The sequence below is a fragment of the Sodalis sp. dw_96 genome (assembly GCF_018449575.1).
Classification (GTDB): domain Bacteria; phylum Pseudomonadota; class Gammaproteobacteria; order Enterobacterales; family Enterobacteriaceae; genus Acerihabitans.
In genome coordinates this window covers 1-57,671 of record NZ_JAAVUT010000002.1, presented here as the reverse complement: position 1 = coordinate 57,671, position 57,671 = coordinate 1, and the positions used below count along the sequence as shown (strand labels likewise).

Here is a 57,671-nt window from a genome sequence, read left to right as displayed (position 1 = left end):
CAAAACGCGAAAACTCGAATTCCTGCTGGCGGATGCGCTGCAGCAAGGCGCCGATGTGGTGATAACCCAGGGCGCCACCCAATCCAACCATGTGCGCCAGACCATTGCCGGGGCGGCGAAGATCGGCTTGAAAACCCAGGTATTGCTGGAGAAGCGGGTTGAGCGGTTCGGCGAGGATTATCAACGCTCCGGCAATGTGCTGTTGGATAACCTGCTGGGGGGCGTCATAGTTGAACATCTTCCGGCCGGCACCGATATGCAGCAGGCCATGGAAAAACTGGCGTCAACCCTGCGTGAACAGGGCCATACGCCCTATGTTATTCCGGGCGGCGGCTCCAACCCCATCGGCGCCCTGGGTTATGTGGCCTGCGCTGAAGAACTGCTGTACCAGTCCAGCCAGCAGCGGCTGCGTATCGATCATGTGGTGCACGCCACCGGCAGCACCGGTACCCAGGCCGGTCTGGTGACGGGTTTGAATGCCAGCAACAGCGGCATACCGGTTTTGGGTATCAGCGTCCGTGCGCCCAAGGCCAAGCAGGAAGAGAATGTCTATGCCCTGGCGCGCGCCACCTGGCAATTGATCGGCGCCCGCGGGGAACTGCCTCGCGAGCAGGTTGTTGTCAACAGCGACTATGTGGGGGAAGGTTACGGACTGCCCACCGAAGGTACCCTGGAAGCCTTGCGGCTGCTGGCGCAGCTGGAAGGCATTCTGCTCGATCCGGTTTATACCGGTAAAGGCATGGCCGGCCTGATTGATTTGATCCGTAAAGGTCATTTCGCCAAAGATGAAAATGTGCTGTTTATCCATACCGGCGGTTCAGCCGGACTGTTCGGTTATCGCCAGGTATTGGAACAATAGGCCAAAATGAGCGGATTCCTGTTGGGTGTATTGGGCGGCATGGGACCTTTGGCCACCGTCGATCTGTTGCAGAAAATCATCGAGGAAACCCCGGCGCAGCGGGATCAGGAGCATGCGCCGGTGGTGGCCTGGAGCGTGCCGCAAATCGCGGACCGGCAGCGGGCGCTGGCGGGCACCGGTCCGTCGCCGTTGCCTGATTTGCTGCCGGCGCTGGCGCAGCTGAACCGGGCGGGCGCCAGCCATATCCTTATACCCTGCAATACCGCTCATTTTTGGTATCCGCAGTTGGCGGAGGCCAGCGAGGCGCCCATTGTGCATATCGCCGACGCCACGGTGGACAGCCTGCCGCCGGGGCCGGTGCAACGTGTGGGTTTGATTGCCACCCAGGGCACGCTGGATGCCGGTTTGTTCCAGCGGCGTTTTGCCGATATGGGGATTGACCAGCTGTTGCCGCTGCCACGGGAGATGACCGATTGGTTCGTTCCCGGTTGCTATGCGGTGAAGCGCGGTGAGTTGCAGCGGGGCGGGGAGTTGTTATCCCGTCTGGCGGAGGCGCTGATGGCGCGGGGGGCCGAGCGACTGGTTCTGGCCTGTACCGAGGTGCCTCCGGCGCTGGCGGCCATCAATTCCCCATTGCAGCAGTTCAGTATCGATCCCACCCGCGCCCTGGCCCGGGCCGCGGTACGTCTGTGGGTGGCCTATCGCGACGGTGTGGGCGCGGCCTCCCTTTAAGCCGCGCTCTCCCTTTAACATGCTCGCTGTACGAACGATGCTCGCGGGCCTACCGTGGCATGGGGCGCTTCGCGGCCGACTATGGCCGCTCCGACCCCATTGCCGCGGTCTCCCTTTAACACGGTCGTTGCGCGATCGATGCTCGCGGGCCTACCGTGACATGGGGCGCTTCGCGGCCGATTAAGGCCGCTCCGACCCCATTGCCGCGGTCTCCCTTTAACACGGTCGTTGCGCGATCGATGCTCGCGGGCCTACCGTGGCATGGGGCGCTTCGCGGCCGATTAAGGCCGCTCCGACCCCATTGCCGCGGTCTCGCTTTAACAAGGCCGTTGCGCGATCGATGCTCGCGGGCCTACCGTGACATGGGGCGCTTCGCGGCCGATTAAGGCCGCTCCGACCCCATTGCCGCGGTCTCCCTTTAACACGGTCGTTGCGCGATCGATGCTCGCGGGCTTAGCGTGGCATGGGGCGCTTCGCGGCCGACTATGGCCGCTCCGACTCCATTGCCGCGGTCTCCCTTTAACCAGGTCGTTGCGCGATCGGTGATCGCGGGCTTAGTGTGGCGCTCAGGAGGTTGTTGTTAGGCCGAGTTTGGGTTTCCGGGGTTAAGATAAAAATGGCAAAAGCTTAGACAAGTTTTGGCTAATTCTTCTGGGTTAAACGCCGCCGAATGAAATCTCCTTTCCTATTTTTATGCCGTCGATTTTAATCGCTTGAAATACAGCGGGTTTTAATTAAATAGCCCCCTAAGGGAAATGTTGTTTTTTCCTTAGCATAAAAAACTATAAGTTACCTATTTTTCTTATTTGTCCCTTTATCACTTCCCCGGTATGAATATAGTTAAATTTAAGATAACGGAGGGGTGACGGGTGAACTTTCAGCAGCTACGTATAATTCGGGAATCGGCCCGGTGCAATTATAATCTGACCGATGTGGCTAGTATGTTATTTACTTCCCAATCCGGCGTCAGCCGTCATATTCGTGAGTTGGAAGAAGAGCTCGGGGTGGAAATTTTTATCCGCCGTGGTAAACGCTTAATTGGTATGACGGAGCCGGGCAAGGCTTTGTTGACGGTGGCGGAACGCATTCTTAGCGATGCCAATAATATCCGCCGCATTGCGGATGTTTTCGCCAATAAAGACTCGGGTGAATTGTCCATCGTCACTACCCATACCCAGGCTCGTTACAGTTTACCGGCGGTCATTAAAGAATTTCGCGAGCTTTATCCCAGGGTCCGGCTGGTGTTAAATCAAGGCAGCCCGGAGGAAATTGTCGCCATGCTGCAATCCGGTGAAGCGGATGTGGGCATCGCCAGTGAAAAGCTGATGAGCGAGGAGCAACTGGCGGCGTTTCCGTATTATCGCTGGCACCATGCGATTTTGGTGCCCGAAGAGCATCCCCTCACCAAAGAAGCGGAAATCACGCTGGAAACCCTGAGCCAATACCCCCTGGTGACGTACCGGCGCGGCATTACCGGTCGTTCCCGGCTGGATGTCGCCTTCCAAGCTGCCGGACTCAAACCGGAAGTGGTACTAAGCGCCCAGGATTCCGATGTGATTAAGACCTACGTGGAGTTGGGATTGGGGGTCGGCCTGCTGGCGGACATGTCCTATAACCGTGAACGGGATACGGGACTGGTGAGTATTAACGCCGAGCACCTGTTTGAAGCCAATACGGTCTGGTTAGGCGTCAAACGCGGCCAGCTGCAGCGTAAATACGCCTGGCGCTTTATCCAACTGTGTAATCCGCAGCTGACCCTGACCGAAATTGAAGAACAGATACTCGCGCCCTACAGCAGCGAGCCGGCACTGGACTACCAAATCTGACGTCCGGGATGCCCGCTTTTGCCGAACTCTTGCGAGTCGGCAATGTTCTATCATAACTGAGATTCTAGCAGCCCGGGACTGCCGGGCATCCTGTTTACTCCACCGACGCCGCCTGCTGGTGGGCGGTTGGCTGCGATATCAACGTCGTCAGTGCCCGATCCGCCAGCCGGGCGAAATATGCCGCCGCCGGATAAATCAACTGTTCGGAAGGATTGAAGCGGGGATGGTGCAGACCGAATTCACTGGCCGACCCTATGCTGACAAAGGTGCCCGGCACCTGCTGCAGATAGAGCGAAAAATCTTCCCCACCCATTTGCAGTTCCGCTTCCTGCACCTGATAACCCGCCTCGGCGGCCACATTCTGGCTGAACTGTGCCCAATAAGGGGTATTGACCACCGCCGGCGGTCCCGGATACCAGCTGAGCTCTGCTTCGGCGCCCATGGCGCTGGCGACGCCGCCAATCACCCGGTTGAGAATATCCGGCACCCGCTCGCGTATTTTCGCGTTATGGGTACGGACCGTACCCTCAAGCTCCACGGTTTGCGGCAAGACATTCCACGTGTTACCGCCCTGGATACGCGTCACGCTGACCACCAGGGATTCCAACGAGCTGAAATTACGGCTGGGCAGGGTTTGCAGCGCATTGACTATTTGGCTGGCGGTGACGATGGTGTCAATGCCTTGCTCGGGTTTGGCCGCATGGGCGCCTTTGCCGGTCACCGTGATTTGAAAACGGTCGATATGCGCATAAAAAGCACCACCGCGGGTGGCAAAGGTGCCCACCGGTAATTCCGGAGCGTTGTGCATACCGAATACCGCCGAGACGTTTGTCAATGCTCCGGCGTCAATCAAATGGCAGGCGCCGTTGAAGTTCTCCTCCGCCGGCTGGAAAAAAATCCGCACCGCGCCGGGCAAGGTTGCTTCCCGCGCCTTCAACAGCAGCGCCGCGCCGAGCATCACCGAGGTATGCACATCATGACCGCAGGCATGCATCACCCCGTCATGGCGTGAGCTGAAGGGCACGCCGGAGATCTCCTGGATCGGCAACGCATCGATATCGGCTCGTAAAGCGATAATGGGACCCTCAGCCGGCCCGATTTCAGCCACTACCCCGGTAGTCAAACCCAGCGGCAAAATACGAATACCCGCTTCCTGCAACCAGCGGGTGATTTTTTCAGTGGTGGCGAATTCCTGGTTTGAGAGCTCAGGATGGGAATGCAGTTCGCGTCGACAATAAATGAGTTTTTCAGCAATTTCGCCAGACATGGGCCAGCACCGTTTTATCAGAATGAGAATTTATCTTAGCGGGTAAGGTTAAAAGGCGGTAAATACTGTTCGGTTATATTACATAGCCATCGGGTATGACTCTCGATAATCGGCCCGCTGCGGGGCGGGCCTGTTGGTGGCTTATTTTTCCAGCGGGAAATCCGCTCCTTTGGTTACCTCGGCCCAGCCGTCAAAATCCCGCTGCAACAGCTGGATTTTTTTATAGGCGTTTTCCAAAGCCGGGTTGCCCAACAGCAACCGCAGCGGCGGCTGCTTCGCTTCCACCGCCTTGACAATGGCCTTTGCGGCGCGCACCGGATCCCCTATCTGCTTTCCGCTGCCGCCGCGGCTTACGCGAGCCCGGCTATGGGCGGTTTCGGCATAATCGGCAATGGTCTGCGGCGCTTCGCTAGCCGACCGTCCTGCCCAATCGGTCCGGAAGGGGCCGGGCTCGACGATCAAGACCTGTATACCCAGCGGCGCCACTTCTTGAGACAGCGACTCGGAAAGCGCTTCCACCGCGAATTTGGTGGCATGGTAAAAACTTAGCGACGGGAAGGTGGTGATGCCGCCAATGGAGGAGATATTCACTATGGTACCGCTGCGCTGCCTGCGCAGGGTCGGCAGCACCGCCCGGGTCATGGCGGTCAGGCCCCAGACATTGATATCGAACATCCGGTGCACATCTTCCATCCTGCTCTCTTCAAAGGAACCGAAATAACCGATACCGGCGTTATTCACCAATACATCAATACGGCCGAAATGTTTGTTCGCGGCGCTGACGGCTTCATCAATCTGATCCTGTTGGGTCACGTCCAGCTTCAACACCAGGGCGTGGTCTTCGTGTCCGGCGATAAGATCCTTAACCTGATCCGGATTACGCGCCGTCACTACGGTGGGGTAGCCCAACGACAGGGTAAGACCGGCCAGCTCACGGCCGAATCCGGTGGAACAACCGGTAATGAACCATACTGGTTTTTGTTGTGTCATCTTCTTTCTCCAGGTCGCTCAAGGTAACAATAACTGTAAAGCATAGTGTATTAAGCCGTAGGGAGTTGCAACCGGTCAGCACGGGAGAAACCCGGAACTAGATGTTTGCTTAGCAGGGGTTTTGCGGCCCTGGAGCGTGGGGACGAACCTCCTTTGAAACGGCTGGCCGGGCCCCTGATTTTTTTTGCGAAGAGGCCTCGGGCCCAAGCTGTATTGATGCGGTACCCAATGGCGCATGAGTCGGTCGATTCATTTCTTGTTTCTTATTTCGTTTGGAATCCGATGGCAGGTTCATTGATGGAGTCGCTTTATACAACTGATACAACTGGGAAGCGATCCTTGTCGGCTGAGCGTATGAGATAGCCGGTTGATCCTTCTGAGCATTCGTTTGATGCGTAGTCGAGGGGAAATACGGCGAGTTGATGGATGTCCGCGAAGCGCCGGACACCGGTATTGATGAATTGGCTGCCAAATTGAATGCATGGGGGGCATTGATGGATGTGTCATTGCGAGGGGTATTGCCGCTGTAGGGGGGTGGGTCTCTAAACGTGCCTGAGTTAATTGAAGAAAGATTATCCATATGCACATACTCCATTTTTAGTGAGGGTTTACGTCGTGAAAACGGACTTTAAGAGCAGAAAAGCAGCCATGAATAAGCGGCAAACTTACACAGATAATCAGGCAGAAAAGATAAATATTGAGGTAACAATAACGAGAAAAACAGTTGCTGTCCGGGCGTTGAGGCGCCATAGGATGAGCAAAAGACTATCAAGCCTCGAACAAGGAACCCGGTATTGCTACAGCACTCAGGGGGTAAAAGTTGTTTCCGGAAAGGACATTAACGTTGAAGTATCGCCGGGAGGGGGTGTGGAACTGTGATAATTATCACTGACATTTATTCAGATTAATCTTATTATGCCACTGTCCTTCGCAGAGCTACCACCTTGAACACTGTCGAACATTGCCAAGAGTGCCGGAGATAAGCGCCGGAAAGGATACTTCCTTTTTTACAGCTCCTGTTCATAGGGGGCTTTTTAACTCAGAAAAGCGCATCGGCTACTTACCTCCTCGAAAGAGGGAGTACAGCAAAGGTTGTCGGTGCGCTTCTCTGTCATTTCACCGAGAACGTTTTTTATCCTCAGGCAGCATGTATTTTGTTATGCATACATGAATGTAACAAAGCCAACAATGACCAAGGCAAGTCCGGCTAAAAATGCAATGTCGTTTGTACGCAGCATAAGTCACCTCCATTCTATGATTGAATCATGGCCTGGATTCGCGCTTTAGGCTGTGACAGGGAAGGCATTTTGTAAAAAAGCGCTCTTTATCCCGCAAGGTTTATCCGCGAGCACAAAGTTCAACTATGAGAAATGGGCGAATACGCTGTTACATACCGGAAGTCGGCGACGTTGGCATCGCTACAGGTTAAACAGTCCTATTGATTATGTTCTTGATAAATGCCTTTATAATTATTATCCGTTAAATTATTGTAAACTCGTTTATGAACCCCTTCACCCGCCTCAGGCCCGTAGCCGTACTCATGGCTTGGCTGTTCTTTATCATGATCCCTGTTGGATTGGCTCTTGCCGATACCGTCTTTCTCAAAAATGGCGATCGGATTAGCGGTGACATAAAATCGCTGGACGGCGGCAAACTGGTTTTGCAGACGACCTACGGCGGCCTGTTATCTCTGGATTGGTCGGCGGTAAGCACCCTTCAGAGTGAAAGTCCCTTGCTCTTGCGTAACGGCTCTTTAGGGGCTGAATACCTGTTAAAGGTACAATCGGCAAAACCTGGACACGTCGTGGTATCGGATAAGATAACCAGAAAAGACGTGCCCATAGCGACAATTCGTCAGTTCGTTAAACCCAAGCCTCGCGTCACCGACCTGGTGTGGAACGGTAATGCTGATATCGGCGTTAATCTGCAAAAATCCTCAACGCGCAGCCAGAACTATGCCCTGGATTTTAACGGTAAGCTGAGCCACGGCATGTGGCGCCATGATTTCGGCGGGACTTACAATCGGGAAACGGAGAATTCTACTGTTAATACAGAGAATTACAGTGCGCGTTACTCCCTCGATCATTTTATTAATCAGAAATTGTTCTGGCAAGGCCGGTTGATATTTAAACGTGACTGGGTTGAAGATCTTTCCCGGCAATTTCTCGTCGGTACCGGTCCCGGCTACCAGTTTTGGGACAATGAACTGGGGGCCTTTTCTTTAACGGCCTTGCTTGGCCGGGTCAACTACCTTTATAGCGACGGTGAACAGGATCATTTTTCCGCCACCGGTATCCGCTGGGATTACGGTCGCTTTATCTTCGGCAAGCGTCTGGAATTATACGCCCGTGGCGAATTTGCCCACTCATTGTCCGGCGACACGTCCAGCCTGGATGCCGACACCGGTATTCGGTATAAACTTACCGATCGGGCAACGCTAAACCTTTCCTACGGTTATGACCGGGTCAGCGGTACGCGAGACAGCCTTAATGAAAGGACCCTCACCACTGGCCTTGGCGTAATTTGGTAAGGGAATCAAACGCGGCGGGACTCGTCGTGTTTGCCCAACAATGCCAGTGTAAAGGTTGCGACCTTAGCAGTGGAAAGGCTTGCCGCTTGCGGTGGGCTACAATCCTGCCTCATTTATTCTTTGTGCAAGTACCCAGGCCACGGAATCTATGACGTGTCCATGGCATCTGCCGTCCTGGTCGGTGAATTGACTATGCTCTATATCTCGGCTAGTCATCTCATCAACCACCGCCAGCCTATATGGCTGCAAAAATTCAGCCAGCGCACTTTTTTCAATACCAAATTTCCAGGGCTCCCCCACGGTTCTTACCTCAGCGATGCATTCGGCCTCGTTATAACCGCCGTATTCACCCCTGATAACTTCAGCATAGGCATAATCGAAAAAAAGCCGGCATTGTCCGGCCGCAACCTGGCTGACGGTGTGCAGGATGCTTTTCATCTGCTGCGGGGAGAGATACATAGTCAGTCCCTCAAGCAGAAAAAAACAGCTATTTTTCGGTTTTAAATCAAGGGATTTTATCCATTCGTCGAAAGAGTTGTTGGAAAAATCGATGGGAACAAATTTTACGTTCGCAGGATAATCAATATTAATGTTTTCCAGGAGCCGTCGTTTATGGGTCTGCATATCCGGATGATCGCATTCATACACCAAACAGCTTTTTAGCGTTTCCTGAAAGCGAAACCCCCGCGAGTCGTAGCCTGCGCCTAATATAAACACATGGGATGTCCCGGCCGGCAGGGTACTGAATAAATTATCGATATAGCGGGTCCGGGCGACAACATATTCATAGATGCCTGCCGGCAGCATGGGATTGAAGCCATCAAATCCCAGTACAAACGACTTATGCATGATTGATAAGAAAGAATTAAGTGAGTGGCTTATCAGAACAGAAACATAGTCGTCGCTTTTATAGAATTCACGCTTTTCGTTAAAGGATTTTGCACGCAGGAGGCAGACCATCTCGGCGGTGGTGGAGAAAAAGGGTTTGGTTTTCTTACTCATAAGAGGACCTTTTATACGGGAGAGGTAGAGTATTCCTTATTAAAATCATGAGTTAAAAAAGCACTATTTAAGAGGTAATAGGGTGATTAGGTTCTCTTTATGAAAAAAATACATCGATTTTGTTATCTGAATCAATTGCTTTTAGTTTACGGTTGGTTTACCAACAAATTCTGACCTTAAATCAGTCCTTAGGGTAAGTTAGTAAACCATAAATGCAATGTTTATATCTTCCGTAATTAAAAAACTGTCGTCTCAATTTATCGGATCATGAATTTATTATAAATGATTAACTATCAATTATAACTAAAGCTTCTTTTAGATGTGATTAATAAAAATGAGTGTTGTTTTACAAATCCCACTCATAATTTTTGTCAGCAAGAATGCATAATTTTTCTAAAAGGACTTTCCAATTCCGATATTTAGCTTGTTTTATTCGGAATATAAGCTGTAAGTTAAATATAAAATCACTTTTGTTATAAATAGCCTTTGGTAATTTTAAATCTTTGACTATTGCGTCAATTTTGGGTGTGTTTGAGGGGAAATAAACTGTTGGAGTACCAACGCATAAAGCCCCAATGGTATAGTGATAACGCCCAGAAATTAATAAATCAGCATATTTTATAACAGAAACCCAATCACTAAAACTTGTGGCGCCATATAATTCCATGCCAGGTATGTATTCTTTAAGACTTTCAAAAGCTATTGCATCTTCAAAGTGAATGCCTTCTTCTTTTGAACCGGATAAAAATAAATATTTATGATGAGGAAATTCCTTCAAAAGCCTTTTTGCGACCATTTTTGAACGGTCGAAATCGTAATTAACAGCACCAGAAATACATATATAAGATTCTTTGAATCTCCTCTCATTTAAATTATAGTGAATTGATTTTATAGTCAAAGGTAAGCTATCAAACGCCAAAAAGCATTCTTTATTTAAAATTTCATTGATAATTTTAACAGAGTACGTTTCTCGAGCGGCAATAAAATCACAGCAATTATAAGCGGCTTTATAATAGCTAATGGCATCTGCATCAATTGTGTTTGGAAAGCATGAGTGATTAATCAAAACAGTTTTTTTATTAAAAAAGGTTTTTCCAGCATAAATGAGAAATAGCAGAGCTTTTGAATAGGGAGTAAAATCATGAATCGTCCCTTCCCCATTAATGACAATGATATCTGAGCTTTTCATTTTTTGAGAAATTTCAGGATATTCAGTTATAAAAGTATTCTGTTCACCGAATTCGAGTAAAGAATTCGGTATGTTTTTTAAATTGTGAACCTCATATACTGATACGGTAAGTATCTCTTTAGCTCCCTTTTCATGTAATTTATCTTTTATCGCATGAGAAGTACCATAGCAACCCCAGTGGTACACATCTTCAGTGTCATTAATTAATAATACAGTTTTAGCCATAAATCACCCTTTGTAAAATAAAAATATTTATATATATCTAAAATCAGAAGCATGAGCTAAGAGTGAAAAGCGTTATAGGAGTCATATATCGTATAAAAGACTATTTAGGATGAGCCCGGCTTTAAAAAGATATATTTTTATAACGCTTATGTAAAAAATGCCTCAGATTAAAAGTTGCATAAAAATTGCGATTTTTGTTGAAGAAATAAACATTATAAAAATTCATTGATTGATATCGGCCACATACATCAATACGGCTAATATACATTAACTATCTTACTCAAAAGAGCTATCAACTTATATCATCTGCCTTTATTTGTATATTGAAAAAACTTAGATCTCTGCTTCAAACGATCAATCTGAGTGGCGTCAAGCATCGACTCGTGATGAAATATGCTATATTCAGCTATCATGAAAAGGATTCTTTCAAGTAACAACACAGATATCTTAAAAAAAAGGTTTCATACAATATTGCTCCAAACTCAATTAATGGTTATTATGGTGCGAAATGTTATGATGATACTTAATTTTTTAGGCTTGGCAATTAATTTTTTTTACCAGTTTGCTTTAAAAAAACTTTAGTATCTGATCTCAAACTTTGACGGTATGGAAGACCTTTAATCCAATATCATAATAATGACAGCAATCCAAGCGCATGATAGGCTTAGAAGTGTTTAAGTTCGCGGTTATTGAGTGCATATGTTTACAATGCCACTTTCAAAAACGCGATTCATAACCTTATTGAAAACATGCGACACGCCGTAAACATCGGCCGTTGCTAATGTCTACTCAGATACCTCGGACATGAAGTGATGAAGATCTTTTTTTTAGCTGTCGATTTCTTTATAGTGAACTCTTTTAATGAGTTTGGTTAACTAGCCTACCGTCAACCCTGAATAAGAGTGATAAGACCTTATGCAGTGTACAGCGTTGAAGGTGTAGAGACACGAATGTGTCTGAACGAGAGGTTCATCCGATACGTTTGAAGTCCAGTTATTGTCATATAAATTCTAACACAATAAATAATTTCATTTTAATGATAAATTAATTTATACTATGGCTAATCTTTGTAGTTTATATTTAAAAAATTGAGCGGCGGGTAAGTCAACATATGGAAAACAAACAAAAAAGCGCTGTGGCCATAATTACGAGAACAAAAAATAGTGGAATTATGCTTGAAAGGTGTATAAACATTGTTTTACAGCAAAGCTTCAGTGATTGGAATCATGTCATCATAAATGATGGTGGAGATGTAAAAAAAGTTGAGGATTTATCGAATAAATATACATTAGACTATAAAGGTAGACTAAAGGTAGTCCATAATGAAAATTCAGTTGGGGTCATGGCGTGTTCAAACATAGGAATTAGAAGTTCAATATCTGACTACATTGTTATCTTGAATGATGATAATTCTTGGGAGCCGGTTTTTTTAGAAAAATCGCTAGACGCTTTAAGAGGTGATAAATGGCCCAATACAAAAGGTATAATTTGTTATGTGCAAAGAGTTCAAGAGGAGATAATAAGGGGAAAAATTTTTGAAAAAAAAGGAAGGAATTATAATCAACATATCAAATCCATTAATATCCTTAAGTTATTAACTGAAAACTTTTTCACACAAGCGAGTTTTTTATTTAAGCGAGATGTTTTGGATGATGTTGGTTATTTTGATGAAATTTTTCCTTACTACGGCGATTGGGAGTTTAATGTTCGTTTTTTATGTAAATATGATATCGCTCTTTTAAATGAGACTCTAGCTTACTGGCATTACAACTCTTCGTTAGTAAAAAATCAAAACCATTTATTGACCGAAGAAAATTTGCAAAAACTTTATAAGTCAAGAGTGATTAATAAATGGCTAAGAGATTCCTTTAGGAAAAACACCCTGGGAATAGGTGATGCTTTTTCTTTTGCTGAATTATTAAGTCATCAACACTTTTTTGATAGAACATTTTCTATGTTTGATAAAAAGAACCATGATAATTTATGGGCACGCATAGTTAATAAATTATTTAGATAGACAGTTTGAGAGGGTTTATGAAAGAAAGACTATTTGTATCCACTGGTTATTATTCAACCCTTTTGGCTGCGGCACTTGTGATGCAATCTGAAAGCGGTTATAGAAACCATTTACTTGTAACACTAGACAGACAGTCTAGGGAAGAAAATACTCGATGGGCCTACAGGATGTACCCAAATTGGGCCTCTGTTAATGTAATATCACATGAGGAATATTATGTGGATGGCATACATTTTAAACCTGATGTCGAAGAATTTTATGAAGTGGTTACCCCATTTTTTGAAATGCTAGCGTTAATTAAAGATACGTTTAAATCTCGTCACTATAATCTATATGAAGAGGGGTTAACCAGCTATAGTCAATTTCTTAAAAAAGGTTGTGAATACAAGGGAATATTTTATTGTTTGCATCCGCATCTTCTTAATAATGTAAAAAATTTATTATCTGTTCCTATTCCTGCTAGTGCGGTAAAATTTTTGCTTGAAAAAGCATCGCAATGCTATCTTTGTCCAAGCTTGCGGGGGAATAAAAACATCATTTTTATAGGGCATGGAGGCTTCCCCAATGAAAATGATAATAATTTAATTGCCCAGGAAATACATGCCATGATGTCAAGAATGAGCTTTCTTGGTTATAAAATACTCATGACAAAACATACAAGAATAGATTCTTCGGTTACATTTGCAGAAAATCTTTACAACGATAAATCGCTAAATTTGGAATTTATAGATGTCAATATACCATTGACAGATATTCTTTTGTTAAAAAATATAGAAAAAATTTCTTTTATTTTTGGGGTGTGTTCAACGCTTTTAATAAATTCTGAGTTATTGCATAATATCAAAGCTTATTCAATTGATTCGGCATTGATGGGTGACAGACAAAATGATTTGATTAAAATACAAAATTCATTTGTGAAAAATATATCTGAGATTGCATTCCCATAAAACATTGCATTTTTACAAAAAAGTCTATTACCCGATCCCTAAGACTTTTAAGATTAATATATTTATCATTAGGTAACTAAGGTTTTCGCGCTGCGGAAAGTCAATTTTAGGAGTGGCGACGTCTGAATGAATAAATTCGAGTTTTGTAACCCTAACGTATTAAATTCGGCCAGTTCGGCAAGCGACGCACTGGCCAATATTATTCTATTAACATTTAGACACTATATATGATTAAATCCTTCAATTCACCGCTACCCACGACATTCCATCTTATCTTCCTTTCAAGCTTATTTAGGTGTTTATTAAATAGGTCTGAGTTCTTACTGCTACCGCGGACATAATCGGCTTGTCCTGTACCGGCATGCAGTGCGCCCGCCAGGTAATATTGTTGATTCATCCCCGGCGTGGCGATACGTTTTTGCTGTCCTCTCAGACATCAGTCCTAGGCGGGTTTAACTCGATATCGACTTCATCTGGATAAAACACCGTATTATCGACCGAATTTTGCACCAGGGCTTGCTCTATGGCTGTGCGTTTTTCCCCATATTTGAGGGTCTGTGATTTCAGTATCGGTGCGGCTCTGCGCCAGACAAGGCCCGCCTTTCTCAGGTAGCGGTGTCATGTGACGGGATGGAGCAAGATATCAAAAAGCCGATAAACGACAAGCGCCAAAAATTCGGTATTTCAGCGGGGGCGCAACCAGCCGAAATCCTGTGGTGAACGTTGCACAATAAGCGGCAAAGATGGGCAAGACATCAGCAACAGGCCACTGTGGATCACGACCGGGCTTGAGACTTTTTAACCCACTAACTCATTATAAAGTAAATAAATTAATCCACCGGCCTACTAAGGAACGGGCTGCACAAAGTATTCTCGCGACCTGAGTGACGGCCATTTCTTGATGAAATATGAGCATCGCCATCAGTCAGCGAGCGTAGTTTTTATCATGAGTTTGTTGAGCTTCTCTTTTCATAAGACGTCGTTCTTCATCAGGGATAAATGCAATGATCGGCATAACTCAGTCCGGATGGTGATATTGGTTAGTTTGCCGATTGGACAAAATACAATACCGGCTGATTTCCCTTCGAGTGATCAACTATTGAGTGAAGCTATTCAGGGGGTGTATTATTAACGATTTATTTTTTACATCTGTCGATTTTGTCATATATCACTATAGTAAATGGGGTTACCCCATTTAACCCTCCGCCAATTTTTGCAGGGAGCATAGTGATTTATGTCATCAACAATGTATGGATTGAGTTATTCGATGAGGGGTAGGTTTTGCCCCCCCAGCTTAGGGCGCGTGCTGGTCAGGCGGCTTTACGCCGCCAGTTAGTATAGTTGGAAGCTTTTATATCTGGGCGTGATCAATTTTATCGCCGCTGATGGACCTTTTGATGATAAAAACTTATAAATGGGTGCTCAATATATTTCGTAGTATATTTAGATAAAAAAATTGTTAGCATTATCAATAAGAAAGCGAGTATTGAGTTTGAGATTTGATTTTCACTTTTACAGCGTAAAAATAAATACAATACGGGAGTATGTAATAGATATATTGAAAAAGACCTCTTTCCAAGCATCAAAAAATACCGTGAATCAAGAAAATTTAGACATCTTACGCCGATTACAGCATTGATAGAGATTGATGCGGCTGATATAAACGTGATAAGAAAATAAGTCAATGGGGTGAGTGTTACACTGAAAGATGTTATTAAAATCACTCCAAAGCCAATCAACGCTATCAGTCTAACCATCAAAATATTTTTAATTATTGATGGTAAAAAATATTTCATAACAGAGTAAGATATAATACCAAGTGACATACTGAAAAGGCACCTTACAATTCCGCTATTTAATAACAATACATGAGCTTTTCCCTGACCTACAGGTGGGATACTAAAGCAGAATGCAATTATAACCGAGAATATTGCCAATAGATATGGCATTATCCTACTCTTACAACAAATGAAAGCAGTTAAAGTGCCCGCATAAAGTTCCACCGATATAGACCAACTAGGTTGATTGGTTGCTAAGGAAAACCCTACATTTATAGAGTTCATTAATAATATATCACCAAATATATTATGTGGTGTAACGTTTTGAATCCAATTTGGATAAAAGACACCAGCGGATATATATAGGGATATCGGAATAAGCATCATGCAAAAAATATGCATTGGGTACAGTCTTAATATTCTAATTAATACAAATTCATAGAAATTTGTTTCATCTTTCTTTAACCTTTCATGATAAACATGATATAGTACTATTCCGGATAAAATAAAAAATATGTCTACCGCATAGGATGCGTTCCTAACGGGATATATACCGGAATCCCAGCCTGTATAGTGACCGTAAGCGTGAGAAAGTGCCACAATCACCGACAAAATCCCCCTGATTCCGTCAAGACCTTTTAGTCTTTCCATTATAAAATTTCCATTAATGTTTTTAAAATTACTGTATTTTCTATCGGTAAAAATGATACATTATTTCCTACCCATTTAGCCAGAAATTTGCGCCAGTCAATATGTTTATCCGTGATGGAAGCAGAGACATCACTGCCATGAAACATAGAGAACCCATAAGTAATATTGAAGAATAGCGGATAAGCGCTGAGAATTTCCCCACTCTTTACAGGCAACACGGTGTTAAACTAAATCTGCTATTGTGCAATGGATTATAATGTCCTATCGTTTTATTACTTTATAATTTCATATTAATATTATGTGCATGATCGACAATTTTCATGTAAATTATTCTATTACCATCATCACTAGCGGATAATTTTTGATAATCGCTCAGTCTTGATATATTACATATCTTGAATCCGGCCGAGAATTACTTCGCCCGCGCTGTTTACGTATCATGCCGGGTCGGAATTCATCGAGACGCTATTTTTGTCGTTGGCTGATCGCTAACGCCAGTCAATGTTTCATCGAGGTGTCATCCGTCATTGAAGTTCACCGATTCACTTGTTTGGAACCGGACAGGTTGGGGGCTGCCCATCACACACTCTACCGTTGCCTTCAGCAAGTTGACAGAAGGCAGTATCCCGACCTGTTAAAAGCTCCGCTGTCACGGTCCCCCTCTGGCAGGGTGGTTGAACCCATATAACGGCTCCGGTTATCGTTACATGAGACGATAACGCGTAATCATTCATGACGATATATGTGGCAACTCCTGAATCGGGTTGCTCAGTTTTTGAAAGACGCATCACCGTTTACGGGTAACCTGCCCGGCCAGGCTATAATGGCGCGGAAATGTGCAATGCTTTTAGTCTGGCTTGATAGCTCGCTTATGCTAATGCAATAGTAAAATTCGGCTACGCCGAATAATTTTTTAAAATCCTTTTAATCAATATACGCCTTAAGGGCGAGGGCTTTTCTATGCAAAAAAATCGGTAATATCACTAATACCGCGACCACAGCAGGGGAATTCACGGACGGTAATGTTGCAGGCGGCATACCGCCAACAATGTTGCCTGCTGCGTTTTTTAATACATTACAACGAGAACTAGTAAATATCGTACAAGAAGCAGGTTTAGTGCTTGGTCCCAATAATGATGCGCAGGTTTTAGCAGCTATACAAAGTTTATTTGGATCTGGTCGATTGCTGAATGTGAAAACATCCACATCATCCGGGGTATATACCCCAACGATAGGGACCACACATATTGAAATACTTTTAATTGGCAGTGGCGGCGGCGGAGCGGCCGCAACTACTAGTACAACTGCTGCAACAGGTGCTGGGGGTAATGCAGACTCATGGTTGCGAGCTGCACTTATTACAGGATTTTCTGGTGTCACTGTTACCATTGGAGCCAGCTGGAGCTGGTGGTAGCGCGACGGCGGGAACATTCGGGGGTGGTGGTGGGCAAAGTTCGTTTGGGACCACGTTGTTGGCCCTGGGGGGGGCGGTACCGGCGTTGCTACGACTGGTCCTGGTGTGAGCGGTAGCAGATCACAACAAACCATCGCGTCGGGTGGTGATATCAATAATGCGGGACAGCGGGGAACGAATGGGCTTGTTTTCTCCGCCGGCAGTGCAATCAGTGGTGATGGAGGGGGACTCCGATGGGTGTCGGTGGCACGCCCAGCACCAATGTCGGTGGCACCGGAACAGGGTATGGTTCAGGCGGCGGCGGAGCCTCATCAGTATCGAGCAGCGCAACAGGTTATGTTGGGGGGGCAGGTCGGCCAGGAATATGTGTAATACGGGAGTATGCATAATGGCCAATTTTGCAATCATCGAAGATAATGTGGTAATTAATATTATCGTTTGGGATGGCGTTAGTAAATGGGAAATTCCGACAAGCGAATCTCCTGTTGGGATTAACGACAATGTCGTGGTTGGGATTGGTTATTCTTATAATCCAAAAAACGGAATATTTACAGCTCCAGATGGTTCTCCTAAATGTCCGCTATAGGTTACTAGTGATCCTTCACCCAGCAGATATGACGGAAGAACATTACATAGTTAAAAAATCCGTCATGGGTGGCAGGTAAAATTACAACTATGATATAGTAGGTTATCAGATTTTTCTTGTGATGACTATGTGAAAAATATTTATGGAATATAAGAATTATGTAAAGGGTCTTGATGGTCTTAGGGCAGTATCAATGGTTATGGTTATGATGTTTCACTTTTCGTCATTTCTTGAACCTGAGTTAGAATCTTTGGGATTCATAGGAAGACTAGTTCTAAGTTTTTTTTCTGCTGGTTGGGTTGGAGTAGATATATTTTTTGTAATATCTGGATATCTAATTTGTGAAATATTCAAAAGGCAGGACAGGTTTACATTATATGAATTTAAACTATTTATATTTAAACGCGTAAGAAGATTGTATGGGCCTTATGCAATACTAATAGTAACATTCTCGTTCCTATCATTTTTTTTACAAGGAGAGAACAAAGTACTAAACAACTCATGGATTTTGTGGACCCTGTTCAGTAATATTTATTTATCCTTTTACGATAGGGCGGGGCTTGGAGACCAATATTTTTCATTATATCATTTATGGTCGATTGCTATAGAAATACACTTTTATATAATGTTTGCATTAGGTTTCATGCTATTTGGTAGAATGCGTGAATTTTCAATTTTTATGATCGTATTGGCAATTGCAACAAGGTTTTTACTAATGCTGCACGGTTCCTTGGATAATGCAATTTATTCATTTACTTTTAGCAGAATCGATGCATTCTCGCTTGGTTGCATGGTATCATGTATTAGAAAAAGTTGCTTAATAACTAGGAGAATTAGAAATTATAATTTTATGTTAGGTATAACTCTTTTTTTGGCTATGCTAACGGTATTCTGGTACCATGGGTATCAATTTAAGAAGAGTATTTTTGTGCAGACGTTTGGTTACTCATTACTTGATGTTTCGGTGTCTATGATTATTCTTTCTATAGTTAGCGGAAATGGACAGAGCGCAAAAATAACATCAATTCTTGAAAATAAAATATTAAAATGGATCGGCGTGAGAAGTTATAGCCTTTATTTGTGGCATCTCCCTTTTTTTTCTTGGTTTGTTTTATACTACAAAAATATTACAAGTAGTCCATTAGAATTGGTGCTTTTCTCAGTTACTTCAGGAATTGTATTTACGTTTGTAGCAGGTTGCGCTTGCTATTCATTTTTAGAGAAAAAATTCACTACGAGAAATTTATTAATCAAATAAATTAACAATTCTCGAAAATCCATGTCGTAATATTACTCACCCACGGTTCACGCCAAATAATACACGAATGAGGCTACATTTTGCCGCGGGGAGTCTAACGCTTCCAAGCATGTTCAGTTTATTGGGCAAAAAGCGGACTAGGGTAGGCCCGGAAATGATTAATGCCTAGAGTGTCTCTCGACGTTTTAAAAATTAAATAATTATTTTGAACAGAGCAACTCTCATTTTAAAATATGCGATATTCGCCGCAAAATATTTGATATTAATTTTGTTTGATGGTCGCTATTATTTTAAGAAAGATTATTTTTTAAGATAGTATTCTTTATCTTCACATCCAACTTTTTCTATCATTCCATTATATAAGTAGACGCCTGCCGATGGACAAGCATCCCCTGCAATATGAATAGTATCGAGGCCGCCGTCATAATTTTTATGCGTCAAAAAAAACGGAATATTCTGAATTTATCTTTAGTATTGCATGGTCCTGCGTATCTCCAACAAACCAGAGATATATCTCTGTATTATCTCCGAAGTCGTTATTGATGAAAGTTAGCGGAACATGTGATTTAGCGAAGATTGAATCTTTTGATAAAATAATTTTTTCTCTTTGATATAATTTAAATTGGTCATATGAATAATTAATACCACCTAATATTATCGCTATAATAAGTAAAGCCCCTAAAACTCTAACTATCCTTTTGGACATAAATTTTATGTCCTTATAAATATCTTCAGAAGTAGACTTTCTCATTATCATCCCCTAAAGCTATAACTAGCTGCATTTAACCTCATTCCAACTTCTCTAAATGCAATTTTCATAGCATACATCCGCTTCAATTCCTCTGCTAGTAACATTTTGAATTGATCGTTTGTTTGCGAATCGGCCATTATATGTGCGCAACAACTAAAATCCTCCAGCGCTCAATGCGTTGCGTTTAACTGCCGTTTGGCCTAACGCGGATGATAACGAACTGTTGACGCACAAAAAATGCCCGCAATTAAGCAAGCGGGCGAAAAGTTGTATGCAATGAAAAAATACTCAGCTTCACAGGCTAGGAAGCAGTTGAATGATATCAAAGTAGCGTAAAAGTGTTTGTAATGTGATTGTTCTGGAATGGTTTTTAGTTGTTACAAAAGGAGTGTCGGCAGAGTTCAGGCATAAAAAAGCCCGCCGGTCCTGGGTCGGTGGGCGAGCAAAATGATACAGTACGTAAGCGCTGGGTGATAACACCTACTTTTTAATCATAACCGCGGGTCTTAAAAGAGATAGCGCTTCATGTCACAGGATCAATATGCGCTGAACGATATGTGGACGGGGGCGTTTGATGATTGTCCGGGGATGTAAGGCGGTCTAATTTTGGGTGAGTTTTACCATTATTTTACAATCCAATTGCCATCCCCGAATTTCAGACATAAAAAAACCAACCTTAACAGGTTGGTTTTCTTGGGATGGATTGGTCGGCATGAGAGGAATAAATTTGCAATATTAACTTCTTGTATAATATATAAAACTTAAACTCATTATAATGAAAATATGCCTAAATGTATGCCTAAAAAAATGAACAAAAAATATGAGCTGACAGGATAACAGCGGCGATATTCTGGTAAAAGTTATCGATGTGCTACCTTTTTTGAATTTTCCCATAAGTTTCAAGACTCATAATATTAAGCGTCTAGAACGACATCCTGTGAGGTCAGTCCAATCTCAAGTTTTCCCATACAACTTGTTTGCATGGGAAAACTTGAGACGACAAGCGAAGCGCGTCAGCCTTGCCAGCGGATAATTGCCGGTGTAGGATTATTTTGTGCCTGTTGTCTGAGGACAACACCCCAGGTTGCCATGACCTCTAAGGCAACGCTCAGGGATAATCTGAGTGGTCACTCCCTAGCCCGCTTCGTCACCGGCAGTGCGGGTATCGCTTCGGCGGTGGTGGCTCGTTTATCCCTCTGCGCCAATCCGGTGCTGATATTCATCTCTCACTGATGCCTGGCTTTTGCCTGCGGTCATTTGTCTGATTGTATCCCCAATGCCATGCCCTTTCCCTGGCTGGCGTATGTAATCCCCGTTCCACCCTGGCGCATTCGTCGTGGCCGTGGCCTTTTCTGCCTCAACTGATGTTTCCATGAGGCAGCGGCGTCACTTTTCCCGTGCTTACGGGTGAAAGTGACGCCGCACCCGACCACCACGCCAGCGCTGGCATCATGCTGCCAGACTGAGCATCCCTGTCATCTGACGCACGCTTTTCTGCGTCAATTCTTCTCATCCATTCACCAAAGGAGGACTGAATCAATGCCTGAGGCAGGCTTTACCGCCTGAGGGGATTTCCTGCTGACGCAGGCGGTTGCACCGAGTGCATCACCGACACCCCGCTACACCTCAACCACTGCCACTCCGGCGCACAGGCATTGTTCAGCACGGCACGGGATAACCCCGTGTCGCGAACTAACGCGCGCCGGAGACAGGGGAAACCATGATGACACAATTAAGCCGAGAGATGCAGAAGCTGGCCCGTCAGGCCGCAGGCAGCCACAAGACGGTCCATGACCGTCTGTGCATGGCGGAGAGACTTGCTAAGCATCTGCTTGCCCTCAACATTCAGGTGAAATCGGTCAGTCACCTGAAAGCGAAACATATCGAATCCTATATCGCTGACCGTCAGGCGCAGGGCATCAGTCTGCGCTCCCTGCACAATGAGATGGCCGCGGTTCGGATGATGCTGCGCGAAGCAGGCCGGGACAAACTGGCCGACACTGACCGGCTCAGTAATTGGGCTTTGGGGCTGCGGGGAGCCAGCCGGGCCGGCACCCGTACCGCCATCAGCCAGGCGTGTTATCAGGCCGCCCTCGATAACTTTACGCAAAAAGATGCCGGACTGGCCGCCACGCTACAGCTGGCCCGGCTGATGGGACTGCGTTCGCAGGAAGCCGTGCAGTGTTCACAATCGCTGCAAACCTGGGCCACAGAGCTGGCGCGTGGTGATGAACGTCTGGCAGTGATCTTCGGTACCAAGGGCGGACGTCCGCGCCAGACCCTGGTACTGGACCGTGATGCGATGACACACGCCGTCAATCGGGCGCTGGATATTGCCGCCACGCGTCATGGACGATTAATCCCCAAACCCGATCTGAAAACCGCCATGAACTACTGGCGCTCACAGACTACCCGCGCCGGGCTGACCGGGGAATATTCCCCCCACAGCCTGCGTTATGCCTGGGCGCAGGACGCGCTTCGCCATTATAGGGCGAAAGGATTCAGTCTGCGGGAAGCCTGTGCCTTGACGTCCACCGACCTCGGTCATGGCGACGGGCGCGGGCGTTATATTCGCCGGGTGTATGCCCAGGGAGTGAGCCTGTGACGAGCACCTTTGTTTCAGACATCACCCGTCAGGCCCGGCACCGCTGGCCCGCCATTCTGTCCTTGCTGTCGATACCGGTGCCGGCACATCACCGGCACGGTCCCTGTCCGGTCTGTGGTGGTCAGGACCGCTTTCGTATGGATGACCGGGAAGGGCGTGGCACCTGGTACTGCAATCGATGCGGGGCCGGCGACGGACTGGACCTAGTGGTCCGCGTCCACCGTTGTTCGCTTGCAGAGGCGGCCAGAAGAGTGGCCTCTCTGGAGAGCGCAACGTCAACCCCGCCAGCCAGGGAAAAAGCCCGGCCGACCGTCAATATCGCCGCTCGGGTCAATGCCTTGCTGGCCCGCTGTGTTACGGGGGAGTCCCCTTACCTGAAAGCGAAGGGCTATGACCTGGCCGTACCGGTGTTGTCGGCGGGACAGACCATCACCGTGGCCAGAGACATCTTTCCCCCTGGCTCGCTGGTCTTGGCATTGCAGGATATCATCGGACAACTGACCGGCGTCCAGTTGGTCAGCCCGGCGGGGACCAAACATCTGCTCCCGGGCTCGCACCTGAAAGGCGCTTTTGTGGCGCTGCCGCCGGATGCCACTGTCTGCCCTCAAGCCGGCTCTACCACTCCAGCCACTGAAGACATCGCCATTACCGAAGGTTACGCCACCGCGCTGGCGGTCCGGGCTATGACCGGGATGCGTGTCTGTGCCGCCCTGTCAGCCAATAACCTGCTGAATGTGGCCGGTACCCTGCGCGAGGCCTATCCGCAGGCACGCCTTATTCTGGCCGCCGATAACGACCGAACTCATCCAGACAACCCCGGAAAACTGCAGGCAGTACGCGCCGCCTGCACCGTAAACGGAGTGGTCGTGCTGCCGCTCGGTGAGGCAACCGACCACGATGATGCCCTGCGCCTGTACGGCCCCGAACAGGCCCACCGCGATTTTTACCGCCAGCTTTTCATTTCACATTCTGATTTTTACCAGGAGAGCGCCACCATGAAACCCGGTATCACGCCCGTTGACCGTCATTCCCCTGAACTCACCACCTCCCTGCCGCTGCGCCGGGGCTCGGAGGGATATGATACCCCGCAGAACTATCTGATTAAGGGTCATATCCCTGGCAACTCGCTCAGCAGCATCTACGGGCCGGGCGGCTCGTTTAAGTCTTTCCTGGCGGTCTCCTGGGCCTGCCATATTGCCACCGGCAAGCCCTGGGCGCAGCAGCGGGTGAATCAGGGCGCGGTAATTTACGTAGCCGGTGAAGGCGGTATCGGCGTCCCGCGCCGTATCCGGGCCTGGGAGCAGACGCTCAACGGCAATAGCCCGGTGGACAGCCTGTTCCGCGTAGACTGTGCCGTATTCCCCGCCAGCCCGGAAAGTGTGCGTCAGGTCATTCAGGCGGCGGCGGACGTGAACCGGCTGACCGCCCTGCCGGTGCGGCTGATTATCCTTGATACCCTGGCCCGTTGCTTTGGCGGCTCGGACGAAAACGCCGCACGCGACATGGGCGCTTTCATTCAGGGCTGTGACGCCATTCGCACCGCCACGCAGGCCTCGGTGCTGATTGTCCATCACTCCGGCAAGGACCAGGACCGGGGCGCACGGGGCTCCAGCGCATTCCAGGCGGCGCTGGACGCGGAGTTTAACGTCCGGCGTGAAGGCGAAGGGCATTCCTTGGTATTGAGCTGCACTAAGATGAAGGACGCAGAGCCGCCTGAACCGGCGGCGTATGACCTGAGCCCGGTCACGGTGTATGTCGATGAGGACGGTGAACCGGTGGATTCCCTGGTGTTGCATGACCAGTCCAGGGCGGCACAGGACCCGACCGTGGTTTACCCGGAGTTGGCAGGAGTGTCGCATCTGACGGGCAATCATATCGCGGTCTGGCAGGCACTCCTCGATCTCGGTGACTGCACCCGCACGCAGCTTCGTCAGGCACTGCGCCCCAAGGGTATCAACGCCGATAAGAAGTTTTCCCGCTGGCTGCTCAAGCTGGAAAAAGAAGGGTTGATTACGCTTCATGGCGAAAATATTTGTCTGACAATAACCACAACGCGATAGGGCTGTTTCAAGGAACAGCCTAGGTTACCCGTGAGGCTTGCAACTAACAACCAACAGTGGGGCCCGGTGATAGAACATGCCCTGGCTGAGCTGGTTGCGCTGTCGGTCGTCAGCGCAACCAACTTGGTCCATATCAAGGAACTGTTGCCGAACTATATGGATCTGATGGACAAACGCATCAACGATGACGCCATTATTACCAGCCTCATGATCGGATTTGCCGAGTTGGATTCCATGTTGGGCGGAAACAATCGCCAGGAACGGGCGTTACTTGTCGGACGCTTGGGCATGGATAAAATTGAATTTTGATTCACTATTGTGGAAGGGTTACTCGATACGGCGAAGGGAAGTTGATCTCCAGCATGGGAATGGCCGCGATACAGATTGTCGAGCGCTCCATTGCTGGTGCCGGCAATCTGGCGGTTGCCAAAAATGCGCGATCTAAAGATATTATGTGATGAGGGCTGGGGACGTATCAGTTTCGCGTGGGGCATTCGAAGGTGACATTTGGATGTGTCGATGCCACTGTACTGACCTTAGACCAGATCCACACCATTGCTGAAACGCACACATAGATAATGAGATTTTCGGTCTATGCTTTAGTTTCGAGACATACGATATAGAAAATTCTATAACATAGTGCGATACTTACCATAATGACATTTAGAGAAAATTTACAGACTATGGCAACCGCAGAGCAGATCAAAGCACTCATTAAACTTTTCTCAGAGGGAGACGCTCCTAGGTTTTATGCAACCGCTTTGCAGATAGCAGCAAAAGAAGAAAAAATTGGGCATTCACGGTTGGCTGAAGAAATAAGAGGCATTGTTTATAAGGTCCAAAATACAAACGAACGTGAGTACATAAAACCTGCATTTAAAAATGATAACGCTGACCGTTCAAACTATAAGAATGGAGAAGCAAATTCTGCTTTACTGCAAAAAACATATTCTAAGATAAAACTGAATACAATGATCTTGAGTGATAGCAGTTTATCAGAGCTTCAGCGAGTAATTTTAGAGTATAGGCAGAAGGATATTCTTGCAAGATTTGGGTTGTTTCCACGGCGTAAAATTTTATTGTCAGGGCCTCCTGGTACAGGCAAAACACTTACAGCTAAGGTTCTTGCTACTGAGTTAAATCTTAGCTTATACACTATTCAATTTGATGCTTTAATAACACGATTCTTGGGTGAAACAGCTTCAAAATTGAGACAGATATTTGATGCTATCTCTAAAGAAAAAGCAGTTTATTTGTTCGATGAGTTTGATGCTATCGGTGCACATCGAAATAGCGATAATGATGTGGGAGAGATACGCCGCGTTCTAAATTCATTTCTTACATTCCTTGAAGAAGATTTCTCTGAAAGCTTAATAATATGCGCAACTAACAATCAGAATATGCTTGACTCCGCGTTATTCAGACGATTCGATGGAATTATAAAATATAATAATCCTTCCGCCGAGCAAGCCAAGGAAGCCATCATGAATAGATTGTCATTGTTTAATGCAAAAAATTTAGCTTGGGATGATATTTGCAAAGTAGCTGATGGTTCAAGCTATGCTGATATCGCAAAAGCTTGTGATGATGTCGCCAAGGACTCTATTCTTTTGAAAACCGAAATTAATAATGAATCGATTATCAAAGCAATAGAAAATAGAAAATTTTGATAAAAGGTTGGTTATATGGATTATCGACATTTATTGATAGAAGGTTATGCTTTATCAGAAGAATATAAGGCTAATGGATTTGGAAGCTTTTTAAAATTCAAACGCACAACAGAAGAAAGACAGTATCACGGCCAAACATTATTACAAACCTTAATAAGCTATCCATTAAGTGTTACTCTAGACTTCGGTGAAGAATCGGAAAAAGGAATATTTTTAACTTTTGAAAGCATGCCTGGTTACGAAATAAATATTGACTCACTGGACAATAAAAGTATCAGGTTGTGCAATGTTAATTTTGTGAATAATGTGCAAATGGTCACAGTATTTATTCCTGAAAATAAAAGATTATATCTGCAAAATAAAATAACAACTTATGCTGAACAACTTAAGAAAGTTTCTAATAATAATCTTTTTGATAATGTTCACACAATTCGTATTGCAGATATACAGTCTTTTTTTACATCACATCAGAGTCTTTATCCTGATGAAAATGCTGTCTTGTGGTGGGAAGTTTGGTTGACAGTTCGAAGCTTCGATAGGACTGAAGTTGATAATTTTCTTAATTATTGCCGAAATAATAATATTTCTGTTGGGAAAAGTAAAATATTATTTGGCATGGTTTCAGTGGTGGTGGTGAAAGCATCAATTAATGAATTAAAAAAATCTTTGGTGCTTATCTCTTGTTTACAAGAGTTAAGGCTGGTCGTTGATACCCCTCATTTTATCTTAACCCAAAATCCTCATGACCAGGCAGACTGGGTTCGTTCAATTCTGAGTAGGGTTATTATAGGAGATAATAATGATGTCTCAGCTGTGATTTTGGATGGGGGTGTAAACTACAATCATCCATTGATAAGCATTGCTACAAATCCTCGCCTTAATTATTCTTGGGATTCTGCTTGGCCTGATTTTGATATTGAAAATGATCATGGTACGCGCCAAGCTGGCTTGATTTTATACGGAGATCTTGCAGATGTAATTGTGTCCGAGGACTCTATAAATATTCCCTATTTGCTTGAAACTTGCAGAATTTTACCCCCGAATAATGATTCAGATAAAGAGCTTTATGGTGCATTGATGTATTTTTCTGTAAGTAAATCTCGAGAAAATATTGATAATAACAAAATATTTTCTTTAGCTGTTACAACAGATAACGATGGATTGTCTGGACAGCCAACATCTTGGTCCGCTGAGATAGATCAGATAAACTTTTCGGGAATAGGAAATAATATATTTATTATTAGCGCGGGAAATATTAGAGACTTGAGTTTGCTAAATAGATATCCCGCTGTCAACAGAGAATTTGCTATTGAAGATCCTGCGCAATCTTGGAATGCACTTACAGTAGGTGCTTACACGCAAAAAGTATCAATTAGTGAAGCTTCGTTCCGTGATTGGACTCCACAAGCAGCTTCTGGTGGTTTATGCCCAACATCTCGTACTTCAATAAACTGGGATTGGAAAAAAGAAGGACCGTTCAAACCAGATATAGTCGAGGAAGGTGGAAATATACTTATATCACCTGATTCCGTATCTTATACAAATGCCGATTGTGTCTCATTAGCTACTACCTCCGGTCTCACAGCTGGGGGGGCTTTATTTACAGATCATCGTGAAACAAGTGCAGCCACTGCTTTAACAACAAGGTTAGCGGCAAATTTATGGTCTACATACCCAGGTTTTTGGCCGGAAACTATAAGGGGTCTAATCGTTCACTCTGCTGCCTGGACACCTGAGATGCTACACATGGTCGAGGTTGATTCTGCACAAGGGCTCAAGCCTAAGGATTGTAAAGAAAATTTGTTAAGGGCTTTTGGTCACGGTGTACCCAATTATAATAGGACTATAAATAGCAGTAATTCTTATCTGACAATGATTTGTCAAGAAACACTCAAGCCATATAAGATCGTTAATGGCGAAGTTAAAATGAATGAAATGAATCTTATTAAACTTCCTTGGCCTGCTGAGGAATTAATCATTCTAGGCGCTTCCGAGGTTAAGTTAAGAGTTACTCTATCTTATTTCATTGAGCCAAATCCTGGAAGAAAATCGTACAAAAGTAGATTCAGATATCAGTCACACGGTCTTAGGTTTAAAATGATCAATAGTACTGAAAATATTAATTCGTTTATAACAAGAATTAATCAAGAAGACGATGATTATGAAGCTGCTGATAATACCGGATGGTTTCTTGGTGATGCATTAAGAAGAAGAGGATCTCTCCATCAAGATACATGGAAAGGGATAGCATCTGACTTATCAACAAGAAATATTCTAGCAGTTTATCCTGTTTCAGGTTGGTGGAAAAATAGATCGTTCAAAGACAATAGAGCATTGCAAAGTGTCAGATACTCACTTATAGTTTCTTTGGACGTTGGTGATACAGATCTGGATATTTACGCGTCAGTTAGTAATACGATTGCTATCGATAATGAAGCGAAAATTAATAATGCTGTAGAAATTGTTAATGAAATTAATATATAATAGTTTGCTGTTATGTTAATAGTTAAAATCACCAACTTATCATATGTTCTGTTGGTGATTTTAATGATGACCAGTTGTTTTTTATTGAACTTAAAAAAGGAATCTCTGGTCTATCGAAAATAATTGTAATTTAACCATTTTTACGTTTGTTAACGTCAATTCTCTTCTATTAATTCAAAATCGTCCCTAACGACTGTATTGAAGTTATTTACACTCCGTACTACCAGACCAAGGAATGCAAATATGTTAATCTGAGGGTGTCACGTCGAGAATTATTTATCCTGGTTGGATGGCATACTAGCAGAACTCTGACGAGTGCTTAGATCGGTGGGCAGCATGTTTATGTTTTGTGGCTCGTATTTGTTGTTCAACACCGAGCTGTTAATTCACCAGTGGTTGGAGTTATGCAACTATACCATCGGGCCAAACCCAGTAGCAAAGGTAAGGGCTGTCGTAAAGAAAAATTGCAATCGTTCTTTCTCGTTATCGAACGGATCATTTTTGCCGGTCAATACGGCGCCGAAGGTATTGCTAAAGGGCTAGTAGGCTATGAGGTGAAATGTCAGGCGCTAAAAGCCAGGAGTCTAAACCGCTAAGACTATTTTCGTAATGCGCTCGCGCCGCCTTAAATATTTTTGCTGCTAAAATCAACATAGCTACAGGTACGCAGATATCTTCACGTTGATTCTCCGAAAGCTAATGGCAATTGCCAAAGCTAGAACAACATGCCGCGATGCAGCAATTGTTTAACGAAATGCGCGGGTTGCTTAATGCCGCTAAACAATTGGATGCGCGGCATACCCGTTTGTCTGATGAATATCAGGTATTAAATAAAACCTTTAGCAGTATGACTACTGAGTATAAATCGCTGCGCCAACGAAACCACCAGTTGCGTCGATCATTTGCCGTGACGAAATGCGTGTTTCATACCTATATTTAAGACTTCCCGTTGGCCAGGTGATAAGGTAGCCGTCTTTTTTATCGGATCTACTGTAACGATTAAAGTAATGATGGTACTCGGTTGTAAGGTTAAGGTAGTCCTAACCGATGAAACGTGTGCCCTGATCAACTTCGGATAAAGCGGCGGAGTAAGTGGCACCCAAGTGAAACCCTATGGGTAGAGCCGCTTCGCAATCACGATTTCTCCCCACTTTCCGGCTATATATAGACATAAAGTGGGGTACCAACCCGAAAGCCGCATTCTGCCTGGGTTGAGCCTGTATCACCGGAAAACAGGTGGGGGATAATCTGGACGCTATAAAAGTGGGGAGAAAAATGGGGAGCAGGGCAAGAGCAAGGGGCCTGTCCCTACCTATTATCACGCACCCAGAGCCACCGCGATGCTGAGGTTGCCGATGGCGGCCTGCTCGACATAATTTCCCCACCAGTCCATCATTTCCCGGCGCTGCTGTAAATACTGCGCCCGGTTATAAGCCCGGCGCACTTCATTGGTATCAATATGTGCCAGCGCGGCTTCGATAACGTCCGGGGGAAACCCCTGCTCATTGAGCGCGGTTGACGCCATAGCTCGCATACCATGGGCAACCAGCACATCCTTGAACCCCATGCGCTTGAGCGCCATGTTAGCCGTCTGGCTGCTCATCGGCTCCAGCGGATGCCGGTTACTGGGGAAGACATATTCCCGGTGCTGGCTGATAGGCCGCATTACCTCAAGCAAGCGGAGCGCCTGCGGCGAAAGCGGGATAATATGCTCGCGCTTCATCTTCATCCGTCCTGCCGGGATATGCCATTCCCTGGCAGTGACATCGATATCGGTCCAACTTGCACTGGACGCTTCCGCTGGCCGGGTCATGGTCAGCAGTTGCCATTCAATCACGCAGCGGGTTTGACGGTGAATACTGGCCACAGACAAGGAGCGCATCAGGTCCGGCATTTGTTCAGGACGCAGGGCAGGGCGGTGCCGGACTTTGGGCTTTTCAAACACCCGGCCAATACGGGCCGCCGGATTGGTGGTGACCAGTCCGGCATTTAGCGCATAGTCCATGACTTCATTGATGCGCTGCGTAAGCCGTTTGACGGTTTCCAATTTACCGGCGGCGCGTGTAGGCTCCAATGCGCCAATAAACTGCTGGGCGGTGATACTGGCGATGCCTAGGGAACCAATATGAGGGAACACATATTTGTTCAGGGAGCGCCAGATATCATTCAGGGTATGCTCTGCCAATCCGGCGGATTGCTTGGTTTTATACCATTGTGCGGTGACTATCTCGAAGGTACTTTCACGGGCCTGTTTCTTGCGTAGCTGTTCGCTGCGTTGATGCTCCTGCGGATCGATATCCTTGCTAAGGAGAGTTCGCGCTTGTTCGCGTAGCTGACGGGCATCAGCCAGCGAGACAGCTGGATACGCGCCCAGGCTCATCATCGCCCGTTTGCGGGTATGGGGCCGGTAATAACGTAAACGCCAGAGTTTGGATCCGGTTGGCGTCACCTGAAGCTCCAGGCCGTCGCCATCATAGAGCACAAGCGGACGGGTGGTTGCCCTGGCGTTTTTGACCTCGGTATTGTTCAGCGGTTTGGTTTGACGAGCCATATGCCATTCCCCCACACAAAATGACTTGCGGCTTAGGCATAGCGAATCATCCATCCGGCCATGCCTATGCCCAAAGGTATGCCTAAAAGCTGTGGATTTCACTGTATCAAGAGGGAATGTATTGGACAATAAAAAACAGCAAGTCATGATAACTTGCTGTTTTTTAATTTTTTACTGGCCTTGTCTGGACATCAATGGACAAAACCTTGGGATGGATTGGTCGGCATGAGAGGATTCGAACCTCCGACCCCCGACACCCCATGACGGTGCGCTACCAGGCTGCGCTACATGCCGACTTCATGGGCGCCTATACTACCTTTTCCTGCGTCGATTGCAATAGCCCATTGAATTGACTGCTTTAGATTTAAGCGGTTAGTTGGCAATAAAGCGTTTTTCGTCTGTCAGCACCTGTAACAGCAGCGCTAACTGTGGTTTTGCATGGTGAATCCGTTCACCTTTCACGTCGTAGGTGCGGTAATCGCCGTCGCTTTGCAACAAAATAGTCTGGGTCGGCGTCGTGATGGCCAACGTACCGTTATCACCGCTCACCACCCAATCGTTACGCCGCTGCACAGCGAACAGGTCTTCGCCCTGGGTATAATCGCTGGGGTCGGTGGTACTGTGCAGCAAACGCTGCATCAGGGTGGCGGTAATATCATTATGATCGGTCAGCTTCTCGATTAACTGCGGCGGTGTGCCCGGCCAGTGAACCACCAGGGGAACCTGCAACTGGGGACGGTTAAGGCGGGTACCGGCCTCCCAGCGCCCGTTATCGCCATCGTTCAGCTCTACGCCGTTGGTGGCGGTGATGATAACCACGGTGCGATCCAGGTCGCCCTTGTCGCGCAGTGTTGCGAGTATTTGTCCGATATACCCGTCCAGATGCTGTGCGCCCTGCTGATATTGGCGGGCAAGGGCCGGCGTGTTGTTCTGGTCGGCGTTGATATCGGTACCGTTGAACTCGACAAAAGAGAACCAGGGCGCCGTGCCGGAATAGGCCGATCGCCATTTCTGCCATTGCTGAGCGGTTTGCCCGTCTGTTTGACCTACGGGTTCCGGCAGGCTGAAGTCGGTAAGCAGTGCCTGTCGGTCCAAAGGACTGCTGAAACCGTTGGAAGAGAACAGGCTTAACTGATATCCCTGTTTGCCCAGAGAGTCCAATAGTACCGACGTTTTGCGCGATGCCAGGATCCCGTCCAGATAAGAGGAGGAGATACCGTAAAACAGGCCGAACAGCCCGGTGTCGGAACGATTGCCGGTACTGAAATGGTTAGTGAAAAACACGTTTTGATCGGCGAACTGCTTTAAGGCCGGCATGCGTTGCGCCAGGGTGTCGTTACGCAATGCGCCGGTGGTGATAATCAGCAGATTGTAGCCGCTACCGGTCTTCTGGAACGTGAGGGGACTTAACGGATACTCCACCGCCACCGCTTCGGGATTCCCTTGCCGCACCAGCCGGCGTTCATATTCACGGGCGTCCAGCAAACCATGGCGCTCCAGGAAGCGGCGGGCGGTCATGGGATAAGACAAGGGCAGATTGGCCCGCTGCATGGTGATGGGGCGATAAAAGTTAGCGTCCGCCCAGATATATAGGATATGAGAAGCGAAGAAAGCACAGATCAGCAGTACGGCAATGGGCTTGCCGATTTTATGCCGGTTGAGGCTGCGTAATTTCTGCCAGCTCCAGGTGGCGAACAGCATTTCAATAAGAAATATTACCGGGATGCCGATAAACATCAACTGCCAATCCCGCGCCAATTCCCCCTCATCCGGGTTGACCACCAATTCCCAGACCACCGGATTAAGATGCAGATGGAAGCGGGTAAAGACTTCGGTATCCACCAGTAGCAGCGTTAAACCGGCGGTAGCGATGATTGCCGATAAGAAACGCATCAGGCGCTGGGACATGACAACAAAGGTCAGCGGGAAGATCACCAGTAAATACAGCGTGAAGCCGATAAAGCTGAAATGACCGAGCCAGCTGACAAACGCGTAGGTGCGGCCAGGCAGCGACCCCGGCCAGTCGGCGACGAGCAAATAGCGGCTGCCCAGCCCGAGGCTAAGCAGAATATTGAAGAGTGCGAACCAGTGACCCCAACTGATCATTTGGGAAACTTTGTCACGGTAGCGCTGGCTATTTGTCACCATAATCAGTTTTGGCAGCTAATTAATGCATGTCGGCTTCGCGGACGGAAGACAGCAAGGCCTCGCTGAACGAGCGAGCCAGGGTTTTCCGTTGCTCAGGCGATACGCTGGTATTGATTATATGGGTAATCATGTTACCCAAAACCATTAATGATAAATCCGTCGGCGCACGATGCTGCGTCAGCACCGCCGAGAGTTCGTTTAGTAATGTTTCAATCTGCTCGTCGCTGTAACGGGATGCTTGCGGCATAATATATTCTTCATAACCCCTTAAAACCCGCTATCTTACCGTATCAACACCTCTTTTTCCGCATTTTTATATTTTTCCTGTCCGCGGCGCACGGATTGCCGCTAACCGTTGCAACTCCGGTTGCGGGGGAAGGCTATTCGGTGTTTGAATACGCCTCTCACCAGAAGGAGAATAAATCATGAGTCTGGATATTGACCAGATTGCGTTGCATCAACTTATTAAACGCGATGAGCAAACGCTGGAGCTGATTTTGCGGGATTCGCTGTTGCAGCCGAACGCGGCGGTGGATGAGATGATGGCGGAGCTGCATCGGGTCTACAGCGCCAAGACCAAAGCCTACGGTCTGTTCAATACCGACAGCGAGCTGGCCGAGGCATTACGCCATTGCCGCCGGGGCGATGAGGATTTTCTGGCCTTCACCCGGGCCGCCACCGGCCGGTTGCGCGATGAACTGGCCAAGTATCCGTTTGCCGAGGGCGGCATTGTTCTGTTTTGCCAATACCGTTATCTGGCGGTGGAATATCTGCTTATCGCGGTTCTCTCCAGTTGCAGCAGTATGCGGGTCAATGAGCAGTTGGATATCAGCAGCACCCATTACCTCGATATCAATCATGCGGATATCGTGGCGCGCATTGATCTTACCGAATGGGAAACCAATCCGTCTTCTACCCGCTATCTGACCTTTTTGAAAGGGCGGGTAGGGCGGAAAGTCTCGGACTTTTTCATGGATTTCCTGGCCGCCGCCGAAGGACTGGATACCAAGGCGCAAAATCGCGGCCTGCTGCAGGCGGTGGATGATTATTGCGCCGAGGGGCAGTTGGATAAACAGGAGCGGCAAACCGTGCGCGAGCAGGTTTACAGCTACTGTAAAGAGCAGTTGCAATCCGGTGAAGAGATAGCGCTGGTGGAATTATCCGAGGCCCTGCCGCCGGTGGGGGATAAGTCTTTTCAGGCGTTTTCCAGCGGCGAGGGCTACGCCCTGGAAGAGAGCTTCCCCGCCGATCGCGGCACTCTGCGGCAGTTGACCAAGTATGCCGGCAGCGGCGGCGGTATTACCCTGAGTTTTGACGCGCCGCTGATGGGGGAACGGATTTTTTGGGATCCCGCCACCGATACCCTGACCATCAAGGGCACGCCGCCAAATCTGCGCGATCAGTTGCAGCGTCGGCTGGGGGGCGGCAAGTGAAATTGGCCATCATGCTTAGTGACAAACATGATGGCCGGGAATCGGGGCATCCGTTATTTGTCATCCGGTGCCGGCTGGATAAATCGTTGCCAAAAAAAAACGCCGCTTAGCGGCGTTTTTGAACGTAGTATCACTTACACGCGATTACACGCGAACAAAGTCGATATGCGTCAGTTTCGGTTTGAACGGATGACGTTGCACAGCCTGAACCTTGACCTTGGTTTCTGTACCGTCGATCACCAGCGATAAAACATCGCTGTAAAAACCCGGTTTAGTCTGGGTATTCAGGACAATTTCGTGATCCATTTCAATGGACACCGGCGCTTCCGGGCCACCATACACAATGGCGGGGAATTTGTTGGCGATACGCAGGCGGCGGCTCGCACCCTTACCCTGCTCTTTACGCGTTTCTGCATTAATGATTAGCATTTATTTTCTCGATACTGACAAGTATTCCCGCTACAGGCGACCCAGCAGCGGGTTGGATAGTCTTGCTTTAGAGTAAAGCGGGCGGAATTCTACCGGATTATCCGCCCCGGGGCAAATAAAACGCGGTCACGGACGCAACTCATGGGCCAAACGGTACCGTCCCTGGTAGTCAAAAATTTTCTCCCGCACCCGCCAGAAATGACCCTGGCGGCGGGCGACGACAAAATCCGGGTGGCGCAGCAGCGATGCGGCGGCGCAGATGTCCTGAGCGGTTCGCCAGGGCAGCGGAATGCCCGGCGCCCGCTGGTGCGGCCGCAAAAATCGATAGTCGAACAGCCGCCGCTGCGGCGTAGTGGCGAGGCGGAAACGTTCGCTCACTTCGGCGCCGTCTTCATCATGATAGGTGACCCGGAGCCATTCGCCATGCTCATCGCCGCCGGCGGCCAGCGTCATGCCGCTGCACCGCAGCACCATGGCGTCTTTTAACCTGAGAGCGGCTTTCAGCATATCATCCGGATCCACCATAAGATGATCGCACTGGTGACAGCGCCGGGCGGCGATATCGTTTTCGGCGCCGCATTCGGGGCAGATTTTGAATCTGAAACGGAAATCGCATTGCCGCCGTTCGCCGCCGTCATTTTCCTGCCAGCCCTGGCAGCGCCGGCCATAGTGCTCAATCACGGCGCCGTCCGGCGCGGTTTTGCCCCAAAAAGTATTGGCGAAGCCGCAGAGAGGGCAAAACACCTGCACCGGCTGGCCGGATCCGGCGGGTTTTGGCTCACCTATTTCCGGGAAAAACAGGTCATGGCCGTTACCGGCATAGTCCAGAATGACGCAGCGGGTTTTACCGGGATATAAGCGCAGCCCGCGGCCGACGATTTGCTGATAGAGGCCGACGGATTCGGTGGGACGCAGAATGGCTATCATATCCACATGGGGCGCGTCGAAGCCGGTGGTGAGCACCGCGACATTCACCACGTAACGCAGCGCCTGTTGCCGGAAGGCGTTTATCAGCTCATCGCGCTCGGCGGAAGAGGTTTCGGCGCTGATGAGCGCCGCCTGATCCGGCGGCAGCAGGGCGAGGATCTCGCCGGCATGCTCGACGGTGGCGGCGAAAATCATGACGCCGCGTTTATCCTCGCCGTACTGCCGGATCTGGTTGACTATCAACGGCGTAACTCGACGCTGCCGGCGCAGCTCCAGGTTCAGGTCCGACTCGGCATAATAGCCGTTAAGGCTGGGGGCCAGCCGGCTGAAGTCATATTGCAGTACCGGCATATCCAGGCGTTCCGGCGGCACCAGAAAGCCATGCTTAATCATATAATGCAGCGGCAATTCAAATATGCATTCACGGAAAAAACAGTTTTCATCGCCCCGGACCATGCCGTGGTGGTGATAATGATAAATCCATCCTTTACCGAGGCGAAAAGGGGTGGCCGTCAGGCCCAGGATGCGCAAGTCGGGACGGGACAGGCGCAGATGCTGGATAATCTGCCGGTATTGGCTGTTATCGTCGTCGCTTAAACGGTGGCATTCATCAATGATCAGTAGCGAAAAGGCGTCATCGAACAGCGGCAAATGGCGCGCAACCGACTGCACGCTGCCGAAGACCACTTTGCCCTGGCTGTCGCGCCGCTTTAATCCGGCGGCGAAAATATCCGCGTCAGCGCTCTCCATGCCATGAGTAACCGTGCCATGAGCGTTTGCTTCTGGATTATCCGCTTCATCATTATCCGCGTTATAACCCAGCGCCCGGTATTTTTCATGGTTTTGCGCCACCAGCTCTTTGACGTGGGCCAGCACCAGGACCCGACCGCGGGCTAAACGCGCCAGTTCGGCGATGACCAGGCTCTTGCCGGCGCCGGTGGGAAGGACAATCACCGCCGGCTCGTGATGCCGGCGGAAATAAGCCACCGCGGCGTCTACCGCCTCCCGCTGATAAGGTCGAAGGGTAAAGGCCATTAGGAACTCTGTCCCGCGGCAAGGGGAATGGTGATAAAACGGATAGTAATACGCATCAATAGCATTGTGATGATAAATGTATACCCAATGGGTTTCGCGTTGCGGCGGCCCCTAAGGGGCGAGGCCATGGATGAGCCGAGTAACTAAGCCAACACCGCCGCAACTCGAAAGATTAAGGGTATATCGCGTTGTCCGCTAGGCTCGGGGCCCAAGCCCCGTTATACTGCGACGTATCTCAAGCCCATGCGGCTCTTTCTGTTCTATCCCACGGCATCCCCGGTGCAATACCGGACGCGTCAACGCGCAGGGCTGGGGATCGACAGGCGTTTAAAGATTACAGGCAAAACAGACTTAATGCGACTGGACAAATTTTTATCTCAACATTTAGGCATCAGCCGGGCGCTGGTGCTGCGTGAACTCCGTGGGAAGCGGGTTACGGTGGACGGCGAAATCATCAAGCAAGGATCCTTCCAGCTGTTGCCGCAGCACGAAATCCGCTTTGACGGCAACCCGTTGAAACAAATCATCGGGCCCCGCTATTTTATGTTGCATAAGCCCCAAGGCTATGTCTGCTCCACCGACGATCCCGATCATCCCACCGTGCTCTATTTTATGGATGAGCCGGTGCCGGATAAATTGCATGCCGCCGGGCGTCTTGATATCGATACCACCGGCCTGGTGCTGATGACCGATGACGGCCAATGGTCCCATCGGATTACCTCTCCTAAGCATCATTGCGAGAAAACCTACCGGGTGACGCTGGCGGAACCTCTGTCCGCGGACGGCGCCCGCCAGCTAACCGAGGGGGTCATGCTGCATGGCGAAACGCTGCCCACCCGTCCGGCGGTGCTTGAGGTGCTGTCTGAACAAGAAGTGCGTTTGACCATCAGCGAAGGGCGCTACCACCAGGTGAAACGAATGTTTGCCGCCACCGGCAACCGGGTGGAAACCCTGCATCGTGAACGCATCGGCGCCATCGTGCTGGATGAGAGCCTGCAGCCGGGGGAATACCGCCCGTTGACCCGCGAAGAAATTGACAGCATCGGCGCACCGGTAAAGTAACAGTTTGTTGCCTGGACAGGGCGGCTCATTAAGGAGTGGTATAGCGTGCAAGCGTCCCAAAAATCCCATATCGGGTTAATTGTCATCCTCGGTTTGTTATCGATGCTGATGCCGCTGGCCATCGATATGTATTTACCGGCCATGCCCACCATCGCCAGCGAATTCGGCGTCAGCGCCGGCAGCGTGCAAATGACCCTCAGCGCGTATGTTTTGGGATTCGCCGTCGGCCAGCTTTTTTACGGCCCGCTGGCGGACAGCCTGGGGCGCAAGCCGGTGATATTGTTCGGCACCTTTTGTTTCGCCCTGACAGCCGCGGCCTGTGCGTTATCCCATTCGGTGGATCAGCTGATTTACATGCGATTATTGCATGGATTGTCCGCCGCTGCCGCCAGCGTGGTGATCAACGCCCTGATGCGCGACATGTTCACCAAAGACGATTTTTCCCGCATGATGTCATTTGTGGTGCTGGTGATGACGGTGGCGCCGCTGTTGGCGCCGCTTATCGGCGGTGCACTGCTGCTTCTTTTCAACTGGCATGCCATTTTCTGGATCATGAGCCTGGCGGCGCTGGTGGCCACCGTGCTGGTGTTGCTGTATATCCGGGAAACCTTGCCACGTGAACGGCGGCAGAAATTTCACCTGCGCACCACTATCGGCAATTTCGGCGCGCTGTTTCGTCACAAACGGGTTTTCTGCTATATGCTGGCCAGCGGTTTCTCTTTCGCCGGACTTTTCTCGTTTCTCAGCGCCGGCCCGTTTGTCTACATCAATATCAACGGCGTTTCGCCGCAGCATTTCGGCTACTACTTTGCCCTGAATGTGGTGTTTCTGTTTATCATGACGCTGATAAACAGCCGCAGCGTAGGACGCTTCGGCGCTCAGCGGATGTTCCGGCTCGGTCTGATTATCCAATTGCTGATGGGTATCTGGCTGGTGATTGTGTGCGCCTTTAATCTGGGTTTCTTGCCGCTGGTCATCGGAGTGGCGGTCTTCGTCGGCTGCGTGGCGATGGTCACCTCCAACGGCATGGCGGTTATTCTCGATGATTTTCCCCATATGGCCGGTACCGCTTCTTCCCTGGCCGGCACCCTGCGTTTCGGGGTAGGGGCCGTAATAGGCGCGGTTCTGTCGCTGGCGACCTTCAACAGCGCCTGGCCGATGGTCATCTCCATGGCATTCTGCACATTGACCGCCATGCTCTGCTACGTTTACGCCAGCCGTCCCCGACGTAGCGCCAAGGTCACCGCGTAACTCCGGCAGCGCTACCCTGATAGGGCCGGTCCCGCCATCACAGATCGTGCAACGAGCCTGTTAAAGGGAGACCGTGCCAATGAGGTCGAATCGGGCGTGGTTTTTCCGCCCGACCGAGCGCCTCATGGCAGGGTAGGCCCGCCATCACCGATCGTGCAACGAACGAGTTAAAGGGAGACCGTGCCAATGAGGTCGAATCGGGCGTGGTTTTTCCGCCCGACCGAGCGCCTCATGGCAGGGTAGGCCCGCCATCACAGATCGTGCAACGAGCCTGTTAAAGGGAGACCGTGCCAATGAGGTCGAATCGGGCGTGGTTTTTCCGCCCGACCGAGCGCCTCATGGCAAGGTAGGCCCGCCATCACCGATCGTGCAACGAACGAGTTAAAGGGAGACCGTGCCAATAACCGTTGTTCGAAAAATGTAAATCAATATCGTGCGATAAGTTATGCAAATGCATAAAAAAGGGTTGTGCTTACCCGCTGAACGCGGTACATATAGGCCGAAAAAGCGATCTACTTCTCATTTCTGGGGTTAAAAAGACATTGTTGTAAACAATTAAGCCAACCTTGTCATTCTAACATTATTATTTTGTGATAAAATTGTTACCAGCCATTTGATTACCTTTGGGGATAGGCAGTGAATAATTTACAATTATCCGTTATACATCGCCTACCGCAATCTTATCGCTACTTAAACGGATTTTGCGGTATCAAGGTTGAACCCATTGACCCGGAGGGCAGCGGGGAGAACGAGTTGGTGGGCCTGACGCTGCTCAATCATGAGGGCAGCAACGCGTGGGAAACCATGCGTGAATTGGCGGGCTCGCTGATGGATATCCAGGTTTCTTGTTCAGTGCTGGAATACGAAGGACAGCCTTGCCTGTTTTTACATCGCGATGATGAATGCACCGCGTTATGCCGCTTGAAAAATATCGGCGTGGCCATCGCCGAACCCGCCGCGGCTCCCTATATCACCTGACGGCTTTTGCCTCGGTTCCGGGCGCCGGCGCGGGCGTCCGCCAGCCTTAGCGATCGCTTGATTGCAACAGCTGTTTAGTATACTCCGCCGTCGGCGAATCAAAGATTTGACCGCAGTCTCCTTGTTCCACCACTTCCCCCTGACGCAGCACAATCACCTGATGGCACATGGCCCTGACCACCTGCAAATCATGGCTGATAAAGAGATAGGTCAGCTGATGTTTCTCCTGCAGCGATTTCAGCAACTGCAAAATCTGCGCCTGGACCGAGCGGTCCAGGGAAGAAGTGGGTTCATCCAGGATCACCAGCTCCGGTTGCAGGATAAGCGCGCGGGCAATGGCGATGCGCTGACGCTGGCCGCCGGAAAACTGGTCGGGATAGCGGTTACGGGTTTCGGGATCCAGCCCCACCTCCTGCAAGGCGGTAATCACCCGCTGTTCCTGTTCCTCCGGGGAATAATGATGATGGACCCGAAGCCCCTCCACCACGATTTGCGCCACCGACAGCCGGGGATTGAGGGCAGAGTTCGGGTCTTGAAACACCACCTGGATACGGCGCCGTATGGGCAGCATCTGCCGTCGGTTAAACTGGTGCAGGGGCTGATTTGCAAACCAGATTTCCCCATCGGATTTCAGCAGGCGCAGCAGAGCCAGCGCCGCCGTGCTTTTGCCCGACCCGGATTCACCCACCAATCCCAGACTTTCCCCGCGCCGCAGGGTAAAATTAACTCCGTTCAAGACCCGTTTTTCCGTCACTCCCCGGCGCAACAGTCCCCGTTGCCGGGAAAATGACACTCCAAGGCCGTTGACCCTGAGCAGGGGGATTGCCCCCGGGTCCACCGGCAGGGGACAGCCGCCGTGCTCGGCCGCCAACAATTTACGGGTATAATCATGACGCGGAGCGCTGAAAAGCGTTTGGCAAGGGCTGATTTCCACGCATTTGCCGTCTTTCATCACCGCCACGTTATCCGCCAGCCGGCGGACGATATTCAGGTTGTGCGTAATAAACAGCAACGCCATGCCCATTTCGCGGCGCAGATCGGCCAACAGCTGCAGAATTTGCGCCTGAACCGTTACATCCAGGGCGGTAGTAGGTTCATCGGCTATCAATAATTTCGGCCGGGTCAATAACGCCATGGCGATCATCACCCGCTGCCGCTCGCCGCCGGACAATTGATGAGGGAAATCCCGTAGCCGCGAAGAGGCATGGCGAATCCCCACCCGATCGAGGCTGGCGAGCACCTCGGCACGGGCGGATTCTCCCCTCATGCCCCGATGCAGGGTCAGTACTTCCAGCAGCTGCTTTTCAATGGTGTGCAGCGGATTGAGGGAGGACATGGGTTCCTGGAAAATCATGGCGATATCGTTGCCACGTACCCGCCGCAACGCGGTTTCATCCGCATGGAGGAGAGTGTGCCCCTGAAACAGGATATCGCCGTGACTATAGACGGCGGGAGGCGACGGCAGTAACCGCAGCACCGATAAGGCGGTGACGCTTTTACCGGAGCCGGATTCCCCCACCAGGGCCAATGTCTCGCCGGCGTCGACCGTCAAGGAAATCCGATCCACCACCTCGCGGCAGGTCTCCCCCTGTCGGAAGGCGACGCTCAGCTCTTGAATCTGCAGTAAAGGTGCGGTCATGGTTAATGGCCCTTGCCGGGGTCGAAAGCGTCGCGTACCGCCTCGCCGATAAAAATCAAAAGCGACAACACCAGGGCCAGCATCACGAACGCGGTAATGCCCAGCCAGGGCGCCTGCAGGTTATTTTTGCCTTCCAGCAATAAATTGCCCAGGGAGGGCGAGCCTATGGGCAGGCCGAAGCCGAGGAAATCCAGTGAGGTCAGGGTGGTAATGGAGCCGCAGAGAATAAACGGCATAAAGGTCAATGTGGCCACCATGGCGTTGGGCAGCATATGGCGCAGCATAATCATGCCGTCGCTGACCCCCATGGCCTGAGCGGCTCGGATATAATCAAAATTACGGGTGCGCAGGAATTCGGCCCGAACCACCCCCACCAGGCTCATCCAGCCGAACAGCACGGTAATGCCCAGTAGCCACCAAAAATTCGGCGGCACCACGCTCGACAGCAGGATAATCAAAAACAGCGTCGGCATGCCCGACCAGACTTCGATAAAGCGCTGGCCCCACAAATCCAGCCTGCCGCCGTAATACCCCTGGCTGGCGCCGGCGATAATGCCTATCAGGCTGGAGAACAAGGTCAAGGCCAGGCCGAACAGCATCGACAGACGAAACCCATACAGTAAATTCGCCAGCACGTCTTTGCCGGCGCTGTCGGTACCCAGCCAGTTTTGTCCATTGGGGGGCGAAGGGAAGGGTTGCCGGGTAGCAAAATTGATGGTGCGGTAGTCGTAGCGAATGGGGGTCCACAGCGCCCAGCCATGGGATTCCAGCCGATGAGCGACATAAGGATCGCGATAATCGGTGGCGGTGGCCAGTTGACCGCCGAAGGTGGTTTCGTCATAGCTGAACAGCAGGGGAAAATACAAACGCCCTTCATAGCGCACCAGCAGGGGCTTGTCGTTGGCCACCAGCTCCGATCCCAGGCTCAGGACGAACAGCAGCAGAAACAGCCATAACGACCAATAACCGCGGCGATTGCGGCGAAAACGCGCCCAACGCGCCTGATTTACCGGGCTTAATCCGCTCATTGCCGTCCCTCGAAATCAATGCGTGGATCCACCAAGGTGTACGTCATATCGCTGATAATATTCAGTAACAGGCCGATCAGGGTAAAAATATACAGGGTGCCGAACATTACCGGATAATCCCGTTGCAGGGTGGCATCGTAACCCAGCAATCCCAGCCCGTTAAGGGAAAACATCACTTCAATCAGCAGCGAACCGGTAAAAAACATGCTGATAAAAGTCGCGGGAAAACCGGCTATCACCAATAGCATGGCGTTGCGAAATACGTGGCGGTAGAGAATCTGGTTTTCATCCAGTCCCTTGGCCCGGGCGGTAATGACGTACTGCTTGTGGATTTCATCCAGAAAGGCGTTTTTGGTCAGCATGGTCAGGGTGGCGAACCCGCCGATCACCGTGGCCAGCACCGGTAGCGTAATATGCCAAAGATAGTCGGTTATCTTTTTATACCAGGGCAGAGTGTCGAAATGGCTGGAGACCAGCCCGCGCAGCGGGAACCAGTCGAGATAACTGCCGCCGGCAAACAGCACTATCAGTAAAATGGCGAACAGAAATGCCGGAATGGCATAACCGACGATAATCAAGGTGCTGCTCCAGACATCAAAGCCGCTGCCGCTGTGCACCGCTTTCCTGATCCCCAAAGGAATCGAAACGAGATAAATAATCAGCGTGCTCCATAAGCCGAGGGTGATGGAGACCGGCAGGCTCTCCTTTATCAGTTCCATGACCGACGCTCCGCGAAACAGGCTGTCGCCGAAATCAAAGCGCACATAATTCCACAGCATGGTGAAATAACGCACGTGCAGCGGTTTATCAAAGCCATAGCGTTTAGTGATTTCCGCAACGACTTCCGGATCCAGTCCTCGTGCGCCGCGATACTGGCTGTCGCCGATTTGCCCGCCGTGCAGTGCCTGGACACGGGCGGTGGGATCGCCGCCGTGGCTGCCGGAGTAACCGCTTTGCTGCCCCATTTCAATGGCGGCAATGGCTTGATCCACGGGGCCGCCGGGGGCGATTTGCACGATAAAAAAATTCAGGGTGATAATGGCCCACAGTGTGGGTATGACCAGTAACAATCGACGCAGTAAATAGGACGTCATGCAAACCCCTCTGTTAGCGCCGTTCCACCGGCAATTTCGCCGACCGGTTGACATCGTACCACCAGGTATCAAAACCCAGCGCATAGGTGGGACGGATTTCCGGCATGGCGAACTTGTCCCAATACGCCAGCCGGGTCTGTTGGGAGAACCACATGGGGATCATGAATTGATTCCAGGTCAGTACCCGATCCAGTGCCCGCCCGAGGGAAAGCAGGGCTTTTTCGTCCCCTTGGTGATGGACGATTTCATTGATCAGACGGTCAATGGCGGGATCTTTGACGCCGGGGCGGTTATAGGTGGATTCCACATAAGCCGAACCCCACATGATCTGTAAATCCCCACTGGGATAAGGGAACGGGGCATAGGTGGAGGGCATCATATCAAAATCGCGCTTGCGTAGCCGGTTGGTGAATTGCGCACTGTCCACTTCCCGTATCTGGAGGGCGATGCCCAACCGTTGAAGGTTATGCTGAAACGGCAGAATGTACTGACTGTTGCCGCCGCTCATCAGCATCATTTCAAACTGGAAGGGTTTGCCGGTTTTGCTGTTCACCAGTTGCTGGTTTTTCAATTCCCAGCCGGCTTCTTTTAACAGCGCCAGCGCCTTAAGCAGGTTTTTCCGATCGTATCCGCTGCCGTCCGAGACCGGCGGATGGTAGATGTCGGTAAAGACCTCGGGCGGGATCTGTCCTTTCAGAGGCGCCAGCCAGGCCAGCTCGGCGGCGTCGGGATACCCTGTGGCGGCATAGTCGGTATTGATAAAATAGCTGTTAACCCGTTCATAGCCGTTAAAGAAAAGCGCCTTGTTCATCCATTCGAAATCGAATGCCAGGGCGATGGCCTCGCGCACCCGTCTGTCGGCAAACAGCGGACGCTGGATATTAAATGCCAGCCAGGGCGTACTGACCGGGGCGTTATTAGGCACTTCCTGCTTGACGATATAACCGCGATCGAAATTACCGCCGTGATATTGGGTGGCCCAATTTTTTGGCGAGGTTTCCACCCGCAGATCGAAAGCACCCGCCTTAAAGGCCTCCAGCGCGACATTGTCGTCCAGGTAATAGTCATAACGGATAGTGTCGAAATTATTTCGCCCACGATTGACCGGCAGGTTTTCTCCCCAGTAGTCCTTGACCCGGGAATACGTCACGTATTGCCCGGTGCGCCAGGCGGTAATGCGATAAGGGCCGCTGGCGGGGGGCGGCGAGGACAGCGGGTCGCTTAGTTTGTGATGTTGCCAGTAATTTTCCGGCAGGATGGGTAAGTCCAGTAAACCAAGCAGCTTGTCTTTATCGGGCTGGGGAAACTCATAGCGCACGGTTAACGGCGCAATGGCGGTGGCGGTGACGCCTTTATAATACAGCCGAAATTGAGGTACTCCTTCGGTCATGAATTTATTGAAGGTAAAGGCGACATCCCGCGCGGTGATGGGCTGGTGATTATGATAGCGGGCCCGGGGGTTGATGTTAATCTCAATCCACCTGAAATCCGACGGATAACGCGCGGATTCCGCCACCAAGGGGTAATAACTGCCTATTTCATCGTCGGAGGTGGTGAACAGTGAGTCATACAGCTGCTCGGTCCGCATGGCGGCCGACCCCCGCAAGGCGTAGCGATTGAAATTATCGAAAGTGCCGATGGCGGCCAAGGTGACTGCGCCGCCTTTGGGGGCGGCGGGATTGACGTAATCGAAATGATTGAAATCGCTGCTGTACTTCGGTTCTCCCAACAGCGCAAACGCATAACCTTCGTTGATGGTCTCGGCGTGCGGACCGTAGCTGACAATACTGAAAACCAGCACTATCCAAAGACGTAATAACATCAGGTTACGCTCCTGCGCAGATGCTGACTGGCTCAAGCCGAAAAAAAGAGAAATTGTTTGAGTCACTAGTATAATAGTTACATTAACGATTTTTATAATCTTAATGTCAAAATTATCAGATGGATTTTTGATTTATCGCGTTAGCAAAATGAGGCAGGGGGCGGGAGAGAGTTCAGCAGTGCGCCGGCTGGCTTTAACATATTCTATCATTGAGCGCAACGAATAATAGGGTAAATAGTTAAGAAAATATGTATCCCTGAAACGTTCTTAATTAGCCTTATGAAGCAGGCGGAAAAGGGGGCTCATCTATTAATGAACGTCCGTTAATTAAATTCCACGAACGTCAATATCATCAACATACAGCAAATTATTAATTAAATAATCTAAATATGAGATTTACAAAACTTTAAGAATGGACATAAAAAAGCCGCTTTATAATAGCGGCTTTCCCTTTTAAGCTAAAGGGCGGTTACGTTTCAAGTACGGTTCGGCATTAAGGACGTTTAAATAATAACCATTATTTAGCTTTGAGTACCACGGACCAGGACTCTTCGCGCTTCACGATAGCGCTTTTTCCAATAATCTTCGTTCATGCTGGATATCATGACACCACTGGTGGTTGAAGCATGAACAAATTGATCATTGCCTAAATAAATTCCCACATGACGACCGGTGGAACCCGCGTGGAACAAGACTAAATCACCCGGACGCAGCTTGGTGCGCTGGATTTTAGAGCCCATACCCTGCTGTTCCGTGGTGGAACGAGGTAATTCAAGGCCGAACTGCTCTTTGAAGGTCATTTGGACAAATGCTGAGCAATCAATACCACGCTTGGTACTGCCGCCCAACCTATAACGCACACCTTTCCAGACGGCGTATTGATCCATAATCTTCGTTTTTATATCGACATTACGGACCATTTCTTCAAATTGATCCTGAGAGGCTTGCAGTGAAGACTGATCATTATCATTAACTGCATGCATCTCAGCGGTTTGCCTAGAACTCTGAGAACTACAGGCGGAAAGCACTACCGCTACCGCCACTGCGGGGATTAGCCGCAGAACATATCTCAAAATAGGTTGAGATTTGACCATTATAAGTGTTATCCCTTAAAGTCCTTAGCGACGGTGCCGCTATAAAATGCCAAACGAATCGAGAATAAAGCGCAAATACCAATCGACCAAATATTATTCCTGCATTGTGTGGTTTCTCTCACACATTTTTATTGGCATAAATATCAGTCCATGAGTACGGCGAATTTGAGGTTACCGTAATGAATAAGGGAAAGCGAGAATTTTTATCGACTAATTTATAACTTTTGATGATGTGAAAGTTTAATGAAAATAAGGTTAAAAAACGGATCATATGTATAACATTTCGTGGCTAGAGGGCGGCGGGCGGGGAAAGTTGGCCGGCGGGAAAACGCAAACCGGGCCTTCGGCGTTAACGTTATTTACGATTATCCGCGCAAAGCGTCAACGACGACATAATTAAATCCTATTGGAATCAGTTGGCCCCGACACCCGGCAGAAACTGATTAATGCGGTTCACCAGCTTATCGCAGGCATCGGTAAGCAGCCACCAGCTCAGCCCCACCAATAGCACTGACAGCGATCCCACAGCGATATCGGTAAACCAGTGGGCGCCTATCATGACCCGCGGCATCGAGAACATCACCAGGATCAGCAGACCGCCGATAAACGCGCGCCGGCCAAAGTAGCGCCACATATAAACGGCGAAGATCATAAGCAGCATGCCGTGGTCGCCGGGAAAGCTGTCTGCGGAGGCGTCTTTGGTGGGGATATCCACTAACTGCGATATGCGCGCCACGCGGGGGTCATTTTCGAAGAATAGCGTCGGACTGCCATGGCTGACGGGCAACAAATGGCCCGCCTGATTGAGCACCACCGCCGAAAGCAGCATCACGATACCGATACTTATCATCCGGTAGCGTTTTTCCTGGTCGGACCGGCGGTAATAGTGCAGGTAGATCCCGCCCATGAACAACAGGGCAATGGCATCAAACGCGCGATAATTGGTGATGGCCAGGAACAGGGCAAGCGCATGGCTATGGTTCATCCAGTCGTTAAAAAACAGGAAGATGGACGAATCGATAGCGAACCAGTAGCCATGGTTCTGGGGCAAATACCAGGAGAAAAACAGCGCAACTCCCAAAATATTGAGCGCTATGATAACCCGTAAACGACGCATGATACGAAACCGACATGAAAATCAACATTATTTTAATAATAATAAAGCTATTTTAAACGTGCTTTCAACAACGAAGATTGTAATGTATTCCAATCGACGGGCGCGGGGTTGATCAATTCGATTCGGCTATCCGGCGGCGGCGCCGAACGGGTCTCGATAAACAAATCATCCCCCTGACGATTAACCATTAATGCCCCTTCAGCGATGCGCAGGACGCCTTTGACCCGCTCCACTGGCGCCAACCTCGCCCATTCCAGCAGGCGGACGGTATCAAAAATGGTTTCGCCGTCAAAAATCCAGCCGCAGGATTCATAACCCTGTCCGTTGTTCAATGCACGGCGCCAACCGGTACGGTTGGGCAGGCTAAGGGCCGCCAGGCCGGTTTTTTCGACGTGCGGGGCGTGATGGTGCGCTCCCTCGGGCAGACTCCGCAGATTGCGCCGCGGGCTGTCCAGCAGCGTGGGGGAAATCCGGCCGCGGGTGGCGCTGATTATCCGCCTGTCGCCCCCATTGTCCCGCGCCCAGGCCGCGAGCTGCGCCCGGTCATGCCGGCTGTAGCCGTCCTGCTTGTTGGCGATGATGATATCCGCCGCCGCCAGCTGATCGCGGAAGTTTTCATTAGTGGTATAACGCGCGTCGCTGAGCTGACGGGCGTCGAGCAGGCACAGGGTCGCCTGCAGCGTTAACCAGCTTTCATAAAACGGCGAAGCAAGCAGCTGGAGGATTTGTTTCGGGTGACCGAGGCCGGTGGGCTCAATCAGCAATCGGTGCGGATGAACGCGCTGCAGCAGGGTATTAAGCCCCACCTGCATCGGCAGGCCGTTGACACAGCACATGCAGCCGCCGGGGATCTCTTTGAGAAAAGCGCCGGTATCGGCCAGCAGGGCGCCGTCGATACCGATTTCGCCGAACTCGTTCACCAGCACCGCCCAGCGTTCATCTGCCGGCTTGTGCGCCAGCAGGTGCAGCAGGGTGGTGGTTTTCCCGCTGCCGAGAAAACCGGTTACCAGGGTCGTTTTTGCGATCATGGGATTTGGCTGTATCGGTGACGATGCCGGCCCCTCAATCGGCGCGGCTCATATAGCGGCGTTCGGCCACGTGGATACGGATTTTTTCACCGCTGTTGAGGTATTCCGGTACCGATACCGTCAAACCGGTGCTCATCAGCGCCGGTTTGGTACGGGCGCTGGCCGAGGCTCCCTTGATGCCCGGCGTGGTCTCGATAATCTCGAGATCAACCGTTTGCGGCAACTCCAGCGCCAGCACCAGTCCGTCCATGGTCAGCACCTGCATGCCGGGGATACCGCCTTCGGGTATAAACAACAGCTCGTCTTCAATTTGATCTTTTTTGAACGGATACGGGGTGTAATCCTCGTCGTCCATAAAGATATATTCATCGCCGTCAATGTAAGAAAAGGTCACCGACCGGCGGACCAGATCAATGGTATTGAGTATATCGTCGCCCTTGAATCGTTCTTCCACCTTCAGTCCGGTACGGACGTCGGAAAAACGCATTTTATAGAGCGTACTGGCCCCACGTGCGCTCGGGCTTTGGATATCAATATCTTTTACCAGCAAGAGTTTGCCATTGTAATTTACCGCCATACCGCGCTTAATTTCGTTTGCTCTAGCCATTAACATGGACCTGTTTAATTGTGTCGGAATCTATGGCGACACGTTACCGTTACCGGGCGTTCCAGGCAAGGGGGAAGTGAGTGTGTCGCGGGGCAGCGGCGAATCTACATCACGTATGCGCCACATGCAATACGCGGCGCCGGCAATCATAAACAATGCCACATAAAAAACCGTATGCAATTGCCAGATTTCCGATATCAATCCGGCCAGCGACCCGGCGAAAATCCAGCCGACCCGTCCGGTATTGGTAAACAGCGTGGTGGCCGCGCCGGCCTGACCGGGCATTAAATCCTGAAAATAGATCATGCCTATACCCGCCAGTATCCCGATGAACACCGCATTGAGCAGTTGCAGCAGCAGCAGCGCCGTCGCATCGGTAAACAGAATAAGCCCCAGGTAGAACAGCAGGCCGGCCCCCACAGCGACGCGCATCAACAGGCGATTACCATAATGTCTTGAAACATACCCGGCAATGAGCATGGTGGGAATTTCCAGGCCGGCGGAGGTCCCCATCATGATCCCGGCCATCTTTTCCGGCAGCCCCAATTCATGGATCAGGTATAAAGGCATGTTGATAAGATACATGCAGTTGCAGGTCCACATCAGGGTACAGGCGATAAACAGCAGCAACGTGTCCCGGCGATTGCGCCGGGGGGCTTCCAGCACCGCTTCTGTTTTAAGCAATGACTTGCGCATGGTGGGCAATAGCAGCCACACCAGACCGCCGCACACCACAAAGGTGACCGCCGCCATCATATACATGGCCTGGAAACCAAAACCCAGCGCCAGGGCAAAGGCCAGCGGCGGGCCAATCACCCAGGCCAGGGACACCTGCGCGCGCATGACCGAACTGAACATCACCGACTCGCGGCCGCTGTGGTCGGCGTGTTCCCGGGCCAGGGCAAACAGCTGCGGGTTGGCGGTGGAACCGAAGCTGGTGAGCAGCACGCCGAACACCAGCAGGACAAAGTAGTTGCGGTTAAAGGCGAAAAGCACGCAACCCGCCGCCCCCAGGACGCAGCACTGGAAGATCAGCTGTTTGCGGTCACCCTTTTTATCGGAACGACCGGCCAGGAACTGACTGACCACAATGCCTATCACGGCGCTGCCGGTGTAAAACAGTCCCACCATAAACGGGCGGGCCTGCACGTCGGTGGAAAGAAATAGACTCAATGTCGGGAGCTGTAGCGCGCCGGCGATGCCGGACAGAAAAGCTATCACCAGAAATGCCGAAGCGGTCATATCCGGTAAGCGCCGCGGAAGGGCGATAGGCGTATTCATGTGTATTTGGGGTCTAAATCACAAAACGGAGGTGGACGCGGGCATCATACGCCGGTTACGGCAAAACAAAAGTCTCTGGCGAAAAATAATACAATTGCGGCCGGTTCATGCCATTTTTTGCTAAAGAGCCGGGCAAACGACGGACGGGTTAATCCCCGTTCTTGATTTTTATAGTATAAACGAAACGCCGGTTCTTCAGCCTATGTCATAGTACTTCAGCATGACTTCAGCCCCGGGAGGTAAAAAGAGAATTTCGCGGACATTATGTCAGCAAAATGTGCGTCGCTTCAAAGATTCGATAGTAATAATTAACTGATGCTTGCATTAAGTTTCTCAACGTTGGAGACTTTATTGAAACGTTTCAGCGCCATGGGCGGAGTATTTCCGCAGTAATGGCGCGATTATTTCCCATTAAAGCTGAATCGATTCAATTTCAGCAAGCGAGGAGAAGTATGTTTGAGTTGTCATTGAACGATATTCACCTCGGTGCCCAGGCCCCGAACAAGCAAGAGGCTATCACGAGGGTGGCCGCGGCGTTGACGCAGGCAGGCTACGCGCGGGAAGGCTACCTCAACGGCATGTTGCAGCGCGAACATCAAACCTCGACTTTTTTGGGCAGCGGCATCGCCATTCCCCACGGAACCCCCGATACCCGAGATCAGGTTTTGAAAACCGGGGTTCAGGTCTTCCAGTTTCCCCAGGGTATCGATTGGGGCGACGGGCAAATGGCTTATGTGGTCATTGGCATCGCCGCCCGTTCCGACGAACATCTGGCGCTGCTGCGTCAGCTGACGCATGTGTTAAGCGATGAAAAGATGGCGGACCGCCTGGCCACCACCACCGATGCGGAGGAGTTGCGCAGCGTGCTGACCGGCGAGCGGTTGCCCGCGCCTTTCCTGTTTGATATTTCGCTGATGGCGCTGGATATCGCCGCTGAAGATATGATGACCCTTAAGGCGCTGAACGCCGGCCGCCTTCAGCAAGCCGGGGCGGTGGATGCCGATTTCGTCAGTGACGTGGTAAGCGGTAACCCGCTGAATCTCGGCCAGGGTATTTGGCTGAACGACGCCACCCGGGGCAATCTGGCCAGCGCGGTGGCGGTGAGTCGGCCCCTGGCGGCGTTCAACCTGGACGGGCAGTCGGTCGCCCTGCTGGTGACCGTGGCCATGGCGGATGACCAACCGCTTACCGTATTGAATACCTTAGGCGATCTGGTGCTGGCCGGGCAGACGGAACGCCTGCTCACCGCCGATGCGCCCGGGTTGCTGGCCCTCCTTAGCGGCGAAGCGCCGCAACAGGGATCGCAGCTGAGCGCGGAATTCGTTATTCGCAACGAGCATGGCTTGCATGCCCGGCCGGGCACCGCCTTGGTGAATGTTATCAAGCAATTCGATAGCGCCGTCACCGTCACTAATCTTGACGGCAGCGGCAAGCCGGCCAACGGACGCAGTTTGATGAAGGTAGTGGCCCTGGGCGTCCAGAACGGTCACAGATTACGTTTTACCGCCGACGGCGCCGATGCTGAACAGGCGCTGAAAGCCATTGGCGAGGCAATTGCCTCCGGACTTGGAGAGGGTGTGGCATGAGCAGGCGCGTAGCAACGATCACGTTAAATCCGGCATATGATTTAGTCGGATTTTGTCCCGTCATTGAACGGGGAGAAGTTAACCTGGTGCAAACGACCGGACTGCACGCGGCGGGTAAAGGGATAAACGTAGCCAAGGTATTAAAAGACTTGGGTATCGATGTCACGGTAGGGGGATTTTTAGGTAAGGAGAACCAGGACGGTTTTCAATTGCTGTTCAGCGATCTGGGTATCGCCAACCGCTTCCAGGTGGTGCAGGGACGAACCCGCATTAATGTCAAGCTGACGGAAAAGCAGGGCGATGTAACCGATTTCAATTTTTCCGGTTTTAATGTGACGCCGCAGGATTGGGAACGCTTCGTCAATGACTCCCTGACCTGGCTCGGCCAGTTCGATATGGTGGCGGTGAGCGGCAGCCTGCCGACGGGCGTTGCGCCGGAAGCCTTTACCGACTGGATGATAAAACTGCGCAGCCACTGCCCGTGCATTATCTTCGACAGCAGCCGCGAAGCGCTGGTGGCGGGTTTGAAAGCGGCGCCCTGGCTGGTAAAACCTAATCGTCGCGAGCTGGAAATCTGGGCCGGGCATAAATTGCCCACCCTGGCGGATGTGGTCACCGCCGCCCATGCCCTGCGGGAGCAGGGCATCGCCCATGTGGTTATCTCCCTCGGGGCGGAAGGGGCGTTATGGGTTAACGCCTCCGGCGCCTGGCTGGCAAAACCGCCGGCTTGTGAAGTGGTCAGCACGGTGGGTGCCGGCGATTCCATGGTGGGCGGCCTGATTTATGGTTTGTTGATGCGCGAATCCAGCGAACATACGCTGCGCCTGGCCACCGCCGTGGCGGCGCTGGCGGTAAGCCAAAGTAACGTCGGCGTCACCGATCGTCCCCAGTTGGCCGCGATGATGGCCAGGGTCGAATTGAAACCTTTTAATGACCAGCAGGAGGCAAAATGAAAACGCTGCTGAAAATAGAGAGCTCACTGGGGCAGGCACGGGGCCATCTGGTGAAAAAATTATTGGCGGCCGCCGCTGCCGATGCCGGGCTGACCCTGGTGGATTCCGCGGAAGAAGCTGAACTGGTGGTGGTGGTGGGCGCGCCCGATAGCGCCGATGCCGGGCTGAACGGGAAAAAGGTCTATTTCGGCGAGGCGGCCCAGGCCGCAAGCCAGCCCGCGGCCTTTCTGGTCCAGGCGAAAAATGCCGCCGAAATTTACCAGGCGCCGGCGCAGAGCGCCTTAGGGCCGTTAAGCTCCTCCGTCGGTCCGAAACGCATTGTCGGCGTTACCGCGTGTCCCACCGGGGTGGCGCATACCTATATGGCGGCGGAAGCCATAGAAGGGGAAGCGAAAAAACGCGGCTGGTGGGTCAAGGTGGAAACGCGCGGCTCGGTGGGGACGGGTAACGCCATTACCGATGAAGAGGTCCGGCAGGCGGATCTGGTAATCGTGGCCGTGGACATCGAAGTGGATCTGTCTAAATTCGCCGGCAAGCCCATGTACCGCACCAGTACCGGACTGGCGCTGAAAAAGACCGCGCAGGAACTGGATAAAGCGGTGCAGGAAGCCGCTGTTTATCAGCCGGATACGCAAAAAAGCGGCGCGGCGGCGGTTCAAGAGAAAAAGACCACTACCGGGCCCTACCGCCATTTGCTCACCGGCGTATCCTACATGCTGCCGATGGTGGTGGCCGGGGGGCTGTGCATCGCCTTATCCTTTATATTCGGTATCCATGCGTTTGAACAGCCCGGTACGCTGGCTGCGGCATTGATGCAAATCGGCGGCAAATCGGCTTTTGCGCTGATGGTCCCGGTACTGGCGGGCTTTATCGCCTTTTCCATCGCCGATCGGCCGGGGCTTACGCCGGGACTGGTGGGGGGCATGCTGGCGGTCAGCACCGGCGCCGGTTTTATCGGCGGCATCATCGCCGGTTTCCTGGCCGGATACGTGGCGAAGCTTATCAGCACCAAGCTGCCTTTGCCGCAAAGCATGGCCGCGCTGAAGCCGATATTGATAATCCCGCTTATCGCGAGTTTGATAACCGGCCTGGTAATGATTTACGTAGTGGGTACACCGGTGGCGAAAATCCTCACCGCGCTAACCGGTTGGCTGCAATCCATGGGCACCGCCAATGCCGTCGTCCTGGGCGCGATTTTGGGCGCCATGATGTGCAGTGATATGGGTGGTCCGATTAATAAAGCCGCTTATGCTTTCGGCGTGGCGCTGCTCAGTACCCAGACTTACGCGCCGATGGCGGCGGTGATGGCCGCGGGGATGGTGCCGCCGTTGGGCATCGCCGTTGCCACGTTGCTGGGGCGTAATAAGTTTGAAAAGACCGAACGCGAAGCCGGTAAAGCCGCCTTTGTTCTCGGCCTGTGTTTCATCACCGAGGGCGCGATTCCTTTTGCCGCGCGGGATCCGTTTCGGGTTATCCCTAGCTGCATGGTTTCCGGCGCGGTAACCGGGGCATTGTCCATGTACTTCGGCGCGAAACTGATGGCGCCCCACGGCGGCATGTTTGTCCTGCTGATCCCGGGAGCCATTACGCCGGTGTTCCTGTACCTGGTGGCCATCGCCGCCGGCACCCTGCTGCTGGGCGTGCTGTATTCCGTGTTGAAGCGTCCGGATCAGGAACTGGCCAAGGCGCTGGCCTGACAGGTCCGGCAGCCCGATCCACTCCGGGCTGCCGAACTCATTATTTTTTATCTCCGCCGTCCATGGATTTCAGCCAGGCGATTTCATCGGGCCAGATGGCGGGATTCACCGTCTCCAGGATCAGCGGGATACCATTAAAGCGCTGATCGCCCATAATCCAGGCAAACGCGGTTTTGCCGATATTACCTTCTCCCAGGCTGTGATGGCGATCGACCCGGCTGTTTAATAGGGTTTTGGCGTCGTTAAGGTGCATGCCGCGCAAATATTTAAAGCCGACGATACGGGCAAAGTCCTCAAAGGTCTGCTCACAGGCCTCTTCGGTGCGCAGATCGTAACCGGCGGCAAAGGCGTGGCAGGTATCGATACAGACCCCCACCCGGCTTTTGTCTTCCACCTGATGAATAATCGCCGCCAGATGTTCGAATTGAAACCCCAGATTGCTGCCCTGGCCGGCGGTATTTTCAATCACCGCCGTCACGCCGTCGGTTTTTTCCAGGGCGATATTGATGGATTCGGCGATGCGCGCCAGACATTCTTTTTCATCGATTTGCTGTAAATGACTGCCGGGATGAAAATTCAGCAGGGTCAACCCCAGTTGCCGGCAGCGGGTCATTTCGTCTATAAAGGCGTCGCGGGATTTCTGCAGCGCTTCTTGTACCGGATGGCCGAGATTTATCAGGTAACTGTCGTGGGGCAGGATTTGCGCGGCCGAGAATTGGTATTTTTCGCAGGCGGCCTGGAATTTTTCAATATCGCCTTTATCCAGATCCGACGCTTTCCATTGCCGCTGGTTCTTGGTAAATAAAGCAAACGCCGTCGCTTCGAGTTCATGGGCTCGTATAACCGCCTGATCCGCTCCGCCCGCGGCGCTGACATGGGCACCAACAAATTTCATGACTTTCTCCTCGAATTTCGATGGGTTAACATGCTCATAACCAGCAATAATACATTATTGGGGCGTTACCCCCTAATAGCAGGATCTCAGCGTCTCATGCATATCACCTTGCGCCAATTGGAAATTTTTACCGAGGTTTTGAAAAGCGGTTCCACAACCCAGGCTTCCACTGTCATGGCGCTTTCACAGTCGGCAGTGAGCGCGGCGCTGACCGATTTGGAGAATCAGCTGGCGGTCAAGCTGTTCGATCGCGTGGGTAAACGGCTGGTGCTGAACGAGCACGGCCGGCTTCTCTATCCCCGCGCGGTGGCGCTGCTTGAGCAGGCCGGGGAGATAGGCCGGCTGTTTCATCAGGGCAACGGCGCATTGCGTCTGTTTGCCAGCAGTACCATCGGCAATTATATTCTGCCGGAAATCATTGCCGCTTATCGGCGGGATTTTCCCGACGCCCCGCTGGGGTTGCAGGTGGGGAATAGCCAGGATGTGATCAACGCGGTAATGGATTTTCGCGTCGATTTGGGATTGATTGAAGGCCCCAGCCATAATCCGGCGCTGGTGACGCAGCCCTGGCTGCGGGACGAACTGGTGGTGTTCGCCGCGCCGGACAATCCCCTGGCGGGCCGGTCCTTAACCCTCGAAGAGCTCGCGGACGCGCCCTGGATACTGCGGGAACAGGGTTCGGGCACCCGGGAAATCGTCGATTATCTCCTGCTGGCGCAGCTGCCCCGTTTCCAGTCGGTCATGGAGCTCGGTAACTCGGAAGCCATTAAACATGCGGTACGCCACGGCCTGGGCATCAGTTGCCTGTCCCAACGGGTGGTGGCCGAAGCGCTGGCCCTGGGCACATTGGTAACGCTTACCCTGCCGTTGCCGCCGCTGATGCGCACCCTGTATCTGGTGCACCACCGTCAAAAACATCTCTCCCAGGCCCTGACCCGGTTCCAGCGCTATTGCCAGGGTGATATCCGATCATCGGTGTGCAACGAGCCTGATAAAGGGAGAGCGCGCCAATGAGGTCGAATCGGGCGTGGTTTTTCCGCCCGACCGAGCGCCTCATGGCACGCTAGGCCTGCGATCATCGAACGTGCAACGAGCCTGTTAAAGGGAGAGCGCGCCAATGAGGTCGAATCGGGCGTGGTTTTTCCGCCCGACCAAGCGCCTCATGGCACGCTAGG

The 57,671-nt window shown here is 50.3% G+C and carries 42 protein-coding genes, 1 tRNA gene and 5 pseudogenes (1 of these 48 running past the window's edge); 26 read left to right on the top strand and 22 right to left on the bottom strand.

What is annotated here, in order from left to right:
* The 3 genes from HB631_RS03365 to cbl form a co-directional block, all read left to right on the top strand.
* A protein-coding gene (locus HB631_RS03365; RefSeq protein WP_213989757.1) for a D-cysteine desulfhydrase crosses the window boundary here: on the top strand, nucleotides 1-859 show its 3' portion. 143 nt of this gene lie to the left of the window's left edge; only the last 859 of its 1,002 coding nucleotides appear in the window; its start codon lies off the left edge, out of view; it ends in the stop codon at nucleotides 857-859.
* A gap of 6 nt (nucleotides 860-865) precedes the next feature.
* Nucleotides 866-1,591, top strand: coding sequence for an amino acid racemase (locus HB631_RS03360; RefSeq protein ID WP_213989756.1), 726 nt, complete (start codon nucleotides 866-868; stop codon nucleotides 1,589-1,591).
* Between the two features lie 869 nt (nucleotides 1,592-2,460).
* Nucleotides 2,461-3,417, top strand: a complete 957-nt coding sequence (gene cbl / locus HB631_RS03355; RefSeq protein ID WP_213989755.1) for an HTH-type transcriptional regulator Cbl — start codon at nucleotides 2,461-2,463, stop codon at nucleotides 3,415-3,417.
* 94 nt (nucleotides 3,418-3,511) lie between these two features.
* Here cbl and HB631_RS03350 read toward each other — a convergent pair whose 3' ends face one another.
* Complete coding sequence (locus HB631_RS03350) at nucleotides 3,512-4,684, bottom strand: amidohydrolase (RefSeq protein ID WP_213989754.1); 1,173 nt, start codon at nucleotides 4,682-4,684, stop codon at nucleotides 3,512-3,514.
* Between the two features lie 141 nt (nucleotides 4,685-4,825).
* On the bottom strand, nucleotides 4,826-5,674 hold the full coding sequence (locus HB631_RS03345; protein ID WP_213989753.1) for an oxidoreductase: 849 nt from the start codon (nucleotides 5,672-5,674) through the stop codon (nucleotides 4,826-4,828).
* Between the two features lie 561 nt (nucleotides 5,675-6,235).
* Here HB631_RS03345 and HB631_RS03340 point away from each other — a divergent pair.
* Nucleotides 6,236-6,553, top strand: a complete 318-nt coding sequence (locus HB631_RS03340) for a hypothetical protein (RefSeq protein ID WP_213989752.1) — start codon at nucleotides 6,236-6,238, stop codon at nucleotides 6,551-6,553.
* A 661-nt stretch (nucleotides 6,554-7,214) separates the two neighbouring features.
* Nucleotides 7,215-8,204: a DUF481 domain-containing protein gene (locus tag HB631_RS03335; RefSeq protein ID WP_213989751.1), complete on the top strand. Its 990-nt coding sequence runs from the start codon at nucleotides 7,215-7,217 to the stop codon at nucleotides 8,202-8,204.
* A 96-nt stretch (nucleotides 8,205-8,300) separates the two neighbouring features.
* Here HB631_RS03335 and HB631_RS03330 read toward each other — a convergent pair whose 3' ends face one another.
* The gene (locus HB631_RS03330) at nucleotides 8,301-9,206 is read right to left on the bottom strand and encodes an SAM-dependent methyltransferase (RefSeq protein WP_213989750.1); all 906 of its coding nucleotides are present in this window, start codon (nucleotides 9,204-9,206) and stop codon (nucleotides 8,301-8,303) included.
* 346 nt (nucleotides 9,207-9,552) lie between these two features.
* The gene (locus HB631_RS03325) at nucleotides 9,553-10,620 is read right to left on the bottom strand and encodes a polysaccharide pyruvyl transferase family protein (RefSeq protein ID WP_213989749.1); all 1,068 of its coding nucleotides are present in this window, start codon (nucleotides 10,618-10,620) and stop codon (nucleotides 9,553-9,555) included.
* A gap of 1,111 nt (nucleotides 10,621-11,731) precedes the next feature.
* Here HB631_RS03325 and HB631_RS03320 point away from each other — a divergent pair.
* The gene (locus HB631_RS03320; protein WP_213989748.1) at nucleotides 11,732-12,637 is read left to right on the top strand and encodes a glycosyltransferase; all 906 of its coding nucleotides are present in this window, start codon (nucleotides 11,732-11,734) and stop codon (nucleotides 12,635-12,637) included.
* 17 nt (nucleotides 12,638-12,654) lie between these two features.
* Entirely contained in the window at nucleotides 12,655-13,584 is a 930-nt protein-coding gene (locus HB631_RS03315) for a polysialyltransferase family glycosyltransferase (protein ID WP_213989747.1), read from the top strand.
* 304 nt (nucleotides 13,585-13,888) lie between these two features.
* On the opposite strand, the pseudogene HB631_RS26915 reads toward HB631_RS03315, so the two are convergent.
* Nucleotides 13,889-14,599, bottom strand: a pseudogene (locus HB631_RS26915) (IS630 family transposase); the annotation flags it as partial.
* A 2,102-nt stretch (nucleotides 14,600-16,701) separates the two neighbouring features.
* On the opposite strand from HB631_RS26915, the pseudogene HB631_RS26910 reads away from it, so the two are divergent.
* The 4 genes and pseudogenes from HB631_RS26910 to HB631_RS03295 all read left to right on the top strand — a co-directional run.
* Nucleotides 16,702-16,899 (top strand): annotated as a pseudogene (locus HB631_RS26910) (hypothetical protein); the annotation flags it as partial.
* A gap of 45 nt (nucleotides 16,900-16,944) precedes the next feature.
* Nucleotides 16,945-17,184, top strand: a pseudogene (locus tag HB631_RS26905) (hypothetical protein); the annotation flags it as partial.
* Between the two features lie 631 nt (nucleotides 17,185-17,815).
* Nucleotides 17,816-18,013 carry a hypothetical protein gene (locus HB631_RS03300; RefSeq protein WP_213989744.1) on the top strand — a complete coding sequence of 66 codons (198 nt, stop codon included), beginning with the start codon at nucleotides 17,816-17,818 and terminating at the stop codon, nucleotides 18,011-18,013.
* A 142-nt stretch (nucleotides 18,014-18,155) separates the two neighbouring features.
* Nucleotides 18,156-19,271: an acyltransferase gene (locus tag HB631_RS03295; protein WP_213989743.1), complete on the top strand. Its 1,116-nt coding sequence runs from the start codon at nucleotides 18,156-18,158 to the stop codon at nucleotides 19,269-19,271.
* Between the two features lie 430 nt (nucleotides 19,272-19,701).
* On the opposite strand, the gene HB631_RS03290 is transcribed toward HB631_RS03295, so the two are convergent.
* Nucleotides 19,702-20,022, bottom strand: a complete 321-nt coding sequence (locus tag HB631_RS03290) for a hypothetical protein (protein WP_213989742.1) — start codon at nucleotides 20,020-20,022, stop codon at nucleotides 19,702-19,704.
* Nucleotides 20,023-21,111: 1,089 nt separating this feature from the next.
* On the opposite strand from HB631_RS03290, the gene HB631_RS03285 reads away from it, so the two are divergent.
* From HB631_RS03285 to HB631_RS03260, 7 genes and pseudogenes are all read left to right on the top strand, one after another.
* Nucleotides 21,112-21,255, top strand: coding sequence for a hypothetical protein (locus HB631_RS03285; protein WP_213989741.1), 144 nt, complete (start codon nucleotides 21,112-21,114; stop codon nucleotides 21,253-21,255).
* A 490-nt stretch (nucleotides 21,256-21,745) separates the two neighbouring features.
* A complete protein-coding gene (locus tag HB631_RS03280) occupies nucleotides 21,746-22,627 on the top strand; it encodes an integrase domain-containing protein (protein WP_213990125.1) in 882 nt (293 codons plus the stop codon).
* Nucleotides 22,624-23,538: pseudogene (locus tag HB631_RS27275) on the top strand (primase-helicase zinc-binding domain-containing protein); the annotation flags it as partial. The gene HB631_RS03280 and the pseudogene HB631_RS27275, both read left to right, overlap by 4 nt.
* A gap of 84 nt (nucleotides 23,539-23,622) precedes the next feature.
* Nucleotides 23,623-24,687, top strand: a complete 1,065-nt coding sequence (locus HB631_RS27270) for a helicase RepA family protein (RefSeq protein ID WP_345945690.1) — start codon at nucleotides 23,623-23,625, stop codon at nucleotides 24,685-24,687.
* A 30-nt stretch (nucleotides 24,688-24,717) separates the two neighbouring features.
* Nucleotides 24,718-24,996, top strand: a complete 279-nt coding sequence (locus HB631_RS03270; protein ID WP_213989739.1) for a hypothetical protein — start codon at nucleotides 24,718-24,720, stop codon at nucleotides 24,994-24,996.
* A gap of 374 nt (nucleotides 24,997-25,370) precedes the next feature.
* Nucleotides 25,371-26,357, top strand: a complete 987-nt coding sequence (locus HB631_RS03265; RefSeq protein WP_213989738.1) for an ATP-binding protein — start codon at nucleotides 25,371-25,373, stop codon at nucleotides 26,355-26,357.
* A gap of 15 nt (nucleotides 26,358-26,372) precedes the next feature.
* Entirely contained in the window at nucleotides 26,373-28,841 is a 2,469-nt protein-coding gene (locus HB631_RS03260; protein WP_213989737.1) for a S8 family peptidase, read from the top strand.
* A gap of 1,318 nt (nucleotides 28,842-30,159) precedes the next feature.
* Here HB631_RS03260 and HB631_RS03255 read toward each other — a convergent pair.
* The 4 genes from HB631_RS03255 to HB631_RS03240 all read right to left on the bottom strand — a co-directional run bounded on the left by HB631_RS03255 (nucleotide 30,160) and on the right by HB631_RS03240 (nucleotide 33,787).
* Nucleotides 30,160-31,392: an integrase domain-containing protein gene (locus tag HB631_RS03255; RefSeq protein WP_213989736.1), complete on the bottom strand. Its 1,233-nt coding sequence runs from the start codon at nucleotides 31,390-31,392 to the stop codon at nucleotides 30,160-30,162.
* A gap of 217 nt (nucleotides 31,393-31,609) precedes the next feature.
* Nucleotides 31,610-31,686 (bottom strand) — tRNA-Pro (locus HB631_RS03250).
* A gap of 78 nt (nucleotides 31,687-31,764) precedes the next feature.
* Nucleotides 31,765-33,540 (bottom strand): LPS biosynthesis-modulating metalloenzyme YejM, encoded by a 1,776-nt coding sequence (gene yejM, locus HB631_RS03245; RefSeq protein WP_213989735.1) that lies wholly within the window; start codon nucleotides 33,538-33,540, stop codon nucleotides 31,765-31,767.
* Between the two features lie 19 nt (nucleotides 33,541-33,559).
* Complete coding sequence (locus tag HB631_RS03240; protein ID WP_213989734.1) at nucleotides 33,560-33,787, bottom strand: YejL family protein; 228 nt, start codon at nucleotides 33,785-33,787, stop codon at nucleotides 33,560-33,562.
* A 178-nt stretch (nucleotides 33,788-33,965) separates the two neighbouring features.
* Here HB631_RS03240 and yejK point away from each other — a divergent pair, with 178 nt between their 5' ends.
* Entirely contained in the window at nucleotides 33,966-34,973 is a 1,008-nt protein-coding gene (yejK, locus tag HB631_RS03235; RefSeq protein WP_213989733.1) for a nucleoid-associated protein YejK, read from the top strand.
* A gap of 144 nt (nucleotides 34,974-35,117) precedes the next feature.
* Here yejK and rplY read toward each other — a convergent pair whose 3' ends face one another.
* Both rplY and HB631_RS03225 read right to left on the bottom strand, forming a co-directional pair.
* Nucleotides 35,118-35,402: a 50S ribosomal protein L25 gene (gene rplY, locus HB631_RS03230; protein WP_213989732.1), complete on the bottom strand. Its 285-nt coding sequence runs from the start codon at nucleotides 35,400-35,402 to the stop codon at nucleotides 35,118-35,120.
* Nucleotides 35,403-35,528: 126 nt separating this feature from the next.
* Nucleotides 35,529-37,364 carry a DEAD/DEAH box helicase family protein gene (locus HB631_RS03225; protein ID WP_213989731.1) on the bottom strand — a complete coding sequence of 612 codons (1,836 nt, stop codon included), beginning with the start codon at nucleotides 37,362-37,364 and terminating at the stop codon, nucleotides 35,529-35,531.
* 354 nt (nucleotides 37,365-37,718) lie between these two features.
* Here HB631_RS03225 and rsuA point away from each other — a divergent pair, with 354 nt between their 5' ends.
* The 3 genes from rsuA (at nucleotide 37,719) to HB631_RS03210 (ending at nucleotide 40,655) form a co-directional block, all read left to right on the top strand.
* Nucleotides 37,719-38,426: a 16S rRNA pseudouridine(516) synthase RsuA gene (gene rsuA / locus HB631_RS03220; RefSeq protein WP_213989730.1), complete on the top strand. Its 708-nt coding sequence runs from the start codon at nucleotides 37,719-37,721 to the stop codon at nucleotides 38,424-38,426.
* Between the two features lie 45 nt (nucleotides 38,427-38,471).
* Nucleotides 38,472-39,677 carry a Bcr/CflA family multidrug efflux MFS transporter gene (locus HB631_RS03215; protein ID WP_213989729.1) on the top strand — a complete coding sequence of 402 codons (1,206 nt, stop codon included), beginning with the start codon at nucleotides 38,472-38,474 and terminating at the stop codon, nucleotides 39,675-39,677.
* Nucleotides 39,678-40,313: 636 nt separating this feature from the next.
* Nucleotides 40,314-40,655 (top strand): YejG family protein, encoded by a 342-nt coding sequence (locus tag HB631_RS03210; RefSeq protein ID WP_213989728.1) that lies wholly within the window; start codon nucleotides 40,314-40,316, stop codon nucleotides 40,653-40,655.
* A 46-nt stretch (nucleotides 40,656-40,701) separates the two neighbouring features.
* Here the strand turns inward: HB631_RS03210 and yejF are convergent, their stop codons facing one another.
* The 9 genes and pseudogenes from yejF to HB631_RS03165 form a co-directional block, all read right to left on the bottom strand.
* Nucleotides 40,702-42,294: a microcin C ABC transporter ATP-binding protein YejF gene (gene yejF / locus HB631_RS03205; protein ID WP_213989727.1), complete on the bottom strand. Its 1,593-nt coding sequence runs from the start codon at nucleotides 42,292-42,294 to the stop codon at nucleotides 40,702-40,704.
* Nucleotides 42,295-42,296: 2 nt separating this feature from the next.
* Nucleotides 42,297-43,322 carry a microcin C ABC transporter permease gene (locus HB631_RS03200; RefSeq protein ID WP_213989726.1) on the bottom strand — a complete coding sequence of 342 codons (1,026 nt, stop codon included), beginning with the start codon at nucleotides 43,320-43,322 and terminating at the stop codon, nucleotides 42,297-42,299.
* Nucleotides 43,319-44,416, bottom strand: coding sequence for a microcin C ABC transporter permease YejB (locus HB631_RS03195; protein WP_213989725.1), 1,098 nt, complete (start codon nucleotides 44,414-44,416; stop codon nucleotides 43,319-43,321). The genes HB631_RS03200 and HB631_RS03195 overlap by 4 nt, the downstream gene beginning before the upstream one ends.
* A gap of 13 nt (nucleotides 44,417-44,429) precedes the next feature.
* Nucleotides 44,430-46,238, bottom strand: coding sequence for an extracellular solute-binding protein (locus HB631_RS03190; RefSeq protein ID WP_213989724.1), 1,809 nt, complete (start codon nucleotides 46,236-46,238; stop codon nucleotides 44,430-44,432).
* A gap of 521 nt (nucleotides 46,239-46,759) precedes the next feature.
* Nucleotides 46,760-47,332: a bifunctional murein DD-endopeptidase/murein LD-carboxypeptidase gene (gene mepS / locus HB631_RS03185; protein WP_213989723.1), complete on the bottom strand. Its 573-nt coding sequence runs from the start codon at nucleotides 47,330-47,332 to the stop codon at nucleotides 46,760-46,762.
* A 412-nt stretch (nucleotides 47,333-47,744) separates the two neighbouring features.
* Nucleotides 47,745-48,449 carry a phosphatase PAP2 family protein gene (locus HB631_RS03180; RefSeq protein ID WP_218626927.1) on the bottom strand — a complete coding sequence of 235 codons (705 nt, stop codon included), beginning with the start codon at nucleotides 48,447-48,449 and terminating at the stop codon, nucleotides 47,745-47,747.
* Between the two features lie 47 nt (nucleotides 48,450-48,496).
* A complete protein-coding gene (locus HB631_RS03175) occupies nucleotides 48,497-49,477 on the bottom strand; it encodes a GTP-binding protein (protein ID WP_218626926.1) in 981 nt (326 codons plus the stop codon).
* Nucleotides 49,478-49,511: 34 nt separating this feature from the next.
* Nucleotides 49,512-50,084, bottom strand: a complete 573-nt coding sequence (gene yeiP, locus HB631_RS03170) for an elongation factor P-like protein YeiP (protein ID WP_213989722.1) — start codon at nucleotides 50,082-50,084, stop codon at nucleotides 49,512-49,514.
* A gap of 105 nt (nucleotides 50,085-50,189) precedes the next feature.
* A pseudogene (locus HB631_RS03165) lies at nucleotides 50,190-51,365 on the bottom strand (sugar efflux transporter); the annotation flags it as partial.
* A gap of 452 nt (nucleotides 51,366-51,817) precedes the next feature.
* On the opposite strand from HB631_RS03165, the gene fruB reads away from it, so the two are divergent.
* From fruB to fruA, 3 genes are read left to right on the top strand one after another with little or no spacing between them, the layout of a single operon-like run.
* Nucleotides 51,818-52,951 carry a fused PTS fructose transporter subunit IIA/HPr protein gene (gene fruB, locus HB631_RS03160; RefSeq protein WP_213989720.1) on the top strand — a complete coding sequence of 378 codons (1,134 nt, stop codon included), beginning with the start codon at nucleotides 51,818-51,820 and terminating at the stop codon, nucleotides 52,949-52,951.
* Complete coding sequence (gene fruK / locus HB631_RS03155) at nucleotides 52,948-53,904, top strand: 1-phosphofructokinase (protein ID WP_213989719.1); 957 nt, start codon at nucleotides 52,948-52,950, stop codon at nucleotides 53,902-53,904. The genes fruB and fruK overlap by 4 nt, the downstream gene beginning before the upstream one ends.
* On the top strand, nucleotides 53,901-55,601 hold the full coding sequence (fruA, locus tag HB631_RS03150; protein ID WP_213989718.1) for a PTS fructose transporter subunit IIBC: 1,701 nt from the start codon (nucleotides 53,901-53,903) through the stop codon (nucleotides 55,599-55,601). The genes fruK and fruA overlap by 4 nt, the downstream gene beginning before the upstream one ends.
* A 40-nt stretch (nucleotides 55,602-55,641) precedes the next feature.
* On the opposite strand, the gene nfo is transcribed toward fruA, so the two are convergent.
* Complete coding sequence (nfo, locus tag HB631_RS03145) at nucleotides 55,642-56,496, bottom strand: deoxyribonuclease IV (RefSeq protein WP_213989717.1); 855 nt, start codon at nucleotides 56,494-56,496, stop codon at nucleotides 55,642-55,644.
* A 96-nt stretch (nucleotides 56,497-56,592) separates the two neighbouring features.
* On the opposite strand from nfo, the gene yieE reads away from it, so the two are divergent.
* Nucleotides 56,593-57,510, top strand: a complete 918-nt coding sequence (gene yieE / locus HB631_RS03140; protein ID WP_213989716.1) for a DNA-binding transcriptional regulator YeiE — start codon at nucleotides 56,593-56,595, stop codon at nucleotides 57,508-57,510.
* Nucleotides 57,511-57,671 lie beyond the last annotated feature (161 nt).

Coding starts and splice junctions, on each gene's coding strand:
- mepS (WP_213989723.1), bottom strand. CDS start 47,332: ATGGTCAAATCTCAACCTATTTTGAGATATGTTCTGCGGCTAATCCCC.
- yeiP (WP_213989722.1), bottom strand. CDS start 50,084: ATGGCTAGAGCAAACGAAATTAAGCGCGGTATGGCGGTAAATTACAAT.
- fruK (WP_213989719.1), top strand. CDS start 52,948: ATGAGCAGGCGCGTAGCAACGATCACGTTAAATCCGGCATATGATTTA.
- HB631_RS03180 (WP_218626927.1), bottom strand. CDS start 48,449: ATGCGTCGTTTACGGGTTATCATAGCGCTCAATATTTTGGGAGTTGCG.
- HB631_RS03350 (WP_213989754.1), bottom strand. CDS start 4,684: ATGTCTGGCGAAATTGCTGAAAAACTCATTTATTGTCGACGCGAACTG.
- HB631_RS03285 (WP_213989741.1), top strand. CDS start 21,112: ATGACCTCTAAGGCAACGCTCAGGGATAATCTGAGTGGTCACTCCCTA.
- HB631_RS03225 (WP_213989731.1), bottom strand. CDS start 37,364: ATGGCCTTTACCCTTCGACCTTATCAGCGGGAGGCGGTAGACGCCGCG.
- HB631_RS03345 (WP_213989753.1), bottom strand. CDS start 5,674: ATGACACAACAAAAACCAGTATGGTTCATTACCGGTTGTTCCACCGGA.
- HB631_RS03330 (WP_213989750.1), bottom strand. CDS start 9,206: ATGAGTAAGAAAACCAAACCCTTTTTCTCCACCACCGCCGAGATGGTC.
- yieE (WP_213989716.1), top strand. CDS start 56,593: ATGCATATCACCTTGCGCCAATTGGAAATTTTTACCGAGGTTTTGAAA.
- fruB (WP_213989720.1), top strand. CDS start 51,818: ATGTTTGAGTTGTCATTGAACGATATTCACCTCGGTGCCCAGGCCCCG.
- HB631_RS03335 (WP_213989751.1), top strand. CDS start 7,215: ATGGCTTGGCTGTTCTTTATCATGATCCCTGTTGGATTGGCTCTTGCC.
- rsuA (WP_213989730.1), top strand. CDS start 37,719: ATGCGACTGGACAAATTTTTATCTCAACATTTAGGCATCAGCCGGGCG.
- HB631_RS03175 (WP_218626926.1), bottom strand. CDS start 49,477: ATGATCGCAAAAACGACCCTGGTAACCGGTTTTCTCGGCAGCGGGAAA.
- HB631_RS03265 (WP_213989738.1), top strand. CDS start 25,371: ATGGCAACCGCAGAGCAGATCAAAGCACTCATTAAACTTTTCTCAGAG.
- yejM (WP_213989735.1), bottom strand. CDS start 33,540: ATGGTGACAAATAGCCAGCGCTACCGTGACAAAGTTTCCCAAATGATC.
- HB631_RS03360 (WP_213989756.1), top strand. CDS start 866: ATGAGCGGATTCCTGTTGGGTGTATTGGGCGGCATGGGACCTTTGGCC.
- yejK (WP_213989733.1), top strand. CDS start 33,966: ATGAGTCTGGATATTGACCAGATTGCGTTGCATCAACTTATTAAACGC.
- HB631_RS03315 (WP_213989747.1), top strand. CDS start 12,655: ATGAAAGAAAGACTATTTGTATCCACTGGTTATTATTCAACCCTTTTG.
- HB631_RS03255 (WP_213989736.1), bottom strand. CDS start 31,392: ATGGCTCGTCAAACCAAACCGCTGAACAATACCGAGGTCAAAAACGCC.
- HB631_RS03240 (WP_213989734.1), bottom strand. CDS start 33,787: ATGCCGCAAGCATCCCGTTACAGCGACGAGCAGATTGAAACATTACTA.
- HB631_RS03260 (WP_213989737.1), top strand. CDS start 26,373: ATGGATTATCGACATTTATTGATAGAAGGTTATGCTTTATCAGAAGAA.
- HB631_RS03190 (WP_213989724.1), bottom strand. CDS start 46,238: ATGTTATTACGTCTTTGGATAGTGCTGGTTTTCAGTATTGTCAGCTAC.
- HB631_RS27270 (WP_345945690.1), top strand. CDS start 23,623: ATGAAACCCGGTATCACGCCCGTTGACCGTCATTCCCCTGAACTCACC.
- HB631_RS03325 (WP_213989749.1), bottom strand. CDS start 10,620: ATGGCTAAAACTGTATTATTAATTAATGACACTGAAGATGTGTACCAC.
- HB631_RS03320 (WP_213989748.1), top strand. CDS start 11,732: ATGGAAAACAAACAAAAAAGCGCTGTGGCCATAATTACGAGAACAAAA.
- HB631_RS03195 (WP_213989725.1), bottom strand. CDS start 44,416: ATGACGTCCTATTTACTGCGTCGATTGTTACTGGTCATACCCACACTG.
- nfo (WP_213989717.1), bottom strand. CDS start 56,496: ATGAAATTTGTTGGTGCCCATGTCAGCGCCGCGGGCGGAGCGGATCAG.
- HB631_RS03295 (WP_213989743.1), top strand. CDS start 18,156: ATGGAATATAAGAATTATGTAAAGGGTCTTGATGGTCTTAGGGCAGTA.
- HB631_RS03200 (WP_213989726.1), bottom strand. CDS start 43,322: ATGAGCGGATTAAGCCCGGTAAATCAGGCGCGTTGGGCGCGTTTTCGC.
- HB631_RS03300 (WP_213989744.1), top strand. CDS start 17,816: ATGGCCAATTTTGCAATCATCGAAGATAATGTGGTAATTAATATTATC.
- yejF (WP_213989727.1), bottom strand. CDS start 42,294: ATGACCGCACCTTTACTGCAGATTCAAGAGCTGAGCGTCGCCTTCCGA.
- fruA (WP_213989718.1), top strand. CDS start 53,901: ATGAAAACGCTGCTGAAAATAGAGAGCTCACTGGGGCAGGCACGGGGC.
- HB631_RS03280 (WP_213990125.1), top strand. CDS start 21,746: ATGACACAATTAAGCCGAGAGATGCAGAAGCTGGCCCGTCAGGCCGCA.
- HB631_RS03290 (WP_213989742.1), bottom strand. CDS start 20,022: ATGAGAAAGTCTACTTCTGAAGATATTTATAAGGACATAAAATTTATG.
- rplY (WP_213989732.1), bottom strand. CDS start 35,402: ATGCTAATCATTAATGCAGAAACGCGTAAAGAGCAGGGTAAGGGTGCG.